Here is a 55765-nt window from a genome sequence, read left to right as displayed (position 1 = left end):
GTTGTAGGTCACCACGCCGGCGCCCTTCCCGTCCTCCCACGCCTGGATGAGGCCGCGGGCGTTCTCGACCGCCTCGGCGCTCGGGGCGAAGCCGGCGTTGGCGCCCTCGATCTGGCCGGGGTGGATGATCGTCTTGCCGTCGAAGCCGAACGCCCGGCCCTGCTCGACCTCGGCGAGGTAGCCGTCGACGTCCTTGACGTCGTTGTAGACCCCGTCGAGCACGACCTTGCCGGTCGCGCGGGCCGCGAGCACGGCCAGTTGCAGGCCGGTCACCAGGTTGGTGCGACCTGGGACGTGCTCGACGTACAGCTCCTTGACCAGGTCGTTGGTGCCGAGCACCAGCACATTGAGCCGGTCGGAGGCGGCGGCGATCTCCTCCGCGTGGAGGATGGCGTACGGCGACTCGATCATCGCCCAGAGCTTGGTGGTGTCGGGCACGCCCGCGGCGTCGAACGCGTCGACCAGGCTGAGCACGGCGTCGGCCGAGTTGACCTTCGGCACGACGATCGCGTCGGGACCGGCCTCGGCCGCTGCCTTCAGGTCGTCGTGGTGCCACTCGGTGTCCGCGCCGTTGACGCGGATCGTGAGCTCCTTGGCGCCGTACTCCCCGCTCGTGACCGCGGCCGCCGCGTTGACGCGCGCCTGCGGCTTCGCGTCGGGGGCGACGGCGTCCTCGAGGTCGAGGATCAGCGCGTCGACGGGGAGGGTCTTGGCCTTCTCCAGTGCCCGCTCGTTGGAGCTGGGCATGTAGAGGACCGAGCGGCGGGGGCGGAACGTCTGGTCGCTCATCAGGCCTGCACCTCGATCGCGTCGTACTGCTTCTTCAGCTCGGGGTCGATCTCGGCGAGCTTCTCGGCCAGCTCGACGAGCACGAGGCACTGCTTGAGCGAGGCGTCGTCCTCCATCTTGCCGTCGATCATCACCGCGCCGGTGCCGTCGCCCATGGCGGCGACCACGCGGCGAGCGTGCGCGATGTCCTCCACGGAGGGGGAGAAGACCCGATTGGCGATGGCGATCTGCTTGGGGTGCAGCGACCAGGTGCCGACGCAGCCGAGCAGGAACGCGTTGCGGAACTGGTCCTCGCACGCCACCACGTCGGCGATGTCGCCGAACGGGCCGTAATAGGGGTAGATCCCGTGCGTCGCGCACGCGTCGACCATCTTCGCGATCGTGTAGTGCCAGAGGTCCTGCTGGAAGACGCTGCGCTGCGCGTCGATCTGGCTGTTGCCGTCGGCGTCCTTCGGCGGGTCCTGGCGCACCAGGTAGCCCGGGTGGCCGCCGCCGACGCGGGTGGTCTTCATCTTGCGGTCGGCCGCGAGGTCGGCCGGGCCGAGCGAGAGGCCCTGCATCCGCGGCGACGCGCCGCAGATCTCCTCGACGTTGGCCACGCCGCGGGCGGTCTCGAGGATCGCGTGGATGAGGATCGGTCGCTGGATGCCGGCCTTCGCCTCGAGCTGCGCGAGCAGCCGGTCGACGTAGTGGATGTCCTCGGCGCCCTGCACCTTCGGGACCATGATCACGTCGAGCTTGTCGCCGATCGCCGGCACCAGGGTCGTGAGGTCGTCGAGCACCCACGGGCTGTCGAGCGCGTTGATCCGCGTCCAGAGCTGGGTCGGGCCGAAGTCGGTCGACTGCGCGATCTTCACCAGGCCCTCGCGGGCGGCGACCTTGTTGTCGGCCTTGATCGCGTCCTCCAGGTTGCCCAGGAGCACGTCGACGGTGCCGATCATCCCGGGCACCTTGGCGGCCATCTTCTCGTTCGACGGGTCGAAGAAGTGGATCGCGCGGCTCGGCCGGGCCGGGATCTCGCGCAGCGGTGCGGGGGCGCCGACGGCCAGCGGGCGGAAGAAGTCCTTGGGGCTCTTGTGACTCACGCCCGCTGACGTTACCGGCGAGTCACGTCGTCGCGGTATGACCGATGTCTCGCCGAGACGGCCTACGCTCGACCCGTGACGCCCGACGAGGTCGACGACTACGCGAGGTCGCTCCCGGGCTGCAAGCGCAAGGGCACGGCGGCCAGGCCGGCGTGGTACGTCGACGACCGCCTCGTCGCCCGCCTGGTCGAGCCAGGTGAGCTGGTCGTCCGCGCATCGTACGCCGACCGCGAGCGGCTCGTCGCCGAGCACCCGGCGACGTTCGGCATCCCGCCGCGCTACGAGAAGCACCTCAAGGTGCAGGTCATGCTCGACGGCGACGCCGCAGCCATCCGCGACGCCATCCGCGCCGCGTGGGAGCTTCAGCGGCGGCAGCCCTAGCCGCCGCGCGAGCGGAGGCCTGCCGCGCCGCCCGTCGCTCCTGCCAGGCCGCCACCGTCTCCTCGACGTCGCGCGGCATGGTGATCAGCGGCGGCCCGTCGACCGGCGTGTAGCGCGCGCGGATGACCCGGGCGTTGAAGTCCTCGACCTCCCGACGCACCTCGGACTCGGCCGAGATCGCATCCAGCCTCGCGTCGAGCTCGGCGTCGTCCTTGCGCAGCTGGAGCGCCGGCGGCAGCACGGTGATCCGCTCGCGCTCGACGAGCTGCTTGACCCACCAGTCGGGGTCGTGGGTCTCGCCGAGTCCTCGGATCGGCTTGCCGGCACCGGGCAGGTCGTCGAAATCGCCGCGGTCCATCGCCTGCCGCACCTGGAGGTCGACCCAGGTGTGCTGCTGCTCGATGCGCCGGCGAGCAGCCGCCTTCTCCGCGGCCCGCCGGTCGCGGGCGGCCGCGGCATCGGTGCTGGACTCGTCGGGTCCTGGCTCGGGCTCTGGCATCGCGCTCTCCTGCGCTTCACGATACCGAGCCCTTGAACTCAACCGAGGTTGAAGTTCTAGCGTCGCTGACATGACGACGAACACCGATGACACCACCACACCGCTTGTGCCGGTCACCGTGCTGGGGACGGGTGCCATGGGCTCGGCCCTCGCGCGCACGTTCCTCGACCGCGGCCACGCAGTGACCGTCTGGAACCGCACCGAGTCGAAGGCTGCGCCGCTCCTCGCCGCCGGCGCCGCGTGGAGGCCCACTCCCGCGGAGGCGGCGGCCGCCAGTCCGCTCGTCGTCGTGTGCCTCCTCGACCAGACCGCGGTCGACGACGTGCTCGCCGCTGTCGGGGGCGCGATCGACCGCCGGGTGCTGGTGAACCTCACGAGCGGCTCCCCCGCGCACGCACGGAGCGCAGCGAGCCGCGTGACCGGCTGGGGAGGGGAGTACGTCGACGGCGGCATCATGGCCGACCCGTCGGACATCGGGAGTGACCGCGCGCGCCTGTCCTTCAGTGGCTCGCGGACGGCGTACGACACCCACGAGCCCACGCTCCGGGAGCTCGGCACGGCGGTCTACTACGGCGACGACCCGGGACTTGCTGCGGTCGAGTTCCTCGCGCAGGTCGGCGCCGGCTACGAGCTGCTCATCGGCCTCCTGCACACGCTCCGGCTGGTCCAAACCGAGGGCGCGGACGTCGCGGCCTTCGCGGAGCGCTTCGCGCAGTCCCTCGAGGACGGCTACCCGCAGGTCGTGCGCGCCATCGGCAAGGCGGTGCGTGACGGCGACTACCCGCCCGACCTCGGCCCGCTCTCGGTCCAGGCGCCGCTGATGGACGACCTGGTGGCGCACCGGCGCTCCCTCGGCGTCGACGACACCCGGATGACCGAGGTCCGGGAGCTCATGAACGCCCGGGTCGCGGCAGGTCACGGCGACGAGGGACTGGCGGGAGTGTTCGAGCTGCTCCGTCCGGAGAAAGGATCGGCCGGGTGACCGATGATTCCGGGCACCGCAGTAGGTCACCATGAGCAGAGCCGCCCGACCGCCGACCTCAGGAGCCCCATGTCTCGCGTCCGCGTCCACAACTTCGCCATCTCCCTCGACGGGTTCGGCTCCGGTGAGCCGCAGTCGCTCGAGGCGCCGTTCGGCCACGCCGGCGAGCGGCTGCACGAGTGGCGGTTCGGCACCAGCTCGTGGAAGGAGGGCGGCTCGACCGGCGTCGACGACCTCTTCGAGCGACGGCACAACGACGGCTTCGGGGCGGAGATCATGGGCTCCAACAAGTTCGGCCCGCCGGGCTGGCAGGACGACTCGGACTGGAAGGGCTGGTGGGGACCCAACCCGCCGTTCCACACCCCGACCTACGTGCTCACCCACCGGCCGCGCTCGTCGATCGAGATGGAGGGCGGGACGACCTTCCACTTCCTCGACGCCTCCCCGGAGGAGGCGCTGGCCGTCGCGCGGGAGGCGGCGGGCGACCTCGACGTCCGGATCGGCGGCGGGGCAACGGTGGTCCGCGACTACCTCGCCGCCGGTCTCGTCGACCACGCCCACTTCGCGGTGACCCCCATTGTCCTGGGCCGCGGCTCCCGCGTGTGGGACGGCCTCGAGGGGCTGGAGTCGTCGTACGACGTCGAGCAGGTCAGCGCGCCGAGCGGCGTCACGCACGTGACCCTCACCCGGAAGGCCTGACCCGCTCGCGCCTTCAGCCCTGCTCGCTCGGGTCGACGTAGCCGCCCTTGCCGGTCTCGCCGTCGTAGACGAACGCACGGTCGTCGCTGAACGTGATCTCGACGTCGTCGCCGAGCGGCTCGCCGGCCAGGAGCAGCCGCTCGTAGTCCGCCGCGGTCTCGGCGTACTCGACCGCGGTGTCCCTGTCGACGCCGAACCCGGCGGCGATGACGAGGTCGGTCAGGAGGTAGCCGAACGCCACCACCGCCGTGCGGTTGAACGCGGTGTCGTCGAGACCCACGCTTGCGAGGTCGTCCGCCTTGATCGCGTCGGTGTACAGCGCGCGCTTCTCCGCCAGCTGCTCCTCGATCGCTCCGGCGGTCACGCTGAGCACTCCGGTGGGCGTCTCGACCTCGACCGGGCCATTCGCCGCGCGGAAGTATGCGCCGCCACCGATGAGCGCAACGACGACCATGGCGAGCACGATGAAGTAGGTGCTCGGGAAGCCCGATCTGACCGGAGCCGCCGCCTCGGCCGCCGCCGGTTGCTCGGCGGACGGGGGCAGTGAGACGAGCTCCGGTGGCGCGCCGTACGGCGTGTAGGCCGCGGCGGGCTCGGGCGCCGGCTCGGGCGCCGGCTCGGGCTGCGGGTCGGCGGGCCGCCGGTAGCGCAGGTAGCGCGGCACTCGACGCGTCATCTTCGGTGCTCCCTCGTCACAGCGGCACGTCCGCGCGTCTGTCGTCGTACGGCGCCGGTGGACCTCCGACGCGCGAGAACTGCTCGACGTACAGCCTCGCGTAGAGGCCCTCGGGGTCGGCGAGCAGCTCCTCGTGCGTGCCCTGCTCGACCACCCGGCCGTCGGCGAGCCCGAAGATCACGTCGGCCGACTGGATCGTGGAGAGCCGGTGGGCGATGGCGATCGTGGTGCGCGACCGCGTCGCCCGCTCGAGCGCCTCCTGCACCAGCCGCTCGGTCTCGTTGTCGAGCGCGGAGGTGGCCTCGTCGAGGATCAGCACGGGCGGATCCTTCAGCAGCACGCGGGCGATCGCCAGCCGCTGCTTCTCTCCGCCGGAGAGGCGGTAGCCGCGCTCGCCGGTGATGGTCTCGTAGGCCTCGGGGAACGCCATGATCCGGTCGTGGATGTTGGCGTCGCGCGCCGCCCGCTCGATCTCCTCGGCGGTCGCGCCCGGCCGCGCGTAGGCGATGTTGTCGCGGATCGTGCCGTGGAAGAGGTAGGGCTCCTGCGTCACCATGCCGACGGCGTCGGCGAGCGAGTCCATCGTGAGGTCGCGGACGTCGTGGCCGTCGATCAGCACGGCGCCCTCGGTGACGTCGTAGAACCGCGGGATGAGGTACGTCGCCGTCGTCTTGCCGGAGCCGGACGGGCCGACGATGGCGGCGAGCTGGCCGGGCTCGATCACCAGGTCGACCTCGCGGAGGGCCCACTGCGGCTCGACCGGCTCGGCCGGTCCCGCGGCCCCCCCGGGCCGATCGGACCCCTCGGCCCGATCGGCGCCGATCCGCACCCCGGAGTCGCCGAACCGGTCCTGGTTGCGGGTCCCCGAGAGCTCCCGCGGCTCGGGGTAGCGGAACGACACCCCGCGCAGCTCGACCCGCCCCTCCATCGAGGCGACGTCGAGCGCCACCGCTCCGGGGCGCTCGGTCACGGCGGGCTCGAGGTCGAGGTACTCGAAGATCCGGCGGAACAGCGCCAACGAGGTCTGCACGTCGAGGGAGACCCGCATCAGCGCCAGCAGCGGCATCTGCAGCCGGCCCTGCAGCGTGGTGAACGCGACCAGCGTCCCGGCGGTGAGCGTGTCGGCGCCGATCGGCAGCGCGCCGGTGATGATCCAGCCGGAGACCAGGTAGATCAGCGCCGGCGTGATCGCGAAGAACGTCTGCACGACCGCGAAGAAGGTGCGGCCGGTCATGGCCTGCTGGACCTGGAGACGGGTCTGCCTGCGGTTGGCCTCGCGGTAGCGCTCGACCTCAGCCGCCGACCGGTTGAACACCTTCGCGAGCAGGATCCCCGAGACCGACAGCGCCTCCTCGGTGATCGCCGTCATCTCCGACAGCGACTCCTGGGTCTTGCGCGCGAGCCGCTGGCGCCGCCGCCCGACGCGCAGCTGGAGGAACACGAACAGAGGCAGAATGATCAGCGTCAGGATCGTCAGCTGCCACGACAGGATGACCATCGACACGAAAGCCGCCGAGACGGTGACCGTGTTCTGCACGATCGTCGTCGCGGTGTCGGTCAGCACGGTCCGCACGCCGGCCACGTCGTTGGCGAGCCGCGACTGGATGGCTCCGGTCTTGGTCGCCGTGAAGAACGCCAGCTCCATCTTCTGCAGGTGCTCGAACAGGTCGCCGCGCAGGTCGGCCATCGCCGAGTTGCCGATGGTCGACGTGAGCCAGTTCTGTCCGATGCCGATCAGCGCCGTGACCACGGGGATCAGGCACATGCCGAGCACGAGCCACCCGAGGAGGCCGAGGTCGGGCTGCCCCACGCCGCCCTCGGTGAGCGGGAACAGCGCGTCGTCGAAGACCGCCCGGGTCAGGAACGGCAGCACCGACGTCAGCGCCGCGGCCGACACCACCGCGAGCAGGACCAGCCCGATCTTCCCCTTGTACGGCGTCAGCAGCCTCGCGATCCGCCGCAGCACCGGGTCGTCGCGCTCGAGGTCCTCCCGGTCCAGGTGGGTGATCACGGGCCGCGGCATCAGCCCTCGTCCCGCCCGTCCTGGCGCGCCCAGCCGGCGCCCCACCGGCCGCGGTGGGCGACCTCCGTCCAGGGCGTACGGCGCCGCCGGCCGGCCGAGCCGCGCGCGCCGGTGCCGGGGGCGGCCGGGTGCCCGATCGTGATCGCGCCGATCGGCTCCGGGCCGTCCGGGCCGTCGGGGAGCCCGAGCACGTGCCGCACCCGGTCGACCCGGTCCGGGACCAGGCCGAAGAAGCAGGCGCCGAGCCCGGCCTCGGTGACCGTCTGCAGGATCAGCAGCGAGGCCATCGCGGTGTCCAGGTGCCAGTAGGGCATCGGCCAGCGCTGCTCGTTGGCCGCGCCGCCGAGGCCGGCCCGCGCCTTGTCGGGCTCGCTGTAGCGGTCCAGGTAGGCGGCCTTGATGCTGCAGGGCACGACGACGACCGGGGCCGCCATCATGCCGGCCAGCCACCGGTCGGGCTGCTCCACCGAGTCGGACTGCGCCTCCCAGAAGCCGCGCACGGCGTCCGGGGTGTCGAGCACGACGAACGCCCAGCCCTGCGAGAAGCCCGCGCTCGGTGCCCGGGTGGCGTTGGCGAGCGCCCGCTCGACCACCGCCGGGTCCACCGGGTCGGTCAGGAAGCTGCGCACCATCCGGCGGCGCCGTACGACCTCGGTGAACTCCACCCGGTCAGCCTAGGTGCGGACTCGTCGGGCGAACGCGGCGATCAGCCCGGCAAGCCGGTCGGGCTGGTCGAGGGGGACCAGGGTGTAGGAGTCCTCGACCAGCTCGAGGCGGGCGTCGGGGAAGGTCGCGCACAGCCGGTGGGCGTGGTCGAGCGGCATCACCCGGTCCTCGGCGGCCCAGACGACCAGGGCCGATCCCCGGAAGCGCGACAGCCGCTCGGCGGCGGTGACGAGCTGCTCGCGGTCGACCTGCCGCATCATCCGGCGGACGTCGCGCCGGACCCCGCGGGACGCGGCGTAGGCGTCGAGCCACCCGTCGAAGACCTCCGGGGCGATCGGGCGCCGTGCCATCCAGCCGAACGTCATCGGCAGCCTCCGCAGCGGCGGGATCTGCAGCGAGGCCATCGCCATCGGCAGGCCGCCCGGCACCGCGCAGGCGAGCGCCATCGTCCGTCCCGGCAGTCCGGGCGGGAAGTTGTCGAACGCGTCGCACGAGACCAGCACGACGCGCGCGACGAGGTCGGGATCCTCGGCCAGCAGCAGCTGGGCGATCGCGCCACCGGTGTCGTTGCCGACGAGCGTCACCTCGCCCAGGTCCAGGGCCCGGATGAGCTCGCCGACGAGGAGGGCGACCCCGCGCGGGCTCTGGTCCGCATCGCCGGGTCGTGGGATCCGGTGCGCCCCCAGCGGCAGCACGGGCACGACGCAGCGGAAGGTGGGCGACAGCCGCTCGACGACCGGCATCCAGAGCTGCTCGTCCATCAGCGCGCCGTGCAGCAGCACGACGGTCGGGCCGTCGCCCCCGGTGTCGACGTACTCGACCTCGCCGCCGGCGATCTCCACCCGTTTCGTCTTCATGACTCCTCCCGTAATCGACTGATTACTGCTACCGTAATCCGCGGATTACATGCTGGCAAGGGGAGATCGAGTGAGGACGGGTCCGGAAGCGACGAAGCCCGAGGGGAGCACGCGCGAGCGCCTGCTCGAGGCGGGCATCCGCCTGTTCGCCGAGCGCGGATTCAAGGCGGTCTCGGTCGGCGACATCGAGCAGGCGGTGGGCCTGGTGCCGCGCCGTGGAGCGCTCTACCGCCACTTCGCCAGCAAGGAGGCGCTGCTGGCGGCCGCGGTGGAGACCTACCTGGCGTCCGTCGCGGAGGCGCGGGCCGAGTACGCCGGCGCGGCCGTGGGGGAGGGCGCATCCGCGCGGGACGTCGGCGCGTTCATCCTCGCGGAGATGGATCGCCAGCAGCAGATCACGCAGGTACTCGAGAGGGACGGTGACCGGCTGGTCCAGCTCCGCGACCGGTTCCGCGACGAGGTCTCCGACCAGGGCTACCGCGGGATGGCCGAGATCCTGCGCGCGTGGATCGGTGCCCGGTCGGAGCGCGCGGACGAGGACGCGATCGATGGCCTGGCCGTCCTCCTGCTCGGCGCCCTCGTCAACGTCCGCCGGTCGACCTGGACGCTCGGTGCAGCACCGCTCGGTCTCGACGACGACGCCCTGCTCGACAGCTGGGCGGAGCTCTGCGAGGCGACGGTCGCCACGGGCGGCCGATCGTGAGCTCCGGGCCGCCCTACCTCAGGCGGTGACGGCCCCGGCCGGCGTACCTCAGGCAGAGATAAGGCACTTGCCCGATGTAGCGGCCTACCTCAGAGGACGAATCTTGCTGACATGTTCAACGACGCATTCATCCAGTCAGAGATCGACTACCGGGCTTCCCGGGCTCGCAAGTCCATGGCCGTGGCTCGCCGCGGTCGCTCGCGCCGCTCCTGGGTGCGCAGCATCGCTGCCGCCGAGGCTCCCCGGCGCGACCTGTCCGCGTGACCGCCAGCGCCCTGGGCGCACCCACGAATACACCCACGAATATCGGGCGCGAGATGTCGGCAGGGCACGACATGATGGTGCCCGTGGCGACACACACCAGCCGGACGCTCGTCGGCCGCGACGACGAGCTGGCACAGCTGGCTGAGCTGGTCGGCCTGGGCGAGGCCGGCCGCCGCTGGGCCGGCAGGCCCGGCACCGTGCTGCTCTCCGGCGACGCCGGCGTCGGCAAGACCCGGCTGCTGATCGAGCTGCGCGACCTGGCCCGAGCCGAGGGATGGCGAGTCTTCGCCGGCCACTGCCTCGACTTCGGCGAGAGCGCGCTGCCCTACCTCCCGTTCAGCGAGGTCCTCGGCCGGATGGCGGCCGACCTGCCCGAGCTGGTCGAGGGGGTCACCCGGCGCCACCCGGCGGTCGCCGGCCTCCAGCCGGGCCAGCGGGTGCGCTCCGACTCCGACCAGGTGCCCGAACCGGCGGCCACCGAGCGGGCCGAGCTGTTCGCCGCCATGCACCACGCCCTCGAGCTCGCGGCGGCCGACGCGCCCCTGCTCCTCGTCATCGAGGACCTCCACTGGGCCGACCCGTCCACGCGCGAGCTGCTCGGCTACCTGTTCACGCGGAGCTGGACCAACCCGGTCGCGATCGTGGCGTCCTACCGCTCCGACGACCTCCACCGCCGACACCCGCTCCGCCGGCAGGTCGCGGAGTGGTCGCGCCTGCCCAGCCTCGACCGGCTGCAGCTCTCGCCCCTGCCGCCCGACGCCGTCCGCGCGCTCGTGGCCGAGCTCGCGCCCGAGGGCCTGGCCGAGCGCCGCCTCGCCGACATCATCGCCCGCGCCGACGGCAACGCCTTCTTCGTCGAGGAGCTCGTCGCCGCCGGCGGCGGCGACTGGGTGCCCGACGACCTCGCCGACCTGCTGCTGGTGCGGCTCGACCACCTCTCCGAGGCCGCCCGCCAGGTCGTGCGCGTGGCGAGCGTGGCCGGCCGCAAGGTCACCCACGACCTGCTGCTCGCCGCGTCCGGCATGCCTCCCGCCGATCTCGACGCCGGCGTCCGACAGGCCGTGGAGATGAACGTCCTCGTCGCCGGGTCGCGCCACTACGAGTTCCGGCACGCGCTGCTCGGCGAGGCCGTCTACGACGACCTGCTGCCCGGCGAGCGGGTCCGCCTCCACGGGCAGTACGTCGCCGCGCTCACCAGCGGCGCCGGGCGCGGCACGGCCGCCGAGCTCGCGCGGCACGCCCGGCGCGCCATGGACCATGACCGCGCGGTCGAGGCGAGCATCGAGGCGGGCGACGAGGCCTTCTCCGTGGGTGGCCCCGAGGAGGCGGCCCGACACTACGAGCAGGCGCTCGAGCTGCTCGAGAACGCCGAGCGCGCCGAGCGGCTCGGGGTCGACCGCTCCAAGCTGGCGGTCAAGGCAGCCGACGCCCTCAGCATCGGGGGCGACGCGATGCGCGCCGCCGAGCTGCTCCACGAGCACCTCGAGCGGCTGCCGGAGGGCGCGCCCGAGGCGCGGGCGCGGCTGCTGAGCAGCTACGCCTCCATCCTGATGAGCACCGAGACGGCCCTCGACCTGCCGGCCCTCTCGGCCGAGGCCGTCGAGCTCGCGCCGGCCGGCGAGAGCCCGCTGCGCGCCAAGGTGCTGGCGACCCACGCGCGGGTGCTGGCGGGGTTCGAGCGCATCGAGGACGCGGAGGCCGCGGCGACCGAGGCGCTCGGGCTCGCCGAGCGCATCGGCATGCCGATCCTCGCCTCCGAGGTGGTCACCACCCTGAGCGGCCTGCGGATGAAGCAGGTCCACGGCAGCGACCGCGACGCCCTCCGCGGCGCGCTCGAGGACGCCGTCGATCGCGCCGTCGCCGCCGGCGCGCTGAGCGCCGAGCTGCGCGGCCGGTTCCTGCTGGGCCGGTCCTACCAGGAGGACGCCCAGTGGGAGGGCGCCGAGCGGTGGTTCACCTCCGCCGTCGAGCGTGGCGCCGAGGCAGGCCTGCCCTGGGCGCCGTACTCCATCGAGTCGCGGTGGCAGCTCGGCTGGGTCTACTACGCCCGCGGCAAGTGGGACGCCGCCCTCGAGATCGTGAGCATCGTCGACGACGAGGTCGGCCCGCTGATCCCCCGCGCGATCCTCGAGCCGATCCGGCTGGCGATCCAGGCCACCCGCGGCGACGACGTGCTGCCGGCCCTCCAGCGCCTGCGCAAGGTCTGGGTCGACGAGGGCGGTGTCGCCGTCTTCACCGCCGGCACCGAGATCGAGGTCGCGGCGTGCGACGGTGACGCGGGCCGGGCGCTCGACGTCTACGACAGCGTCGTCGCCGTGCTCTCGCAGATCTGGGACGAGCGGTTCCCCGGCCGGGTCCGCCTCGCCGCGCAGGCGCTCGACGCGATCGCCCGGGCCCTCCCGTCGGCGCCCGCCGCCGAGCGCGCGGCGCTCGTCGCACGCGCCGACGCCCTGCGCGCCGACGGGGAGGCCGTCGTCACCCGCTTCGCGGCGAAGAAGTCGAAGTGGGGCCCGGAGGGCCAGGCCTGGGCGGCGCGGCTCGTCGCCGAGCACCTGCGGGTCCGCTGGTCGGGCGGCATAGACGCTCCCGACCGCGACGAGCTGCTGGCAGCGTGGGCCGAGGCCGTCGCCGCGTTCGAGCGCTTCGGCAGCGTTCCCGAGCTCGCCAAGCTGCGCACGGCGTACACCACCATCCTGCGCCTCGTCGGCGAGACCGGGCCGGCCCGTGAGCAGGCCGACATCGCGCGCGAGGTCGCCCGTGAGCTCGGCGCGACGGTCCTGCTCGACCAGCTCCACACCCCCGGCAGCGCGCCTGCCCGCTCGGCCAACGGCGCAGCGTCGACCCAGCTGACCGCGCGCGAGCGCGAGATCCTCGCCCTCGTCGCCGAGGGCCGCAGCAACGGCGAGATCGGCAAGCAGCTGTTCATCAGCACCAAGACCGTGAGCGTGCACGTCTCCAACATCCTCGGCAAGCTCGGCGCCACCGGCCGCACCGAGGCCGCCGCGATCGCCCGCCGCGACGGGCTGCTCTGAAGCAGCGGGCTCACCCCACCACCTCCACCGTCCCCGCCACCGCCTCGAAGAGGTCGCAGAACGTCGGGTAGTCCTCGCGGGCGACCGAGCACGTCAGCGTGACGCCCAGCCCGCCGACCAGCCACGCCCACTGCTCGCTGAGCACGTCGACCGTGCCGAACCGGTGGGCGAACAGGCGGTAGGCCACGACGTGGTCGCCCAGCAGGTACTCGTCGGCCTCCTCGAGCGCGAAGTCGGGCAGCTGCACCGACAGTGCCGCCACCGCCTCCTCGCGCCAGGTGCGGAGGTCGTCGGCCACCGGGGTGCACGCGACGACGACTTCGGGACAGTAGCCGCTCACCGGCACCGTGCGCGGCCGGGCCGCCACCACGATCCCGTGGGCCGGCCGCTCGCGGCGGTGCCAGCGGTCGGGGAGGGTGACCTGGACGGTCCGGCCCAGGGCCGCGTCGGCCGTCACGGCACCGGCTCCGGCGCGGGGCGCAGTACGTCGCCGAACGGTCGGGTGTCGTCCGGGTCGCGGTAGGACATGACATCCGTGTCGTCGCTCCCGGCCCCGTCGCCTTGGGGAGACCGCGGCTCCGGTTCAGGCGCGTGGTCGAGCTGCGGGTCGACGCCGTCGGTGACGTCGGGGCGCTCGTCCGGCGCCTCCGGCCGGTCCTCGCGTTCCGCGCCACAGTCGCCGTCGCCCTCCCTGCCGTCCCGGCGCGGGCCGTCCGGACGCGACTCGTCCGGCTGCTCCTCCCGCGGCCAGGCCGACTCCGGAGGCGGGAACAGGAACGGCCCCACCGGCTCGCCGACCGGTGGCAGCAGCACGTTGCCGTAGTCCGCCGGGAACGGCTGGCCAGGGAACGCCGCGCTCAACCGGTCGCGCGCCCGCTCCAGGTGGGCACGGGCGTCGGCGACGATCGCCGACAGCCGTTCGAAGACGTCGCGCTGGTGCGGGGTCGGGATGGTCGGCGGCACCAGCTCGGTCCCCTGCAGCAGCCCGTGCACGCCAGCGGACGTACGCACCCGCTCCATGACCCGCTGGACGGCCGCGAGGTCCTCGCCGTACGACGCCAGCGCGCCGGCCGACCGGCGGGCCGTCGCGGCGTGCGCGGACGCGTCGGCAGCGAGCGTGGCACAGGCCGCGCGGTAGGCGTCGGCGGTGCGGCCGTCGAAGTCGGCCTCCGAGGTGTGGGCGCCGCCGGTCGCGAGCCGCCCGGCGCGCTCGAGATGGCGGGCGAGCAGGGAGAGCGCGTCGGCCGCGGCGTGGCACGACTCCGGCGAGCCGGGGACGTCGGTGTTCACGAGAACCGCCCGCCGAGCAGCAATTGCTCGAACAGCTCTCCGACGCGGCCATCGGCGGCCACGAAGGCCCGCGCGGTGAAGGCGAGGTCCTCGCCGGCGTCGGTCATGCGGGCGGCGAGGGCGTCAGCGGCGCCGGCCAGGGTGTCGAGGCGGCCGCTGACGAGCACCGAGGGGAAGCCGAGGTCCGGCTCGGGGACCGCCGAGGCGGCCGTGGTCAGGAGGGCGCCGCTCTCGGCGAGACGGTGCCCCGTGGTGATGAGGGCGAAGGGATCGGCGATGTCCATGCGGGAAGGGTGCGCCCGAGGCGTCCGACTCGAAACCGCGCCGCTCGCCGCCTGTGGATGACCGCCTGGATCCCGCGGTCGCGCGTGTCGGCGGCCGCATCTAACGTCGGCGCATGGCTATCGCACACTCGCCCTACTTCGTCCTCGACTGCCCCGACCCGAAGGCCCTCGCCGACTTCTACGCCGGCCTGCTCGACTGGACGGCCGAGCAGAACGACCGTGGCTGGGCCAAGGTGTCCAACGGCGACCAGGCGTTCTTCTTCCAGCAGGTCGACGGGTTCCGCGCGCCCGACTGGCCGGGCCAGGACGTGCCCCAGCAGATGCACATCGACGTCGACGTCGCCGACCTCGACGTGGCCGAGCAGGCGGTGCTCGCCCTCGGCGCTACCAAGCACCCGCACCAGCCGGGGGAGTCGTTCCGGGTGTTCCTCGACCCGGCGGGTCACCCGTTCTGCCTCTGCAAGGAGTGACGCGGCCGCGGGGCCGCTGACTCGCCGGCCGTGGTCCAGGCGACCGCCGCTACCGCGCGAAGGCCGCCCGCACCTCGTCCTCGGTCAGCCCGTAGTCGGCCAGGTCGTAGGTGTGCGACGGGCGGCGCGGCCCGCTGCGCGACTCCTCGTCGAGGCGCCGTACGGCGTCCTGCGCCTCCTGCGTCCAGGTGAGCCCGAACGCGTCGTAGATCGCGCCGACGGTGCCGACCGGGTCCCGCACGAACCCGCGGTAGTCGACGTCGAAGAACTGCGCCTGGTCGTAGCGCGGCCGCGCGTCCCAGAACGCCTCCCACTGGCGGGACAGGTGGCCGAGCTGGTCGCGCCCGAGGGTCTCGCCGACGAACGTCGTCGAGTGGCCGGCCGTCGCCTCCGCCGACAGCGAGCAGGCCGAGGCCACCGACGTCACCGGGTCGCGCTGGGTCATCACGACGAGCGCGTCCGGGTAGACCTCCATCAGCGCGTCGAGGGCGATCATGTGCGAGGGGTTCTTGAGCACCCACCGCTTGTCCTGGTCGTTGAGGCCGATCAGCTGGAGGTTCTGCTTGTGGCGCTCGTAAGCGTCGGACCAGTCCTGCTTCGCCAGCCACGCGGAGTAGGTCGGCACGTGGGCGAGCGACTCGAAGCCGAGTGACTTGCCGGTCTGCCGCAGCACCCGCCAGCACTCCTCGGGCTCGGCGGCGTCGGAGTAGTGGATGCCCATGAACTCGGGGTTGGTGACATGGTGCTCGCGGAACGCCGCCTGCATGGCGGTGAAGATCGGGTCCGCGTCCCAGGTCTCCCGCGGCGGCCGCGGCTGGGGGAACATCGTCAGCCACATCTCCAGGCCCTGGTGCCCGGGGTCGGCGCACAGCAGCCGGCTCAGCGCGGTCGTGCCGGTGCGGGGGAGGCCGATCACGAAGATCGGCCGCTCGATCGCGACGTCCGCGTGCTCCGGGCGCTCCGCGAACCGCGCCTGCGTCAGCAGCCGCGCCACCAGCGCGCTCTTCACCTCCGACCGCATGAAGTAGTTGCCGACGCCGGTCAGCCCGGCGTCCGGAGAGCCGAGGTCGTCGACGAGGATCCGGAACGCCTCCTCGTGCCCGGTGCCGCCGAAGTCCTCGAGGCCCGTCGTCCGTACGGCGGCCGCGGCGATGTCGTCGTAGGAGCCGACGTCGGCGCGCTGCCGGGGCGCAGCCTCAGTTGTCATGGAACTCGCCGCAGTCGACGTTGAGCATCACGCCGGTGACGGCCGACGCCAGGTCGGACGCCAGGAACAGCGCCGCCTGCGCGACCTCCTCCGGCGTAGCGAGCCGCTTCAGGTCGGTGGGTGCCGCCTTCTCGGCGTACACCTCCTCGTGCGTGCGCCCCGTCTCCTGCGCGATCCAGTCGAAGTAGGCCTTGTTGACGTCCTCGTAGATGTAGGACGGCGCGACGCTGTTGACGCGGATGCCACGCGGACCGAGCTCGGTCGCCAGGGACGACGCGAGGTGGGCGAGCGCGCCCTTCGACAGCTTGTAGCCGGCGTACTCCGGCTGGCTGCTGTAGACCACGCACGAGTTGAGCATCACCACCGAGCCCTTGCTCTCGGCGAGGGCGTCGGCGAAGAGAGCCGAGAGCCGCAACGGCGCGAAGACGTTGGTCTCGTTGGCCGCGCGCAGGCTCTCGACGGTCAGCGTCGTGAGCGGGTCCATCGGCGGGATGCCGAACGCGTTGTTGATCAGGCAGTCGACCCGGCCGAACTCGGCGAGCGCCGCGTCGACCAGGGACTGCCGCGACGCCTCGTCGGTGATGTCGGTCGGTACGACGAGCGCGCGGCGCCCGTGCTCGCGGACGACCGCGGCCATCTTCTCGAGCCGCTTCTCGGTGCGGCTCGCGAGCACCAGGTCGGCGCCCATGAGCGAGGCCTGCTCGCCGAGCGCGCGGCCGAGGCCGGGCCCGACGCCGGAGAGCACGACGACTTTGTCCTGGAGGAGGGGGATCACGCTCGGCCTTTCGGTCACTGAGGAGCTCGCGAGGAACGAGCGAGCGTCTCGAAGTGTAGAACGTGTTTCAATTTTGGGGAAGCGCAGCGGCCGCGCCGACCCGGGGGCCGGCGCGGCCGCTGTGCTGCAGGTCCTCAGTCCTCCGGCAGGAAGACCCGCTGGGGGATCTCGTCGTACGCCGCCGGGTCGAGCGAGGCGATGGAGCCGTCGGCGACGGACTCGACGAGTCCGGCCAGACCGATCTCGATCTGCTTGCGCAGCATGCCGTTGCGCTTCATGCCGTCGTACTGCGTCTGGCTGGACGTCTCGAACAGCACCACCGCGCTGCCCCGGAGCGCGAACGAGCCGAGCGCCGTGCCCGGCAGGTTGGTGTCCTGCGGGTAGAGGGTGAGGTCGCCGTAGCCGGACTCGCCGTGGCCCTGGAGCGCCTCGTAGACCGCCACGTTGGCGCGCTTGGACGCGTCCATGTCGAACTTCGGCCAGTCGCCGAACTCCGACGGGTCGTCGATGAACTTCGCCGAGATCGACAGCGGCGACATGTTCTCCAGGTCCTCGGTGGCGTAGCACGACCACTGGTTGTGGAGGTCGATGAAGTAGTCGACGGTGCCGAACTCGTTCTCGAGGTCCCGGTAGACCTCGCGGACGGTCTGTGCCTCGGGGGTGATGTACCAGCCGGTGTCGGCGCTGTTGCCCGGGAAGTCGGCCGGCTGGGGCACGTAGTCGAGGTCGGGGTTGAAGTCGCGGTTGACGTCGAAGCCGCCGACGCGCGAGTTGTAGTTCCACGCCGGCTGGACGCCGGCGAGCTGCGGGAAGTCCGCCACGACGTCGGCCCAGGTCATCTCGTTCTGACGGGTGTCGCGCTCGCCGCCGTCGACGTTGAGGCGCGGGATCGCGACGATCGTGACCTGCTCGCGGATCGCCTGCGCCTCCGGGCTGTTGCCGCCCCACTGCTGGAGCAGCGCGAGCAGCGCCTCGGTGCCGTGCATCTCGTTGCCGTGGATCTGCGACTGCACGAAGACGACGGCGTCGCCCTCGCCGACCCGCGCCAGGTAGATGTCGCGGCCCTGGTTGCTCTGGCCGGCGACCTCGACGTCGACGACGCCGCCGGTCGTCCGCTCGATCCGCTCGAGCGCCGTCGTCAGCTGGGCGTGGTTGACGAAGCCGTTGTTGCCGGAGCCGGAGGCCTCCGTGCCGCAGTGGGACTCGGTCGGGATCGCGGTGGCGGGGGTGGTCGCGGTGGCGACGAGTCCGCCGGTCGCGGTGAGGAGTGCCGAGGCCGAGAGTGCGGCCTTCCAGCGTCGTAGGGCCATGGGGGGCTCCTTTTCATGGGTTCCGAGAGCGCACCGGGGTGGGGTGCGCGTCCCTTTCCTAGCCAAAGGCGCCCGAGGTGTCGAGGGTCGGCGGCGGCCGGAATCGGCCACCGGGCGGAAGGACGGCGCGCACGCGCGCGATCAGGAATAGGAGCGGGGCACGCCTGTTGCAACGGGACGTGACCATTCCACAGATCAAGCTCAACGACGGAACGTCCATCCCGCAGTTCGGCCTCGGGCTCTGGCAGGTCCCGCCAGCGGACACCGAGCGCGTCGTGTCCGAGGCGCTCGAGCTCGGCTACCGCCACCTCGACACCGCCCAGATGTACGGCAACGAGCAGGGGACCGGGGCGGCGATCGCGACCTCGGGCCTCGACCGCGCCGACGTGTACGTCACGACCAAGCTCAACAACAACCGGCACGAGCCCGCAGCGGCCAAGGAGTCGCTGAAGGTGTCGCTCGAGAAGCTGGGCCTGGACAGGGTCGACCTGTTCCTCATCCACTGGCCGCTCCCCACCCGGTACGACGGCGACTTCGTCTCGACCTGGGAGGCGCTGGTGGAGCTGCGCGAGGAGGGACTCGCCACGTCCATCGGTGTGTCCAACTTCCAGCCCGCCCACCTTGACGTGATCATCGAGCGGACGGGCGTCGTCCCGGCGGCGAACCAGGTGGAGATCCACCCCTACTTCGCCAACGAGGATGTCCGCGCGGCCTCGCGCCGGCACGACGTGGCCGTGGAGGCGTGGTCCCCGCTGGGTCAGGGCGGCGGCGAGCTCGACGACCCCGTCGTCACGCGGATCGCCAGCGACCACGGCAAGACGCCTGCCCAGGTGCTGCTGCGCTGGGCCCTCGACCGCGGTGACATCGTCTTCCCCAAGTCGCTGCGCAGGGAGCGGCTGGCCGAGAACCTCGACGTCTTCGACTTCGGTCTCACGGACGACGAGGTTGCCTCGCTGGCGGCGCTCGACAAGGGCGAGGCCGGCCGGCAGGGGCCGAACCCCGACACGTTCGACTGGATCCCTAGCTGATCATCCGCCGCGCGACCGCCCGCTGTCGGGCGGCGATCCGCGCGGCGTACTCCTCGTCGGTGAGGGGCCGGGTGTCCGGGAGCCGCGACGGCACGTCGGCGAGCTTGACGACCTCGACCTGCGGGCCGTCGGCGGCGGTGAGGTCGCGCTCGAGGCGCTGCCAGCGCAGCATCATCGGCCCGGTCGGGTGGTGGGTGGTCTCCAGCCAGTTGGCCACCGGCTTCCCGTCGTACGGCGGACGCGACGAGATGACGAACCGCATCGCACCGTCGGGGTCGACCTGAGCCTGGGCCTTGGTGAGCGAGGTCTGGTGGCCCTCGTAGTCGGTGGATGCGTACCAGTCCGACCCGACCTGGATCGCCTGGTAGGAGCAGTCGTCGCAGCGCGGCACGGTCACGACCATCGCCTCGTCGTCGGCGAGCTCGTAGTGGCCGATCGAGGAGAACTGCGAGGAGAGGCCGCCGGGCGTGGCCTTGGGGACGGTCAGGGTGTTGACCGGCTCCTTGTACTGGAAGAACTGCGGGAACGCGAACCACGTCTGGATCGAGCCGACCAGTGACCGGGCGGCGACGTCGTACTTCTTCGCCAGCAGCTCGCGGGTCAGCGGCTTCCGCGGCCGGCCGGCCGTGTCCGGTCGCTCGATCCAGAGGGTGCCGCGCTCCTCGGTCTCCCAGTCGTTGAAGACCTCGCGCACGATGAGCGTCTTGGCGCCCGGCTCCGCGACGTAGGTGAACTCGAACCCCCCGTCCGCGTCGAGCTCGAGCTCGCGGTCGTCGAACGCCATCAGCGACGTGGCCGCGGAGTCCGCGCTGTAGGCGCCGCCCATCACCTGGAACGACAGGTCGGCGCTGGTGCCGCGCCGGCCGCGGACGACGTACTCGACACCCTCGCGGAGGTAGGCGTTGAAGTAGATCGCGTCGGGGTTGTCGAGGCCCTGGCGCGAGAACTGGTGGGTCGGGTTGATGAAGAGCGGGTGATCGAGGTCGTAGTCGAACGCCGTCTGCATCGCCATCCGGATCCGGCCGGCGAGGTAGTCGTAGCCCTCGAGCCGGTCAGCCTCGGACTTGATGAACGGCGCGTTGGCGATGAGCTCCTCGGCCTCCGCGATCGCGTCCTGGAGGGCCTTCGTCAGCCCCAGCGCCTCGCTCATCGCGTGTGCCCGTTCGTCGCGGAGGCCGCCCCGCGGCGGTCACGAGACAGGCTCATGAGACCTTCGCGATCACGTTCTCGGCGTACTGCTCGAGGTGCTTGACCTTGGTCTCCAGCGGCTCGGTGTCGGGGCCCTTGATGTAGGGGACCCGGAAGCCGACGATGCAGTCGGTGACGCCCTTGTCCTCGAGGCGCTTGACGCCGTCGGGGGTGTAGGCGTCGTAGGAGATGACGTGCACCTCGAACTCCGAGGCGTCGCGGGTGTCGCCCTCCTCCTTGCGGATCTCCGCCAGCCGGGCGAGCAGCCGGTCGAGCTCCTCGCCGTCGCCGCCGGCGTGCATCCACCCGTCTCCCTTGCGTACGGCGCGCCGCAGCGCCGCGTCGGAGTGACCGCCGACGAGGAGCGGGATCTTCTCGGTCGGGGCCGGGCACTGCTGGAGCGGCTCGAACTGGAAGAACTCGCCCTGGTAGCCGAAGAACTCCCCGGAGGTCAGGCCGCGGAGGATGTCCATGCACTCGTCCATCCGCTTGCCGCGCTTCTCCCACGGCACGCCGAGGGCGGCGAAGTCCTCGGGCCACGGGGACAGGCCGACGCCGAGGCCGAGCCGGTTGCCCGAGAGGTAGGCGATCGAGGACGCCTGCTTGGCGACCAGCACCGGGGGGCGGACCGGCAGCTTGAGCACGAACGGCGTGAGCCGCAGCGTCTCGGTCACCGCGAACAGGTGCGCGCAGAGCACCATCGTCTCGATGAACTCCTTGCCCTGGAGGAACTCGCGGTCGCCGGTGTCGGTGTAGGGGTACGTCGAGTCCGACTCCTGCGGATAGATCAGGCTGTCCGCGACGGTCATGCTCGTGTAGCCCGCCGCCTCGGCGGCCTGGGCCAGGGGTGCGTAGTAGGTCGCCTGCGTCATCGCCTCGGCGTACGTGAACCGCATCGCTGCCTTCCGGTCACTGAGGTGCGCTCGCGGGGAACGAGCGAGGGCCTCGAAGTGTAGAACGTGTTCTAACTTTCTGCCAGGTCTGTCAGAGTGAGGCCATGGACCTCCAGGAGCTGAGCGACCGCGCCGAGATCAACGACGTCCTGCATCGCTACACGATCGCCGTCGACACCGGCGAGTGGGACCGTCTCGACAACGTCTTCACCCCTGACGCCCAGATCGACTACTCCGAGACCGGCGGCACGATCGGCGTCTACCCCGAGGTCAAGGCCTGGCTGGCCGAGAACCTGCCCGCCTTCTCGACGAGGTGCATGCACTCGCTGGCGCAGGTGGTCATCAACTTCGCCAACACCCGCGACGAGGCGCGTGTGACGGCGTACTTCCACAACCCCATGCTCGTCGCCGACGGCCAGGGCGGCGAGCGGCTGGTCGAGGTGGGCGGGATCTACCACCACACGATGACCCGCACCCAGTTCGGCTGGCGCTCGAAGAAGCTGCACGAGCAGCTGGTCTGGACCAGGGGTTTCTAGCCTGCGGTGAGACATCCCGCACGCTGAGCGGGTTTTGGCCGCGCTTGGGTCGTCGGTCAAGAATGAGGAGGTGACCGACGACCAGGGCTCCCAGGACCGGCCCGAGCGTGCCGTGCTCAACGGCGTGCTCGCGCTCGTCGGTGTCGCCCTCGTCGTCGGGCTGATCCTCGCGGGCGTCGCGCTGATCGCCACCCGGATGCTCGGCCTCTCGGGCGACGACGCGTCCGCCGACGCGGGCGAGACCGCCAAGGAGTCGCTCTACCTGCCGCCGCCGCAGAAGACCACGGACTCCGGCCCCGAGATCACGCTCAACACCGAGGACGCCGACGTCGACGAGCCGACCGACGAGGCCACCACCGAGCGCACGAAGCCGACCGAGTCGGAGTCGGCCAAGGAGGGCGAGATCTCCCTCCAGGCGCTCCAGAGCGAGGTCGCGGCCGGCGAGAACATCGACCTCACGGGCGTCTACCCGGGCGGCGAGGGCGCGATCCTCCAGGTGCAGCGGTTCGAGGGCGGCGCCTGGGCCGACTTCGACGCCACGATCCCGGTCAGCAACGAGACGTTCTCGACCTACATCTTCACCGGTGTGACCGGCACCCACCGGTTCCGCGTGATCGACAACGCCAGCGGCACCTCGTCCAACGAGGTCAAGGTCACCGTCCGGTAGTCCCCCGAGGCGCACACTGGGCCGGTGAGGTCCGGGTGGGTGGTCGCGGTGGCCTTCGTCGCCGCCTCGCTCGCGGCGTGCGCCGACGACGGCGCCGGCCCCAAGGGCGGCACGCCGACCAGCACGACAGCGGCGACCTCCGGCGCGACGTCGGCGTCGCCGTCGGCACCCGGCTCGTCGTCTCCGTCGGCGGGGGAGCCCGAGCCGCCGCCGGCGGTCGACCTGACCATCGTCGGCGACCTGATGCTGGTGCGCGGCGTGGCCGACGGGCGGCGGGCGCTGGCCCCGATGGCCGGGCTGCTGCGCTCGGCCGACCTGACCGTCGGCAACCTCGAGCAGACCCTGTCGACCGACGGCGAGCCCACGCAGGGCGGCGACTCCTTCGGCGGCTCACCGGCCGACCTCGACCTGCTCCGGTGGGCGGGCTTCGACGCGGTGTCGCTCGCCAACAACCACCTCGGCGACTACGGCGAGCGGGCGCTGCTGGAGACCGTCGACCTGCTCTCCGACGGGCCGGTGCGCGCCTTCGGCGCCGGCCGTACGGCGCGCGCTGCCGCGCGGCCGCTGCTGCTCGAGGCGCGCGGCACGACGTTCGCGTTCCTGGGCTTCAACGCGATCGGCGAGACGCCGATGGCCACCGCGACGACGCCCGGCGCCCTCTCGGTGCGGATGCCGCCGCGCACCGGGCCCCTTCAACAGGCCGACCTCGACCGGGTGACCGCGGCGGTCCGGCGCGCGGACCGGGTCGCCGACGCGGTCGTGGTGCTGCCGCACTGGGGCACGCAGTACACCCACGTGCCGGAGCCGGTGCAGCACCGGGTCGCGCGCGCCCTCGTCGCCGCCGGCGCCGACCTCGTCGTGGGCGGTCACCCGCACTGGGTGCAGGGGGTGGAGCAGATCAGCGGGGTGCCCGTGCTGCACTCCCTCGGCAACTTCGTCTTCGACATGGACTGGGAGCCGCAGGTCATGCAGGGCGTGATGCTGGAGACCACCTGGCGCGGGCCCGAGCTGATCTCGCTGCGGCTGGTGCCCTATGCGATGGACCCGGCGACGTTCGCGCCCCGGGTGGTGGACGGGGAGGTCGCCGCCGACATCCTGCGCGACGTCGCCAGTACCACGTCGCCCTCCGCCGGCCCGTTGGTCCGCTGCCTCACGTCATCGCCGAGTCGGCGCGTCTGCACGCCCTGAGAGGGCCGAGTCGGCCGGTGATCACGCGCCGGCTCGGCGTCGTAGGAGCGTGAAGATGAGCCCGCTCGGGGTCCTCTGAGCGTGAAGACGAGCCGACTCGGCGTCACCGGAGCCACTGGAGCACGATGCGACCCGTCCGCCCGAGCTGGTCGGCGCTGACGACGCCGGGGACGTCGGCGGAGGAGTGGTAGGCGGCGTACGACGTGCCGCCGAGGCGGACGCCGGGGAGGCCGTCGCGGACGAACGACCAGTGGTCGCTCGAGCGCTGGAACGTCTCCGGCGCCACCGGCACCCCCGCCCGACGCGCCGCGGCCTCGAGCTCGCGGCGGAGCGGGTCGGCCTCGCCGGCGCTGCCGACCGGGACGACCGAGCCGACGCCGACCCGGTCCAGCGAGACCATCCCGCGCAGGCTGCGCCGCTCGCGCGCCGACAGCGACGCGACGTAGGCCCGCGAGCCGTAGTGGTGGTCGTCGTCGGTCGGGCCGCGGGGCTCCTCGGCGCCGAACGCGACGAGCGCGACCGGCAGCCGGGTCAGCCGCCACGCCGTCGCCTCGGCGACTGCGAGCAGCACCCCGATCCCCGAGGCGTTGTCCTCGGCTCCCGGCGCCTGCGGCACGGTGTCGAGGTGGGCGCCGACGACCAGCCACGGCCGCCCGGGCCGGGCCTCACGACGGGTGGCCACCAGGTTGACCGAGGTGCCGCCCGGCACGGGCACGCCCCACGAGCTCCCCGCCGGCACGTCGAACCGCTGGCGCCGTACCGTCCAGCCCAAGGCCTCGAGCCGGCCCTCCACCCACGCCGCGGCCTCGTCGTACGCCGGCGAGGTCGCCTCCCGTGGCCCGATCCGGCCGGCGAGGACCTCGACGGCGCGCAGCGCCGTGTCGACCCGCAGGTCGCCCGCGCGGACCGGCCTGCAGGCGACGGTCGCGGCGGCGACCAGGCCGGCCGCGGCCAGCGTCCGGCGCGTGACGGGCAGCACCCGGACAGTGTGCTCCACCACTTATCCCCGCGGTCGTCCACGGCGGGAACAAACCCGATGTGACGGCCCGTTGAGGCGTGTGACAAACTTGAGTCAATCCGACTCAACTAACTTGCGCCCGGGATCCGGGCACAGCAGGAGGGACACCAGACATGGCACGAGCTGTCGGCATCGACCTCGGTACGACGAACAGCGTCGTCGCGGTCCTCGAGGGCGGCGAGCCCACGGTCATCGCCAACGCGGAGGGCGCCCGGACCACCCCGTCCGTCGTCGCCTTCGCCAAGAGCGGTGAGGTGCTCGTCGGCGAGGTCGCCAAGCGCCAGGCGGTCACCAACGTCGACCGCACGATCCGGTCCGTGAAGCGCCACATGGGCGAGTCCTGGACCAAGGAGATCGACGACAAGAAGTTCACCCCCCAGCAGATCAGCGCCTTCATCCTGCAGAAGCTCAAGCGCGACGCGGAGGCCTACCTCGGCGAGACCGTCACCAACGCGGTGATCACGGTCCCGGCCTACTTCTCCGACGCGCAGCGCCAGGCCACCAAGGAGGCCGGCGAGATCGCGGGCCTGAAGGTCGACCGGATCGTCAACGAGCCCACCGCGGCCGCGCTCGCCTACGGCCTCGACAAGGGCGACGACCAGACCATCCTGGTCTTCGACCTCGGTGGCGGCACGTTCGACGTGTCCCTGCTCGAGATCGGCGAGGGCGTCGTCGAGGTGAAGGCCACCAGCGGTGACAACCACCTCGGCGGTGACGACTGGGACAACCGGATCGTCGAGTGGATGGTCAAGAAGTTCAAGGACAACAACGGCGTCGACCTGTCGGCCGACAAGATCGCCGCCCAGCGCCTCCAGGAGGCCGCCGAGAAGGCGAAGATCGAGCTGTCGTCCTCGAGCGAGACCACGATCCACCTGCCCTACATCACCCACGGCGAGTCGGGTCCGCTGCACTTCGAGGAGCGCCTGACCCGCTCGGAGTTCCAGAAGATGACGGCCGACCTGCTCGACCGCACCAAGGTGCCGTTCCAGAACGTCCTCAAGGACGCCGGCGTCGCGATCAAGGACATCCACCACGTCGTCCTCGTCGGTGGCTCCACCCGGATGCCCGCCGTCACCGAGGCCGTCAAGGAGCTGCTCGGCGGGAAGGAGCCCAACAAGGGCGTCAACCCCGACGAGGTCGTCGCGGTTGGCGCCGCGCTCCAGGCCGGCGTGCTCGCCGGTGAGGTCAAGGACGTGCTGCTCCTCGACGTCACGCCGCTGTCCCTCGGCATCGAGACCAAGGGCGGCGTGATGACCACGCTCATCGAGCGCAACACCACGATCCCGACCAAGCGGTCCGAGATCTTCACGACTGCCGACGACAACCAGCCGTCGGTCGAGATCAAGGTCGCCCAGGGCGAGCGCCAGATGTGGTCGCAGAACCAGCCGCTCGGCAACTTCGAGCTGACCGGCCTCCCGCCGGCCCCGCGCGGCGTGCCGAAGATCGAGGTCACCTTCGACATCGACGCCAACGGCATCGTCCACGTCACCGCGAAGGACCAGGCCTCCGGCAAGGAGCAGTCGATGACGATCTCCGGCGGCAGCGCGCTGTCGAAGGACGAGATCGACCGGATGGTCCGCGAGGCCGAGCAGTACGCCGAGGAGGACGCCAAGCGTCGCGAGGCCGTGGAGGCTCGCAACCAGGGCGACCAGCTCGTCTACACGACCGAGAAGTTCCTCTCCGACAACGGCGACAAGCTGCCCGAGGACGTGAAGACCGAGGTCCAGACCGACGTCGACGCGCTGAAGGCGGTCCTCGAGAAGGAGGACGCCTCCGTCGAGGACATCAACGCCGCCGTCGGCAAGCTCGGCGAGTCCAGCCAGAAGATGGGCGCCGCGATGTACGCCGCCGCCGAGGCCGACCAGGCCGCCGCCGGTGGCACCACCGGCGCGACCGGCGAGTCCGACGACGACGTCGTCGAGGCCGAGATCGTCGACGAGGAGCCGGGCGAGGACGCCAAGTGACCGAGGCCAACCAGCCCGACGACCAGTCGCCGGTCGAGGAGACGCCCGCCGAGGCGCCGGAGGCCGAGCAGCAGCTCGACCCCGGCGCCCCGGAGGCGGACCCTGCCGGGTCGACCGACAACACCGAGGGCGCCGGGTCCGCCGTACCTCCCTCCGAGGAGGAGTCGTCGATGGACGACGAGCTCGCCACGACCCAGAAGGCCGTGACCGAGCTGACGACCGACCTCCAGCGGCTCCAGGCCGAGTACGTCAACTACAAGCGGCGCGTCGAGCGCGACCGTGAGCTGATCCGCGAGAACGCGACGTACGCCGCGCTGGCGCCGATCATCGAGGTGCTCGACACGATCGACCGGGCCCGCGAGCACGAGCCGCTCGAGGGCGGCTTCAAGGCGGTCGCCGAGCAGCTCGAGCGGATCGTCACCGGCCTCGGACTGGTGAAGTTCGGCGAGCCCGGCGACGTCTTCGACCCGACCGTCCACGAGGCGCTGTCCCACCTGGGCACCGACCCCGAGGTCACCGAGGTCACCTGCAAGGTGATCGCGAAGGCCGGTTACAAGATCGGTGAGCGGGTCGTCAGGGCCGCCCAGGTGCTGGTGGTCGATCCCGAGAGCAGTTGATCTTGCCGAGGAGGCGGCGGCGTCGGGTTTCGTAGCGGAGCGGAAGCGAGCGAAGCGAGCGGAGCTGCGAAACCCGACGCCGCCGACGAGGCAAGATCAACACCAGCACAGAGACACACAGGAGGAGGTGTGCGATGAGTAGCGACCAGGGCATCCGTCCCGACTGGGCATCGAAGGACTTCTACAAGGAGCTGGGCGTCAGCAAGACGGCGAGCGCCGACGAGATCAAGAAGGCCTACCGCAAGCTCGCGCGCGCCAACCACCCCGACTCCCACCCGGGTGACACCGCCAAGCACGACAGGTTCAAGGCGGTCGCCGAGGCCTACGACGTCATCGGCGACCCGGAGAAGCGCAAGAAGTACGACGAGGCGCGCCGCCTCTTCGCCGGCGGGGGCTTCCCCGCCGGCGGGGCCGGCGGCCCCGGCGGCATGGGCTTCGACGTCGAGGACCTGCTCCGCCAGCAGGGGGGCGGCAGCTTCGGCGACCTGTTCGGCGACCTCTTCGGCGGCGGGTTCGCCGGCAACCGGCGCCAGCAGCGCGCGGTCCGCGGCGGCGACCTCGAGACCACCGCGACCATCGGCTTCACCGACGCGCTCAACGGCGTGACGGTGTCGCTGCGGATCGCGGCGGAGTCGGCGTGTGCCACCTGCCAGGGCACCGGCGGCAAGCCGGGCACCAGCCCGCACCGCTGCCCCACCTGCGACGGCACCGGCTTCGTCGTCGCGTCCGTCGGTGGGGCGTTCTCGATGAACGAGACCTGCCCGGCGTGCGGCGGCCGCCAGCTCGTCTACGACGAGGCCTGCCCGACCTGCCACGGCAGTGGTCGCGGCAGCGCCGTGCGCACGATCCAGGCGCGCATCCCCGCCGGCGTCAAGGACGGCCAGCGGATCCGGCTGCGCGGCAAGGGTGCGCCCGGCGACAGGGGCGGCCCGGCGGGCGACCTCTACGTCACCGTCAAGGTCTCCGGCCACCGGGTGTTCGGCCGCAAGGGCGACAACCTCACGATCGAGGTGCCGATCTCCTTCGCCGAGGCGGCGCTCGGAGCCGAGGTGAAGCTGCCGACCCTCGGCGGCGCGCCGGTCACCCTGCGCATTCCGGCCGGCACCCCCACGGGCCGCACCTTCCGGGTGCGCGGCAAGGGCGCCGAGAAGGCCGACGGCACGCGCGGCGACCTGCTCGCCACCGTCGAGGTCCAGGTGCCCAGCCACCTGTCCGACGCGGCCCGCGAGGCGCTCGAGGCGTACGCCGCAGCGACCGCCGACGTGCCGCTGCGCGCCAACCTGTTCCAGGACGGTGAGTGACGTGGCCGCGATGCGCCCGGGTGCCGGCGAGACCCCGCCCCCCGACGCCGCGGTCTTCGTCATCAGCGTGGCGGCCGAGCTGAGCGGCCTCCACCCGCAGACCCTGCGCACCTACGAGCGGATGGGCCTGATCACGCCCGGTCGCACCGCGGGCGGCGGCCGCCGTTACTCCTTCCTCGACATCGAGCGGCTGCGGGCGATCGCCGAGCTGACCGCGTCCGGCATCGGCATCGAGGGCGTGCGCCGCATCCTCGAGCTGGAGAACACGGTCGCGGCCCTCCGCGCCCGCAACGCCGAGCTCGCCGCCGAGCTCGAGGCCGCGCACGAGGCGCTGCGCCACGCGGCCGGCGGGCGGCGTACGCCCGGCGGCAACCTCCCGGCCCTGCGTCCGACGACCACGTCGCAGTCGGTCGTGGTGTGGCGGCGGCCGCGCTGACCGCCCACCCGCGCGCATGTGTGTGATATCGCTTCGCGGATAGGTGTCGTGACAGGTGCCACAGGCACTACCCTCAGCCCCCTTAGGAGACATCGGGCCGATGGGGTGGACCCGGTCACCGGACAGGGGTGCGCGTGGACGCGATTCTTCAGTTCTTCAAGGACTGGGCCAGCGGTGAGCTGACCGGCGGCCACGGAGTCGACTGGTTCGCGTTCGTCTCGATCCCGTTCTTCACCGGCATCGTCGGCTGGCTGATCAACTGGTCGGGCCTCTGGATGCTGTTCAGCCCGATCCGGTTCCACGGCTTCAAGGTGCCCGGCCTCCGCGAGATCGCGACCGTCATCCCGCGCAAGCTCCAGGAGGTGCCGGGGCTGATGGAGGGCGGCGTCGGCTGGCAGGGCATCGTCCCCGCCCGCGCCGCCAAGATGGGGAGCATCGCGGTCGACAAGGTGATCGCCAAGCTCGGCACCCCCGCGGAGTTCTACGCGCAGCTCGAGCCGGAGCAGATCGCCGAGCACATCGTCACGGTGTTCGAGCCCGAGCTGCCCGGCCTCGTCGACGAGGTCATGCGCAAGGAGCACCCGCGGCTCTGGCGCGACCTGCCCACGCCGGTGAAGAACGCGGTCGTGTCCCGCGTGCAGGCCCAGCTGCCCGGCATCGTCAAGTCGATCACCGACGAGATCGGCGTGCACATCAACCAGCTGCTCGACCCGAAGATCATGGTCATCGACCACTTCCGCAAGAACCCCGACCTCGTGGTCAAGGTCTTCCGCGACGTTGGTCAGCGCGAGCTCAACCTGATGGTGGCGTTCGGGTTCATCTTCGGCTTCCTGCTCGGCATCCCGGTCGCCGTCGTCGACCAGACCTGGCATATCTGGTGGCTGCTGCCGATCCTCGGCGTGATCGTCGGGTGGATCACCAACGCCCTCGGCATGTGGCTGATCTTCGAGCCGCCGGAGCCGCGGCGGATCCTCGGCATCAAGGTGCAGGGCCTGTTCCTGCGCCGCCAGGACGAGTGCGCCGAGGTCTACGCCCGGATCATCGCCGACGACGTGATCACCCTCGAGCGGATCGGCGACTTCCTGATGGACGGCCCGCGCGGCGATCGCACCCGCCAGATGATCGCCACCGCGATGCTGCCCGCCATCGACAAGGCCGCCGGCCCGTTGCGCGGCGCCGTCAACGTCGCGGTCGGCAGCCGGCGCTTCTCCTCGATCCGCGAGTCGTTCGCGCAGGAGGCGGTCGGCCGCACGATCACCCCGTTCAAGGACCCGGTCTTCAGCAAGCGGCAGTCGGAGAAGATCCGGGTGCTGATCGCCCGTCGTACCAAGGAGCTCCCGCCCAGGGACTTCGTGGAGATGATGCGCTCGGCGATCAAGGAGGACGAGTGGATGCTCTACGCCCACGGCGCAATCATGGGCGCAGCGGGTGGGTTCCTCCACCTCGGATTCTTCAACTGGGGCTGGATCCCCGGGTTCCCGCCGTGACGATCGGAGCAGAGCACACCGTGGCCGACAAGAGGACCGACAGGCGCAAGCGCGTGACTGCCGAATTCGACGACGAGGGCCTCCCGCGCCTCCCCGCCCTCGCCAACTCGGCGACCGTGGAGTCGCTGCCGGGGCTGGCCCGGGTCGTCGGCACCGCCGCGCTCAACACGGCCGGCTGGGGCATGAAGACCACCGCCCGCAACTGGATGCGGGTCGGCCGGGCCGCGACCAACCGCGACGAGGCCGTCGCGCTCGTCCGCGAGGTCGGGTCGTACGTCGGCGCGGTCGGCGAGATCGCCCGCCAGGTCGCCGACGGCGTCCCGGTCGGCACCGCGCTGCTCAACGCGGGCGAGGCGCTCGGTGGGGTCGCGGAGCGCTCGCGCGCCGACGTCCAGGGCGAGGTGGTCGACTCCCGGCCGACGAGCCTGCGCGACCGCGGCCAGGAGCTGCTCGAGCGGTCCCGCGACGTCTGGAGCACCGACAACCGGCACCCCGCGTTCGACCGGATCCTCGACGAGCTGGCGCCCGACGAGGCGCGCATCCTGGTGATGCTGCTGAAGAACGGCCCGCAGCCGAGCGTCGACATCCGCACGGGCGGGCCGATCGGCATGGTCAGCAGCCAGCTGGTGGCGCCCGGCCTCAACATGGTCGGCGCCCGCGCCGGGCTGCGCTACCTCGACCAGGTGCCGTCGTACCTCAACAACCTGTTCCGGCTCGGCCTCGTCTGGTTCTCGCGGGAGGCGCTGCGCGACCACCTCGAGTACCAGGTCCTGGAGGCGCAGCCCGACGTGCTCGAGGCGCTGCACTCGGTGAAGTTCGCCAAGGTCGTCCGGCGCAGCATCCACCTCACGCCGTTCGGCGAGGAGTTCTGCAAGGAGGCCCTCGTCGACGAGGTCACCGCGACCCGGCCGGACCTGCCCGAGCACCTGGACCCGCCGAAGGAGGTCCAGGGCTGAGGAGGGCCCCGGGCTGACGGCTCAGATCGGTCCGTACCGATAGGGCGGGCGGGGCGGGGGCGGGTGGTTGACCTCGTCGCCCTCCTGGTGGTGGTGGTTGTTCTGCCCGTCCCACGGAGTGTGCTGCTCCTGGTCGCTGACCCTCCTGTGCAGCGCATCGAGGGCGGACTGGGAGGCGGCGTCCTGGTTGTTCAGGTCGCGCACGCCGAGCTCGAGGTTGTCGGCGGCGTTGTTGACGTCCTGCTTGAGGAGGCCGACCAGCTCGATGAGCAGCCCGAGGGCGCTGTCGTAGGCGGCCAGGGCGCCGTAGTCGCCGCCCGTGGGGAGCCCGAGGCACACGAAGCCGCCGGAGGGGTACTCGGCCTTCGCGAGCTGGGAGTTGCAGGTGCGCAGGCTCGACGCGACGTTGGGCAGGACGCTGGTCCAGATGCGGCTGACCTTGTTGAGGTCGAACGAGATGCCGGCGGCGAGCTGGGAGCCGTCGGTGATGGTGAGCCCGCCCTCGCGCTCCTTCGTCCCCGGGTCGTCGATCTGGTACTTGGCCCGCGTGTTCGGGCCGGTGTCCCCGATGTCGGCGATGGCCATGCAGTCGTCGCGGATCGCGGCGAGCTCGGTGTCGATCGCCTTCACCAGGTCCTTCTTGGCGTTCTCCACCGTGCTCATGATCGACTCGTACTCGGTCGCGGGCTCGGGGACGCTCGTCTTCGTGACGTCCGCGCCGACGGCGACGCCGACGGATGCGACCCCGAGGACGGCCGCCGCCCCGCCGCTGATGAACGCCGCGCCTCCGGCGACCGCCCAGCCGGCGATCTTGAAGAACGTCTCCCAGCTGGCGCTGCTCGACGTCCGGGCGGCCTTCAGCTTCGCGAGGCTGTCCTCGAACAGCAGCACCGCGGTGCACTTCTGCTCGGCCCAGACCGCGAGCTCCGCGCAGGCCGCCCCGCCCACCTTGATCAGCAGGGCGTCGATGTTGCCGGTGACGTCGTCGAGCTTGAAGAGGAAGTTCTTGCGGAACGCGTCGAAGAGCCCACCGGACACGTGGTGCTCGTTCACGATGGCCGCGAGGTCCTCGAACTCGATGTTGATGGTGCCGGTGCCCTCCGAGTTGCCGTCGACGACGGTCCCCTCGGCCGCGATGATCGCGTGGGCCTCGGCCAGCGCGTTGACGGCCTTCTCGGCACTCGCCTGGTCGACGTTCGACGACAGCCAGCGGTCCCAGATCGCGTCGCAGCGCTGCCGCACTGCGTCGAATGACTTGGTGTAGTCCTCCTCGCCCGTCTGCGGGAGGTCGTTGGACCAGCCGCCCTTTCCGCCGCCCTCGCCGTTGGCGCCCGGCCGCTCGGCCCAGTAGTAGGACGTGGTGGAGTGCTGGGTGTACAGCTCGTCCTCCACGGTCCAGCCGTTGGCCTTCATCATGGCGTCGATGGCGGCCAGCTTGTATTCGCCCAGACGGGCATGGAGGCCGGGAAACCGGGCGAGCACTGCCGAATCGACCACGACGAGGGTTCCTTCCGAGATGGCGCACCGCCGGCGGTTCGCCGGAGATCGGGCTGACGCATCTCCTCTACCAACTTCGAGCGCCGGTCAAACAGACATCGGTCACGGAACGAAGTTGAGTGGAACAGACTCAACTTTCGGAGCGTTGTTCCGATCGTAGGATCAGCACACCCCAGCAGGAGTCGCCCATGAGCACCTTCGGTGCCGACAAGTTCACCACGCGCAGCCGCGAGGCGATCGAGGCTGCCCAGCTCGCGGCCACCACCGCCGGCCACTCGACCGTCGAGCCCCTCCACCTGCTCGTCGCGCTCCTCCTCCAGCAGGACGGCACCGCGGCGCAGCTGGTGACGAAGGCGGGCGTCGACGCCCCCGCGCTCGTCCGTACGGCGGCCGCGGCCCGCGACGCGCTCCCGACCGCGTCCGGGGCCACCGTGCAGCAGCCGGCGGGATCCGCCGCGCTCACCCGCGTCCTCGCGCAGGCGCTCGACCTCGCGCAGTCGATGAAGGACGACTACGTCGCCAGCGAGCACCTGCTGATCGCGCTCGCGACCGTCGAGAGCAGCGCGCAGAAGGTGCTCACCGACGCCGGCCTCACCGCCGACGGCCTGCGCGAGTCGCTGACCGCCGTCCGCGGTCACCGCCGCGTCACCAGCCAGGACGCGGAGTCGACGTACGACGCGCTCGAGAAGTACTCCGTCGACCTCACCGCCGCCGCCGAGGAGGGCCGCCTGGACCCGGTCATCGGCCGCGACGCCGAGATCCGCCGGGTCGTGCAGGTGCTGAGCCGCCGTACCAAGAACAACCCGGTGCTCATCGGGGAGCCCGGCGTCGGCAAGACCGCCGTCGTCGAGGGCCTCGCCCAGCGTGTCGTCGCCGGCGACGTACCCGACTCCCTGAAGGATCGCCGCGTGCTGTCGCTCGACCTCGCCGCGATGGTGGCGGGCGCGAAGTACCGCGGCGAGTTCGAGGAGCGGCTCAAGGCCGTGCTCGAGGACATCAAGGGCGCCGGCGGCCAGGTCATCACGTTCATCGACGAGCTGCACACGGTGGTCGGCGCGGGCGCCGGCGGCGACTCGGCCATGGACGCCGGCAACATGCTCAAGCCGATGCTCGCGCGCGGCGAGCTGCACATGATCGGCGCCACCACGCTCGACGAGTACCGCGAGCGGATCGAGAAGGACCCCGCCCTGGAGCGGCGGTTCCAGCAGGTCTTCGTCGGCGAGCCGTCGGTCGAGGACACGATCCAGATCCTGCGCGGCATCCAGGAGAAGTACGAGGCCCACCATGGCGTGCGCATCACCGACGCCGCGCTGGTGGCCGCCGCGACCCTGTCCGACCGCTACATCTCCGGGCGCCAGCTGCCCGACAAGGCGATCGACCTGATCGACGAGGCCGCGTCACGGCTGCGGATGGAGATCGAGTCCTCGCCCGAGGAGATCGACCAGCTCCGGCGCCAGGTCGACCGGCTGAAGATGGAGCAGTTCGCGCTCGAGCGCGAGTCGGACGACGCCTCGGTCGAGCGGCTCGCCGCGCTGAAGGCCGACCTGGCCGACAAGGAGGAGGAGCTCCGCGGACTGGAGGCCCGGTGGGAGCGGGAGAAGTCCTCCCTCGAGGGCGAGGGCGAGCTGCGGCGCCAGCTCGACGCGCTCCGGGTCGAGGCCGACAAGCTCCAGCGAGAGCAGAACTACGAGGAGGCCTCCGAGATCCTCTACGGCCAGATCCCCGCACTGGAGCGGCAGATCGAGGCCGCCTCGGCGGCCACCGCCGACGAGGACGTCGACGACGAGAAGCTCGTCGGCGAGGAGGTCGGTGCCGAGCAGGTGGCCGAGGTGGTCGAGGCGTGGACCGGCATCCCCACGGGCCGGATGCTCCAGGGCGAGACCGCCAAGCTGCTCGAGATGGAGGCGGTCATCGGCCAGAGGCTGATCGGCCAGGCCGACGCGGTGCGCGCGGTCTCCGACGCCGTACGGCGAGCGCGGGCCGGCATCGCCGACCCCGACCGGCCGACCGGGTCGTTCCTCTTCCTCGGCCCGACGGGCGTCGGCAAGACCGAGCTGGCGAAGTCGCTCGCCGACTTCCTGTTCGACGACGAGCGGGCGATCGTGCGGATCGACATGAGCGAGTACGCCGAGAAGCACTCGGTCGCCCGCCTGGTCGGTGCGCCCCCCGGCTACGTCGGCTACGACGAGGGCGGCCAGCTCACCGAGGCGGTCCGGCGACGGCCCTACTCGGTCGTGCTCCTCGACGAGGTGGAGAAGGCCCACCCCGAGGTCTTCGACATCCTGCTGCAGGTGCTCGACGACGGGCGCCTCACCGACGGCCAGGGTCGCACGGTCGACTTCCGCAACACGATCCTGATCCTGACCTCCAACCTGGGCTCGCAGTTCCTCGTGGACCCGCTGCTCGACCCGGAGAAGCAGAAGGAGTCCGTGCTCGCGCTGGTGAGGCAGAGCTTCAAGCCGGAGTTCCTCAACCGGCTCGACGAGATCGTCACGTTCGACGCGCTGTCGAAGGACGACCTCGCGCACATCGTCGACCTCCAGCTGGGCCTGCTCGGCAAGCGGCTCGCCGTACGACGGATCTCGATCGAGGTCACCGACGCCGCGAAGCAGTGGCTCGCCGACGTCGGCTACGACCCGGCGTACGGCGCCCGCCCGCTGCGCCGCCTCGTGCAGACCGCCATCGGCGACCCGCTCGCCCGCCTGCTCATCGGCGGCGACGTCGGCGACGGCGGCTCGGTCACCGTCGACCGCGGCGACGACGGCCTCACGCTCACCGTCGGCTGATCCTTTCCGCCGAACCGGCACACTTCGGGGTCCGAACCGGCACACTTCGGGGTCTGAGCCGGCAGGCTTCGCGCGCGACTGCCCGGAACCGTGCCGGTTCGCACCCGGACCCTGCGGGTTCGCGCGCGGGAATGTGCCGGTTCGGACCCCGATGTGTGCCGGTTCGTCAGGCGGAGGGGTGGGGGAGGCGTTCGAGGCGGCGGCGGTACGCCGCGATGGCGGCACCCGTGGCGGGGGCGCCGAGCTTGGCGCGGGCGGATGCCAGGCGGCGGTCGGCGGAGCGGCGCGAGAGGTGCAGGGCGGTGGCCGCGGCGCCGAGGGTGGACCCGCCGGCGAGGAGGTCCATGACGGCCCGCTCCTCCTCGTCGAGGAGCGGCCCCGCCGCCGAGACCCGGTGGTCGAGGTGGCCGATCCGGCGCAGGTCGTCGCAGAGCCGGTCGACGACGTGGCGCTCGGCGGCGCTCGCGTCGACGAGCAGGCCGACGCCCTCGATCGCGCTGAACAGCGCGACCGCAGCGGCGTCCTCGTCGGCGACCGGGAGGGCGAGCACCAGGCCGCCGGAGCGCGGGCCGTCGTCCAGCCGCCCGACCACGTGCCAGCCCACTGCTCGCAGGTCGGCGCGGGCGTCGGCGAGCACGGCGGGTCCGGCCTCGACGACCACGAACGGGAGCGTCATCTGCCGGCGACCAGGCTGATGAGGTGGCCGCGGTTCTCGGCGCCGACCTTGCGGCGGGCGTTGGCGAGCAGGGTCTGCACGGTGCGGTGGGCGATCCCGAGCCGCGCGGCGATCGCCTTGTCGGTGAGCCCCTCCGCCGCGAGCAGCACGATCTCGTGCTCCCGCGCGGTGAGCGGCGAGTCGGACGAGCGCGCGATGGCCGCGCTGCGCCGTACGCCCATCGCCCGCAGCGACCGCTCGCACCGGTTGGTCACGCCGACCAGCCCCAGCTGGCGCGCGTCGGCCTCGGCGGCGAGCAGGGTGCGCTCGGCGTCGGGGTCGCCGGCGAGGCGGAGCGCCTCGCCGTACGCCCAGCCGGTCCGCACGACGCCGCGGCGGTGACCCTCGTAGCCCTGGACGGCCGCGGCGAACGCGTCGGCCGCGGCGGCCGGGTCGCCCGCCCGCAGTGCCGCGACGCCTGCGAGCTCCGCGCCCGCTCCGGAGACCAGCCCGGTGTCGGGGATGACCGGCGGGGGTGGCGGCTCGTCGGCGCCCGTCTCGAGCGCGGCCCACGCGAAGATCGGCCCGGCGAGGGCGATCCGCATCTGGTCGAGCTCGGCGGCGTGGAAGGCGGGCTCCTCGTCGAGCACGCGCTCGGGCAGCCCTGCCTCGAGGAAGCCCCAGGCCCGGACCAGGTGATAGCTGCTGCGCGCCCGCTCGGAAGCACGCGCGAGCATGCCCTCCGCGGTGGCGAGGCCCTCGTCGATCATGCCGAGGTCGAACTGCGCGGCGGCGAGCGTGAACGAGAGGTCGACCAGGTACTGCTCCGAGGACCCGCGCGCCGCGAGCAGCGTGGGCGCCTGGTCGAGCACCAGGTCGTAGCGGCACGCGTGGCTGGCCAGGTTGAGCTCGCGGAACTCGAAGTTGCGCTGGAGCTCCATCAGCCGCAGCGCGGCGCACCGCTCGCGCATCTCGCTGGCGAGCGCCAGCGCGCCGTCGTGCGGACCGAAGGACTCCATCGCGGAGATGTAGTTGTTGGCGATCCGCCACTCCCGCGCGAAGTCGCCGTCGGCGCGGGCACGCGCGATCGCCGCCGGCATCGCCTCGCGCCAGCGGTCGTCGCCGTTGAGGTACAGGGCGTCGGCGAGCGCCTTGAGCGCGGCGACATGGCCGGCGTCGACCTGCTCGGCCAGGGCCACCGCCTGCTCGGCGAGCCGGAGCGACTCCTCGTAGTGCCCGTCGACCACGATCCGCATGAAGCTGAGCTCGGCCAGGGTGACGACCTCCTCGACGGTGCCGGGACGCGCCGCCGCGACCTGCGCGTCGAGCGCGGCGCGCTGCGCCGGGCCGTCGCCCTCGAAGTAGGCGATGATCGCCCGCTGCCGCGCGACCCGGAAGCGCAGGTCCTCGCGGTCGGGGAGGTCGTCGAGCAGGGCCGCGGCCTTGGTCGACTCGTCCACCTCATTGGCGGCCTCGGCGGCCTGGAGCCGGAACTCCGCGCCGGTCTCGGGGTCCACGCACCGCGCGGCGGTCTCGAGGTGGGCCACCCGTTCGCCGGGGGTCCGCGCGCCCTCGACGGCGCGCATCGCGGCGTCGTACGCCGCCGCCGGCTCACCGGCCGCCAGCAGGTGGACCGCGACCTCTCCGGGGTGGGTGAGCAGCTCGGTGAGCTGGAGGTGGCAGCGGCGCTCGCGGTCGTCGGAGATCAGGTCGCCGATGACCTCGGCGACCAGGCTGTGCCGGATCGTCGCGTAGCCGTCACCCGCGACGGCGAGGCCGGCCTCGACCAGCCCGTCGGCGCCCGGGACGTCGGAGGTCGGCAGCGGCCGGCCGGCGACCGTGAGCAGCGACAGCGCGTCGAGCTGGTCCTCCGGGAGCGCCCGGCAGCGCGCGAGCACCGCCAGGTGCAGGCTCTCTGTGCCCCGGTCGCTGTCGGCCAGCTCCTCGATGAGCAGCGGGTTGCCGCCCGACCGGCGCACCAGGTCCTGGACGTCCGCGCTGCCCAGCTTGGGCCGCAGCGCGCGCACCAGCTCGGCGGCGTCGTCGGGAGCGAGCGGGTCGAGGTCGAGCCGATCGGCGACCCCGACGCCCAGCCGCTCGAGGGTCGGCGCGGCCGCCGGGTCGCCGCGCCGTACGGCGAGCACGAGGGGCAGGCTGTCGCCCAGGATCTCCACGACCCGCAGCGAGCCGGGGTCGGCCCACTGCACGTCGTCGACGAAGAGCGTCTCGCCGGCCAGCGCCTCGGTGACGGCGGTGGCGACGTACTCGGCGTCGCCGGTCCAGGTCTCGTCGGGCAGGTCACGGCCGAACGCCCTGCGGAGCGGGAGGTACGGCGACCACGCCAGCGTCGCGAGGCAGCCGCCCTCGCGGTAGCCCCGGCCGGCCAGCACGGCGCGGACGAGGGCCGTCTTGCCGACCCCCGCCTCCCCGTAGAGGACGACCCGCCCGCCTCCGCCGAGGCGCTCGAGGAGCTCGTCGGCGGGCGCGGCGCGCCCTACCAGCAGCTCACCCACGAGCGGAACGCTAACCCGCCGAAGTTCATCCCGGAGGCGGACTGTCTAGATCCGGGGGAGCGATCATGGCCACACGTGGCGCATTTGCACGATGCCTTGCGCATGCGGTCCGGGAGAGGCTCTGTGCATACCCCGAGAGAGCAACATCAGGAGAACCCCTCATGGCCACCGCCACCATCCCCGCCCAGCCGATCCAGCTGACCCGCACGCCCGAGCCCGCCACCGTCCCCGGTCGTCGCGAGGTCAAGCTCACCCCGCGTGAGGCCGACGTGCTCACCCTGCTCGCGATGGGCCGCTCCAACGCGGAGATCGCCGAGGAGCTGTTCGTCAGCATCTGCACGGTCAAGAGCCACGTCCGCCGCCTGCTCACCAAGATGAACCGCCGCGACCGCCTCCAGCTGGTCGTGACCGCCTACACCAGCGGCTTCATGGGCGAGCGCGCCGTCGCCCCGCGCCCCCAGCACGCCTGCCACTGCGCCGCCTGAGCGACCGGGCCGCTCGGGAGGCCCACCCCTCTGGTGGAATGGGGGGCATGAGCAGCTCGTCGCCCCGTCCGGGTCAGACCACCCTCGCCGGGTGGCTGATCATCGGCGGGTCGGTCGTGCTCGTGCTCACCGCCTGGCAGCGGATCTCGACGCTGCACACGCTCGAGGTCCAGGAGGAGCTCCAGCGGGTGCTCTCCGAGCCGGGGCTCGACGGGCTCGGGATGTCGGTCTCGACGCTCTCGGAGGTCATCCGGGTGCTCTGCATGGTCGCCGCGGGCGCGGCGACCGCGTCGGCGATCCTCGGCTTCCACGCGCTCCGGCGCTCGACCAGCGCCCGGCTCGCGCTCACCCTGCTCGCGCCGCTGATCGCGGTCGGCGGCTTCGCGACCGCCGGGTTCTTCGCGCCGATGGTCGTCGCCGGCGTCGTCATGCTCTGGCTGCGGCCGACCCGCGACTGGTTCGCCGGCCGGCCGTGGACGCCGCAGCGCCCCGAGCGCGGCGGCAGCACGCCGACACGGGAGGAGCGACCCGACCCGTTCGCGCCCCCGGCGCCGGAGGCACCGCGGGCCGACCCCCGGTCGCCGGCGGCCCCGCCGCCCTACGAGGGGGTGTACGGCGCGCCCGTGCCGGAGCAGCCGCTGACCGGGCGGCCCGCCCACCCGCCGCACCCACCCGCGGCCGGCGTACAGCCGATCCGGCCGGGCCGGCTGATCGCCGCCTGCGTCATCACCTGGGTCTCCAGCCTCACCGTCGCCGGAGCGATGGGCCTCGCCGCCCTCCTCCTGCTCGCCGACCCCTCGCTGATGGACCAGGCGATCGCCGACGCCGAGGGCCAGGGCGTGGACCTCCAGGGGCTCGGCAGGGACGAGCTGACCGCGGCGACCGTGGTCATCAGCGCCGTGTTCGTCGTGTGGAGCCTCGCCGCCGCCGGGCTGGCGATCCTCGCCTACCGCCGCGTCGAGTGGGCGCGGATCGTGCTGATCATCTCCGCGGCGGTGTCCGGCCTGCTGATGCTGGTCATGGCCCTGATGGCGCCGTTCCTCGTCGTGCTCGTCGCGGCCGCCGCCGTCACCTGCGCGCTGCTGCTCCGCCCCGAGGTCGCCGCGTACTTCAGGCGTTGAGGTCGGCGCCGGCGAGCCGCGTCGCGGCCTCGTCGATCACCGCCACGTCCTTGCAGAACGCCCACCGCACCAGCTGCCGCCCGCCACCCGGCTCGTCGGGCCGGTCGTAGAACACCTCCATCGGCACCGCCACCACGCCGGCCCGCTCCGGCAGCGCCAGGCAGAACTCCCGGCCGCTCGCCCAGCCGAGGTGGGAGATGTCGGTGCTGACGAAGTACGTGCCCTCCGGGACGTACGGCGCCAGCCCGGCCGCCGTGAGCCCCGAGCGCAGGTGGTCCCGCCGCTCCTGCAGGCTGCGCGCGAGCTGGAGCGGGAAGTCCGGGTGCTCGTCGAGCGCCAGCGCGACGGCCGGCTGCAGCGGTGCGCCCGAGGTGAACGTCAGCCACTGCTTGGCCCCGAGGGTGGCGGCGACCAGGTCGGCGGGCCCGGTGGCCCAGCCGACCTTCCAACCGGTGAACGAGTAGGACTTGCCGGCGCTCGACAGGGTCAGGGTCCGCTCGGCCATGCCGGGCAGGGTCGCGATCGGCACGTGCTCGCGGCCGTCGAAGGTCAGGTGCTCGTAGACCTCGTCGGTGACCACGACCAGGTCGTGCTCCACGGCGACCGCCGCGACGGCCTCCAGCTCGGCGCGGGTCAGCACGCTTCCCGTCGGGTTGTGCGGGCTGTTGAGCAGGATCAGCCGGGTGCGCGCCGTGACGGCCGCCCGCAGCTCGTCGGCGTCGAGGCGGAAGTCGGGCGCCCGCAGTGTCACCGGCCGGCGTACGCCGCCCGCGAACCCGATCATCGCGGTGTAGGAGTCGTAGTAGGGCTCCAGCACCACCACCTCGTCACCCGGGTCGACCAGGCCGAGCAGCGCGGCCGCGATCGCCTCCGTGCACCCGGTCGTGACGAGCACCTGGGTGTCGGGGTCCAGCTCGATCCCATAGTGCCTCTGCTGGTGGCGCGCGATCGCCTGGCGGAGCGCGGGCACGCCGCTGCCCGGGGCGTACTGGTTGCCGCCGCCCTCGAGGGCCGCGACCGCGCGGGCGATGACCTCGGGTGGGCCGTCGCTGTCGGGGAAGCCCTGACCGAGATTGACCGAGCCCGTGCGCACCGCCAGCGCGGACATCTCGGCGAAGATCGTCGGCGGGATGCCGTCGAGGCGGCGGGCATGACGACCGGCCCGTGGTTCGGCATGGTGGCGCACGAGGTCGACAGTAGCGGCGCAAGTAGCCTGTGCCCCGTGACGACGACCGACACCTCGCTCGCTGCCGACATCGACGCCACCTGCCGGCTCACCGGGGAGTTCACGCTCCGGTCGGGGCAGGTGAGCACGGAGTACTTCGACAAGTACCTCTTCGAGGCCGACCCGCTGCTGCTCGCCCGGGTCGCCCGGGAGATGTGCCAGCTGCTCCCTGCCGACACCGAGCTGCTCGGCGGCCTCGAGATGGGCGGCATCCCGATCGCGACGGCGGTCAGCCAGCTGCTCGGCATGCCGGCCCTCTTCGTGCGCAAGGAGGCCAAGAAGTACGGCACCTGCAAGCTCGCCGAGGGGCCCGACTTCCGCGGCAAGCGGGTCACGCTGATCGAGGACGTCATCACGACCGGCGGCGCCGTGCGGGACGCCACGCGCGCGCTGCGCGAGGGCGGGGCGATCGTCGAGCACGTGGTGTGCGCGATCGACCGCAGCCCCGAGGGTGAGAACCCGCTCGCCGACGTCGGCCTCGAGGTCCACGCCGTGCTCACCAAGGCCGACCTCGACGCTGCCCGGGCGGCGGCCGGCGCGTGACCACCACCAACCCCGACGACATCGGGGGAGTCGCCGGCTTCGCCGTCGACCTGATGGAGAAGATGGGCGCCGTCGGCGCCGGCGCGGCGATCGCGATCGAGAACCTCTTCCCGCCCGTCCCCAGCGAGCTGATCCTGCCCCTGGCCGGCTTCTCCGCGAGCCAGGGCGACATCAACCTGGCGGCAGCGCTGATCTGGACGACCGTCGGCTCGGTCGTCGGCGCGACCGTCCTCTACGCCGTGGGCGCGATCTTCGGCCGCGACCGGATGTACTGGATCTGGGACCGCCTCCCGCTCACCAAGCACGACGACCTCGAGCGCACCGAGGCGTGGTTCGGGCGGCACGGCCGCAAGGCGGTGTTCTTCGGCCGGTTCATCCCGATCTTCCGCAGCCTGATCTCGGTGCCCGCCGGCGTGGAGCGGATGCCCCTGGTGACGTTCCTCGGCCTGACCCTGGCGGGCAGCGCGATCTGGAACACCACGTTCGTGCTGCTCGGCTACTACCTCGGCGAGCAGTGGCACAAGGTGGAGCCCGTCGTCGGCGTCTTCCAGTGGGTCGTCATCGCGGTCGTCGTGCTCGCGGTCGCGTGGTGGGTCGTGCTCCGGGTGCGGTCGCGGGTGCGCGCTCCCGGCGAGGAGTAGCCGCATAAGTGGAACGTGTTCCACCCCGCGTCGTTGACCGGGTGTGAAGCCGGCCCCCATCCGCCCGCGACGCCTCGCCGTCGTCGTCGTACTCGTCGCTCTCACGACCGCGCTCGGCGCGGCCAAGGTCCCTGCCGTCGCCGCCGACGCCGCCGACCCCGACGTCCCCGCGCTGCCCGGGCTCCCGGCGCTGCCGACGGTGCCGGGCCTTCCGATCCCGTCGCTGCCGACCGACCTGCTCGTGCCGCGGTTCCAGGGGGCGCCGGTGCCCGCGCAGCCGCTCGAGCACCCGGGGATCCCGCGCAACCCGCACCTGGCGCCCAACGGCGCGAGCGGCATGCACAACGACGCCTACAGCTCCGACGCGTACGCCGTCAGCGGGCCGCTGGGCAACCGGCTGCGCGTGACGTCCGCCAGCTACGGCGTCCGCGAGTGCGCGACGATCGCGTTCGACAGCCAGGGCCGGATCGTCGGGCTGTGCGGCGGCCTCGAGGGCTTCGTGATGATGGTCATCGACCCGGTGTCGCTCGAGCCCATCGACCAGCTCCAGATCTCCTCGCGCAACCTGCTCTCGGGTGCCAACCCGCTGAGCGACATCTGCGGCGGCACCTACTTCTTCCTCGACGACGCCGACCGGGCGGTCGTCACCACGACCGACCGGAGCCTCGCCGAGGTGCAGGTGGCGGCCGACGGCTCGCTCGCCCGGGTGACCGACCACGACCTCAGCGCCGTCGTCCCCGAGGACGACTGCCTGGTCGCCACGATGCCCGACTGGGACGGCCGGGTCTGGTGGGTCAGCCAGGACGGCCGCGTCGGCACCGTGGACCGTGGGACCGGAGAGGTCGCGGTCCACCAGCTGCCGGCCGGCGAGGGCATCTTCAACTCGATCTCCGGCGACGAGACCGGCGGCATCTACGTGGTGACCACGCACGCGCTCTACCGGCTCGACGCCGACGAGGCCGGCACGCCCGAGGTCACGTGGCGCCAGGCCTACGACCGCGGCACCCGGCTCAAGCCCGGCATGCTGTCGCAGGGCTCGGGCACCACGCCGACGCTGATCGGCGACCGGTGGGTCGTCATCGCCGACAACGCCGACCCGCGCACCCGGGTGGTCGTCTACGACCGCACCCGCGAGGGCGGCGGCGCCGAGCTGTGCAGCGTCCCCGTGCTGCCCGACAACGCGGGCACCACCGAGAACAGCCTGGTGGCGGCCGGCAACTCGGTGATCATCGAGAACAACTACGGTTACGCCGGCCCGCAGAGCACCCTGCTCGGCCGCACCACGATACCCGGCATCGCGCGGGTGATGATCGGGCCCGGCGGCTGCCACCTCGCGTGGACGAACCCGTCAGTCGCCCCGACGTCGGTGCCCAAGGCCTCACTCGGCAACGGCCTCGTCTACGCCTACACGAAGCCGCCGCGGACGGGCCTGCTCGACGTGGTCGATCCCTGGTACGTCACTGCCATCGACATCCGCACCGGCCGGACCGCGTGGAGCGTGCTCACCGGGACCGGCATCCAGTGGAACAACCACTACTCGTCGATCTCCCTGGGCCCGGACGGCACGCTGTACGTCGCGACGCTGGCCGGCCTGGTGCGGATCGCCGACGGCGGCTGATCGGCGCGCTCAGACGCTCCTGGATGCCGCTTCGCGCGGACCCGCTCGTGCCTCGCTCCCCGCGCTCAGACGTCGAAGCCGGCGATGTCGCGGTCGGGGCGGCCGTCGTGGTCGCGGTCGTCGGCCTCCGGCGCGTTGGTACGACGCCGCCGGATCGCCTCGAAGAGCATCAGCAGACCGCCGAAGCCGAAGATCGCGATGATCACGTAGTCGATGTTGTGGCTGAGCCACGGCACCTTCCGGCCCAGGAAGTAGCCGAGCATCGCGATCGAGTCGACCCAGAGCACCGCCCCGATCAGGCTCCACGTGTAGAACCGAGCGCGGTCCATCCGGGTGACCCCGGCGACGATGGTGATGTAGGTGCGGACGAACGCGACGAACCGGCCGATGACCAGCGCCTTGTTGCCGTGCTTGTCGAAGAAGACCTCGGTCTCCTCGAAGTAGCGCCGCTTGAGCAGCCGCCCGTCGCGCGCGTAGAGCGGAGGGCCGAGCTTGCGGCCGATCTCGTAGCCGGCGACGTTGCCGCCGAAGGCCGCGACCACCATCAGCGTGGTGCCGACGAGCAGCTCCACCAGCGGCGAGCCGGGGAACACGTCGATGCGCTCGGTCGCGACGAAGACGCCGTAGGCGAACAGCAGCGCGTCACCCGGGAGGAACGGGAAGAACAGGCCGCACTCGACGAACAGGATCAGCAGGGAGATCCAGAGGAACTCCGGGCCGAAGCGGTCGAGGAGCCACTCGGGGTCGAGCCAGTCGATGCCCAAGAACAGCGGCACGATCTCGGGCAGTGCAGGCACCCTCCAAAGGTACCGGCGGGTCCCGACAGGCACATCGGGAATTACCCTGACTCGCGCAGGTAGGCGAGCACCGCGGACACCCGGCGGTCGGCCGCGGGCTCGATCGGCACCTTCGCGAAGATGCTGCCCACGTGCTTGCGCACCGCCGCCTCGCTGACCACGAGCTCGGCCGCGATGGAGCCGTTGGTGCGCCCCTGCGCCATCAGCGCCAGCACCTCGCGCTCGCGCTGGGTGAGGGCGGCGAGCGGGCCGTCGTCACGCCGTCGCCGCAGCAGCTGGCGGACGACCTCCGGGTCCACCACGGTCTCGCCTTCGGCGACCCGGTCGATGCTGTCGAGGAACTCGCGCACGTGACCGACCCGGTCCTTGAGGAGGTAGCCGATGCCCCCGCCGGGCGCGTTGTCGAGCAGGTCGGCGAGGTAGGCGTCGGCGATGTAGGCGGAGAGCACCATGATGGCGATCTCCGGGTGCGCCGCCCGGACGGCCACCGCGGCCCGGAGCCCCTCGTCGGAGAAGTCGGGCGGCATCCGGATGTCCGTGACCACGAGGTCGGGCTCCGCGTGCTCGACGTACGCCAACAGTGCGTCGGCGTCGCCGACGGCCGCCAGCACGTCGTGGCCGGCCCGCTCCAGGATCGCGGCCAGGCCCTCCCGCAGGAGGGCGACGTCCTCGGCGATCACGACCCTCAGCCTGCGTCGATCGGGCACTCCATCCTCACCTCCGTCGGGCCACCGGGCGGGCTGTGCACGTCGAGGGTGCCGTCCAGGGCCTCCAGCCGGAGGGCCAGCCCGGCGAGGCCGGAACCGCTCGCGGGGTCCGCCCCGCCGTCGCCGTCGTCGACGACGGTCAGCACCAGCCTGTCCCGCTCGACCCAGGCGCGCACCCGGACCGAGCGCGCGCGGGCATGGCGCGCGACGTTCGTCAGCGCCTCGCTGACGACGAAGTACGCCGCGGCCTCGACCGGTGCGGGAAGCCGCCCCGGCAGCATGATCGTGGTGTCGACCGGAACGGGCGAACGGTCGGCGATGTCGTCGACGGCCGCCGCGAGGCCGTGGTCGGTCAGCACACGCGGATGGATCCCCCGCACGGTGAACCGCAGCTCCTCGAGCGCCGCCTCCGCCTGCTCGTGCGCCTCGCGCAGGAGGTCGAGGCCGGGCCCCTCCGGGACGTCGAGCTCGGCGCGGCCCAGCGTCATCGTGAGGGCGAGCAGCCGCTGCTGGACGCCGTCGTGCAGGTCGCGCTCGATCCGGCGCCGCTCGGTCTCGAACGCGCCGACGAGGTCGACCCGCGACCGGCGGAGGTCGGCGACCGCCTGCACGAGACGGTGCTCCGGCGGGTCCAGCAGCAGCCGCGCCAGCGCCGCCTGCCCGCAGGCGACGCCGGTGACGACGTACGCCGCCGCGACGGTCGTCGGGATGCCGAGACCGAACGCGACCCAGGCCTCGCGGGTGCTGTCGATGTCCCACCCGAGCATCCCGAGGGTGTCGAACCGGACCAGGTAGGGCGCCAGCAGGAGGACGACGGCCGTGGTGATCGTGAACAGCAGGACCAGCGCGTCGACCACCCAGAGCACGCCGGCGAGCAGGACGGCGTACCCGATCTCCGACCACGAGACCCGGAGGCCGCGGCCGGCCAGCAGCCGCTCGCGGAGCGTCGGCGCGGCGCCGCCGTCGTCCCGGGGCAGCACCAGGCGCACCCGCGCCCGCTCGAGGATCCCGATCCCGCCGGTGACGCGCGGGATCGCTGCCAGCACCACGACTCCCACCACCACGACGAGGGTCACGACCCCGACGCCGAGCAGCAGGACCAGGCTCACGAGGACCGTCATCCCCACGGGGACCGTGGTCAGCAGGTAGCCGATCGAGCGCCACGGCCACCAGGACGCCAGGAACTCCCACGGTCGTCCACGGACGGCCGCCCAGGCGTCCGGGGAGGTGCGCATGCCACGACCCTAGATCGGGGGAGCGGCGGGCGGGGTAGCGCAGGCGCTACCCCTGGTGTCGCGCACAGCCCCCTGTGCGACCCGGGTTTCCCGGGTGGACTCGTCCCATGAGCCACCACGCCACCGCGACCACGTCGCACGACACGATCGCCGTCGCCGTCGACGGGGTCACCCGCACCTACCGCTCCCGGTCCGGGGACGTCCACGCGCTGCGCGGCGTCACCCACGTCTTCGCCCGCGGCAGCTTCACCGCCGTGATGGGCCCGTCCGGCTCGGGCAAGTCGACCCTGCTCCAGATCGCGGCCGGTCTCGACCGGCCGACGCGCGGGCGGGTGTCGATCGGCGGCACGGCGCTGGACGGCCTGGACGAGACCGCGCTGACGAAGTTCCGCCGTACGGCGATGGCGTTCGTCTTTCAGTCCTACAACCTCCTCGACGCGCTGACCGTCGCCGACAACGTCGCCGCGCCGGCACGTCTCGCCGGCCTGCCGGTGCGTCGCGCTGCGGTGCTGGACGCGCTGGCGCAGGTCGGCCTGCGGGACCTCGCAGGACGCCGGCCACCGGAGCTGTCCGGCGGACAGCAGCAGCGGGTGGCGATCGCTCGCGCCCTGCACAGCCGCCCCGACGTGCTGTTCGCCGACGAGCCCACCGGGGCGCTGGACCGGCGGACCGGCCGGGAGGTCCTCGAGCTGCTCCGGGCGCTCGCCGACGACGGCCAGACGGTGGTGATGGTGACGCACGACCCCCTCGCGGCGTCGTACGCGCACCACACGCTGTTCCTCGCCGACGGCCAGATCGTCGGGCGCATGGACCGCGCCGACGCAGCCCACATCGCTGCGGCCATGAGCGAGCTCGAGTCATGATCCTCCGGCTCAGCCGCCAGAACGTGCGGCAGACGTGGCCCGCCTACCTCGGGGCGTTCGTGGCCCTCGTCTTCGGCGTCGTGCTGCTCGGCGTCACGGTCGCGCTGATCGGGGCGGTGGCCCGGAGCGCCGAGGCGGACGACGTGACGCTCGCCGAGCGCACCGAGCTCAACGACCTCTCCTCGATGTTCGGGACCATGTCGGGGATCTCCCTGTTCATGGCGGTGTTCGTCGTCGGCAGCACGTTCGGCTTCGTGGTCGCGACCCGTCGTCGCGAGCTCGGGCTCGCGCGTCTCATCGGGGCGACGCCGCGGCAGGTACGGCGGATGATCCTGCTCGAGTCGGGGGTCGTCGCCGTCGCCGCGAGCGTCGTCGGAGCGCTGGCCAGCACGGCCCTGACGCCCGTCGCGCTCTGGGCGATCCGGGCCTACGGCCTCACCGACCTGCACCTCGACGCGCCGCCGGCGTGGCTCGCCTGGTCGATCGCCGTGCCCGTCGGCGTCGCGGTGGCGCTGATGGGCGCCTGGCGCTCCTCGAAGCGCGCGTCCCGCGTGCCTCCGGCGGCCGCGTTGCGGGAGGCGAACGTCGAGCGCCGTCGCCCCGGTGTCGTCCAGCTCCTCGTCGCTCTCGTCTGCGCCGCGGCAGTCGTCGCCGTCGCCGTGGTCGCCAGGGACATGCCGCCTCTGTTCGCGATGGTCGTGGCGATCTTCCTGCCCGAGCTGCTGGTGATCGGCGTGATGTGCGTCGGCACCCTGCTGCTCCCGGCGTCGGCCCGTCTCCTGGCACGACCCTTCGTCGGCGCCCACGTGACCGCGCGTCTGGCTCGCGACCAGCTCACGGCCGCGAGCCGGACCACCGCCGCGCTCGCCGCGCCGGTGGTGGCGATCTCCGGCATCGCCTGCTCGCTGATCGTGACCCTCAGCTTCGTCGCCGACTGGACCACCGCCCAGGACCGGGCGCAGCTCGAGGCGCCGCTCGTCGTCGCGACCGGCGGGAATGCGGAGGTCGCGGACTCAGTCGCGGCGGACCCGGCCGTCGCGGTTGCCGACGAGCGGCGGCGGGTCGGCCTCACGGTCCGCGGGGAGCGGGAGGACGTCGACGTCGTCGACCTCGAGGACGCCGGTGCGGCGCGCGGCCTGCGGGCCGTGCGGGGTTCGCTGGACGACCTGCACGGAGCGACGATCGCCGTCTCCGAGACCTGGACGACCGACGCGGGCGGGGACGTGGGCGACACCCTCCCGGCGCGGGTCGCCGGCAAGGAGGTGAGGCTGCGGATCGCCGCCGTGGTGCCGGACGCCCCGGGCCTGTACGGCGAGATGCTCGTCCCCGAGGACCTGGTCGCGCCGCTCGTGGCGGAGACACCCCCGGAGCTTGTCTTCGTGGTCCCGGAAGACGACGAGAATCCCGAGGAGGTGCGCGCGGCGCTGGTCGCCGGGATGCCGGACGGAGGCCGGGTGCTGACCGCGGAGGAGTACCTCGCCGAGAACGACGCTGCGAGCCGCAGGGCCAACAGCTTCGGGCTGTGGATCCTCCTCGGCCCGGCGGGCCTGTACGCCGCGATCGCGATGGTGAACGCCACGCTGGTCGGCGCGTCGCAACGACGTCGCCAGGACGCCGTCATCCGTCTCCTCGGAGCGACGCCGCGCCAGGTGCGCCACGCGGCGATGTGGGAGGCCGCGTTCATCGGCGGTGCGGGGCTGGTGATCGGCGGGCTGATCGCGGCCTTCTGCGCGGGAGTGGTGCGGCTGGCGGTCGACCGCGACGTCCCGGGCGCGGCGACGACCATCCCGTGGCCGGCCGTCCTCGGCATCGGCGGCACGTGCCTCCTGCTCGTGGTCACCGCCGCGCTCGCGGGCGCACGCGTCCACGTGGTCGCCGGCCGCAACGTGCCGGAGCCGGACCCGGCGTGAGCGCTGATCTAGGCTGCGGCGCGTGGACGAGCCCGACGACGAGCAGCGGGCGCCGTACGACCCGATGCCGCACGGGCGGCCCGAGGTCGGGGTCGGCCCGTGGGAGGGCCCGTGGCCGGAGGGCGAGCAGTACGACGCCGCGCTGCTCGCCGAGGGTGACCGCCGCAACGTCGTCGACCGCTACCGCTACTGGGCGCTCGACGCGATCGTCGCGGACCTCGACACCCGGCGGCACGACTTCCACGTGGCGATCGAGAACTGGCAGCACGACTTCAACATCGGGACGATCGTCCGGTCGGCCAACGCGTTCCTCGCCGCCGAGGTGCACATCGTCGGCAACCGGCGGTGGAACCGTCGCGGCGCGATGGTGACCGACCGCTACCAGCACGTGCGCCACCACCCGACGGTCGACGACCTCGCCGACTATCTCGACGCGCTGCCCGGCGGCGCCGTACCGCTGCTCGGCGTCGACAACCTGCCCGGCTCGGCGCACCTGGAGACGATGGAGATCCCTCGCCGGGTGTGCTTCCTCTTCGGCCAGGAGGGCCCGGGCCTGTCGGAGGCCGCCCGCGCCGCGTGCGCCGGCACGTTCTCGATCGCCCAGTTCGGGTCGACCCGGTCGATCAACGCCTCCGCGGCGGCCGCGATCGCGATGCACTCCTGGGTCGTGCAGCACGCCGACCTGACGTCGGACGAGGCCTGGCGCGGCTGACGTCAGCCGTTCAGCTCAGCCCCGGACCTCGGGCAGGCAGACCGCGTGTCGGTAGCCGGCCTGCCACGCCCGCTTGCTCCAGACGTCCTCCGCGAAGTAGGCCGTCGTCACGCGCTTGGCGCAGGCTCGCTTCGCGAACCTCTCGGCGGCGCGACGGCCCGGATAGGTCTTGTGCGGGTAGCGGACGGAGATCGTCGCCTTGAACGAGTGCTGACGAGAGCAGACCGTGTAGGCGTAGTCCGCGCGCTTCCCGCCACGGCACTTGGCGACCCGGGCCGGCAGCGGGAGGCTGCCGAGGGAGATGTCCTCGCCTGCCGGGAGCGGAGCCAGGCGGTTCTTCCCGCCCCACAGGCTGGCGTCGCAACTCGCCCAGGTGGCACCGGCATCGCGCTGCGCCTTGGTGGGCATGAACCAGAAGAACGTGTAGGCCGAGCGGGTGATCACCTTCGGGTTGTCGCCCAGGACCTCGTGCCAGGCGTCGGAGCAGCGGTTGGTGACGATGCGAGGGAGCGCATCGTCGTCCCAGTCGGGCGAAGTGCCGAGGTCGACGACCTTGAAGGTCAGGCCGGTGTGCGCATCAGAGCACGGGACCGCGGGATCGGGGTCCGACTTGGCCATCGCCTCGCCGTACGTCGTCGCGTGGCAGCTGCCCACCGCGGGCGGCGTGATGTCTACGCCCCGCGCGGCGGCGCTGTCGTCGGCGACGGACGTCGCGGGCATCAGCGAGAAGGCGACGGCTGCGGCGGCAGCGGCGATCAGAGGGCGGCGCATGGGTGCTCCTTCACCGGGAGGAAATCCCGAGTAGTCCTGTCGGCGAGCGCAGCGTAGGTGATTTGTTGCTCCGCCGAGCGCGCTTCGCAAGAAATCGGAGCCGGAGGCAACCGAAGCGGCCGCCGTGCGTCTGAGGGGGTGACCGCCGGCGCTGGGCCGGCCAGGGAAGGGGCAGGGCGTGCAGCGGCGACGATCGGCTGATTCCGGGGACGCCGGACCATGAGCCGGGTTAGCGTCGCGCTGCAGACGACCACCGCAGCCAGGACCCGCCATGAGCCAGAAGACCGAGCCGTTCCCGCCGTACTCCACGCGCGAGGAGCTCGCCCGAGGCCGCCGGAAGATGTTCGTCTACCTGGCGATCACCGTGGGCGCGGCGGTGCTGGCGATGATCGCGGCTCGCGAGGTCGGCGACGGCCGGTTGGTGACGGCGTACGTCGTCGCCGCCGTCATGCACCTGGCCTCGGCCCTCGGCCCGGCGATCCGCTGGTCGCGGACCCCCGAGCTCGAGGGCGTCGGCTAGGACACCTCCTCAGGCGGTTGCCGGGCAGCCGCCCGTCACGTGCCGGCGGGGTCGAGCACCGACCGCAGGGCCGCGAGGCCGCGCGAGGTGTGGCTCTTGACCGTGCCCTCACTGATCCTCATCTCCTTGGCGGCCTCGGCGACGGACAGCCCGAGCCAGTGCCGCAGCACGACGGCCACGCGTTGCTGTGGGGGCAGCGCGTGGAGCGCGTCGAGGAGCGCCGAGCGCTCCTCGGCGGCAAGGGGAGCGGCCGCCGGGGCGTCAGGGACCGCCTCGGTCGGTCGCTCTCGTCGCCACGGCCGCCGCGACTCGTCGATGCTCGCGCGGACCAGGATGGTCCGGGCGTAGGCCTCCTCCGACCCGGTGCGCCGTACCCGCGGCCACGCGACGTAGAGCTTCACCAGCGCGGTCTGCACCAGGTCGTCGGCGCGGTGCCAGTCGCCGCACAGCGCGTAGGCCACCCGGCGGAGGTGGTCGCGCCGGGTCGTCACGAACTCGACGTACGACGCCTCGCGGTCGCGGATCACCGCACGCCCTCGCCCGAGGCGTACTGCGCCCGGAAGTAGTCGATGGCCGAGTCGAGCGTGGTGCCGGCCTTCGGGGTGTTGATGGGCGGACCCGACTCGAAGCCGCCGTCGGTCCTCCGGACGGCCCAGACGAACCAGCGCTCGCCGTCGTAGCCGAGCTCGGCGACGGTGGTCCTGGCTCCCGGGCCGACGTCGGGCCCGAGGTCGACGCCCGACCGCTGGTCGACGACGACGACCGCCGGGTCGGAGGAGACCAGGGTGCCGTCGGGCCGCAGGGTGAGCTGCTCCGTCAGCGGGTCGGTCGGCGAGCTCTGGTTGGCCGCGGCCTGGTCCGCGGCCCACTCCTCGAGGGTGGCGAAACCCTTCTGGGCCGGGTCGGGCGATGCGCCCCAGCCGTCCTCGTCGCCGTGCAGGAAGTACCAATAGCGGTCCGTGCCGTCGGTGATTTCCAGTGCCACCGAGCGCTCGGGGGGCTCGACCCCCATGGGGTTGTCGATCCGCTGGGTGATGGTCCAGCCGTCCTCGATCACCAACTTGCCGTCGGGGCCGAAGGCGACCAGGAGGTTGCCCTCGAGCGGGCCCTCGTCGCCCGCCCCGCTGCCCGGGCCGGCGTCCGCCGGCGCGGACGGCTGGTTGGCGATCGGGGTGCTGTCGGGCGCCGTCGCGCTGTCGCCGCCGGGCGCGAGCGCCCACGTCGTGCCGCCGAGGACGATCGCCGCGGCCGCCGTACCTGCTCCGATCGCCAGGCGGCGTCGGGTCCGCGCCCGGCGGCCGGCGACGAGCAGGCGGTCGAGGGAGGCGTCGTCGGGTGGCGGCGCGCCGATCGCGGCGTCGAGGTGCTCGGCGAATCGGTCGGTGGTGTCCTGCATGGCTGTCCTCCGGTGTGTGCAGAGTCTCTCACCGCTGGATACGGACCCGGACCACGATCGGTTGCCACGCCGTCGGGGGCTAGTGTGAACGGCGTACCGGAACACTCGTGAGCAGGAGCAGCGCAGCCATGCCCATCGCCACCCCCGAGAAGTACGCCGAGATGCTGGACGCCGCGAAGGCCAACTCCTTCGCGTTCCCGGCGATCAACGTGTCGTCCTCGCAGACCCTCAACGCGGCCCTGAAGGGGTTCGCCGACGCCGGCGCCGACGGCATCATCCAGATCTCGACCGGCGGTGCGGAGTACCTCTCCGGCCCCACGGTCAAGGACATGGTCACCGGGTCGGTGGCGTTCGCGGCGTACGCCGCCGAGGTCGCGAAGAACTACCCGGTCAACATCGCGCTCCACACCGACCACTGCCCGAAGGACAAGCTCGACGGCTTCGTCCGGCCGCTGCTCGACATCTCCGCCGAGCGGGTCCAGCGCGGCGAGGCGCCCCTGTTCCAGTCGCACATGTGGGACGGCTCCGCCGTACCGCTCGACGAGAACCTCCAGATCGCCGAGGAGCTGCTGGCCAAGGCCAAGGCGGCCAACATCATCCTCGAGATCGAGGTCGGCGTCGTCGGTGGCGAGGAGGACGGCGTCGAGGGCGGCATGGGCGAGCACCTCTACACGACCCCCGAGGACGCGCTCGCGACCGTGCGCGCGCTCGGCGTCGGCGAGAACGGCCGCTACCTGACCGCGCTCACGTTCGGCAACGTCCACGGCGTCTACAAGCCGGGCAACGTCAAGCTGCGCCCCGAGATCCTCAAGGCCGCGCAGGAGGCGGTCGTGAAGGAGCTCGGGCTCGCCGCCGACGCCAAGCCCTTCGACCTGGTCTTCCACGGCGGCTCCGGCTCGACCGCGGAGGAGATCGCGGCGTCCGTCGACTACGGCGTGGTGAAGATGAACGTCGACACCGACACGCAGTACGCGTTCACCCGCCCGGTCGCGGCGCACATGTTCCAGAACTACGACGGCGTCCTCAAGGTCGACGGCGAGGTCGGCAACAAGAAGACCTACGACCCGCGCGCGTGGGGCAAGGCCGCAGAGGCCGGCATGGCCGCCCGCGTGGTGGAGGCCTGCGAGCACCTGCGGTCGGCCGGCAAGACGGTCGGGTGACCGGTCGTGCCGGAGGTTTCGAGGCTCGGCGCCGGGGCGCCTCGCACCTCAACCACCGGCACGCCTCGCAGGTCAGCCACCGGAGCGGCGGGGTTGCCGTCCGCGGCTGACGTCGACCGGGCCGCGGCGACGCTCGGCGGTGTCATCGACCCGACGCCGCTGCACCGCTCGCCGCGGCTGTCGGAGCTCACCGGGCTCGACGTCTGGCTCAAGCGGGAGGACCTGACGCCGGTGCGCTCCTACAAGGTGCGCGGGGCGTACGCCGTCGTGTCCGGCCTGTCGGACGAGCAGCGCGCCGCAGGCGTCACGTGCGCGTCCGCGGGCAACCACGCGCAGGGCGTCGCGTTCGCGTGCGCCCGGGCCGGCGTGCGGGCCACGATCTTCCTGCCGCGCACCACGCCGCGCCAGAAGCGCGACCGGGTGGCCGCGCTCGGCGGTGAGCACGTCGACGTCGTCATCGCCGGCGACACCTACGACGACTCGGTGCTGGCGGCGGCGGAGTACGCCGACGCGTCGGGCGCGACCGTCGTACCCGCCTTCGACCACCCGGAGGTCGTCGCGGGGCAGGGCACGGTCGCGGCGGAGGTGCTGGCGCAGGCGTCGGCCGCCGGCTTCATCCCGGACGCGCTGGTCATCCCCGTCGGCGGCGCCGGACTGCTCGCCGGCTGCCTCACCCTGCTCGCCGAGCGGGCGCCGACCACGCGGGTCGTGGCGGCGGAGCCGGCCGGCGCGGCCTCGCTCGCGGCGGCCCTGCGCTCGGGGAGGCCGGTCGACCTCGGCACCATCGACCCGTTCGTCGACGGCGCCGCCGTACGCCGGATCGGCGACGTCACGCACGCCGTCGTCGACCGGGCCGTGGCCCAGGTCGACGTCCTGACCACGTCGGTCGCCGAGGGCGCGGTCTGCGTCGAGATGCTCGACCTCTACCAGGTCGACGGCATCATCGCCGAGCCCGCCGGCGCGCTCGCCTCCGCGGCGCTGCGGCAGGTGTCCCGCGAGCTGCCGAGCGGGGCGTCCGTGGTGTGCGTGGTCTCCGGCGGCAACAACGACGTCTCGCGCTACGCCGAGGTGGTCGAGCGGGCGCTCGTGCACGAGGGCCTGAAGCACTACTTCCTCGTGGAGTTCCCGCAGGAGCCGGGCGCGCTGCGGCGGTTCCTCGACGAGGTGCTCGGCCCCGACGACGACATCACGCTGTTCGAGTACACCAAGCGCAACAACCGCGAGACCGGACCGGCGCTCGTCGGCATCGAGATGCAGAACCGCGACGACCTGCCTGGCCTGCTGGAGCGGATGACCGCCTCCCAGATGCGCGTCGAGAAGGTCTCGCCCGACAGCCCGC

55 protein-coding genes (2 of these 55 running past the window's edge) are annotated in these 55765 nt (G+C 72.4%); 29 read left to right on the top strand and 26 right to left on the bottom strand.

The window, feature by feature from the left end; genetic code table 11:
- Both HNR19_RS18970 and HNR19_RS18965 read right to left on the bottom strand, forming a co-directional pair.
- On the bottom strand, window positions 1-789 hold the 5' portion of the coding sequence (locus HNR19_RS18970; RefSeq protein ID WP_179669362.1) for an HpcH/HpaI aldolase/citrate lyase family protein. Its footprint begins 84 nt before the window's first position; only the first 789 of its 873 coding nucleotides appear in the window; the start codon lies at window positions 787-789; its stop codon lies off the left edge, out of view.
- Window positions 789-1874 (bottom strand): aldolase/citrate lyase family protein, encoded by a 1086-nt coding sequence (locus HNR19_RS18965; RefSeq protein ID WP_179669361.1) that lies wholly within the window; start codon window positions 1872-1874, stop codon window positions 789-791. Before HNR19_RS18965 ends, HNR19_RS18970 begins: the two co-directional genes overlap by 1 nt.
- 75 nt (window positions 1875-1949) lie before the next feature.
- Here HNR19_RS18965 and HNR19_RS18960 point away from each other — a divergent pair, with 75 nt between their 5' ends.
- Window positions 1950-2255 (top strand): hypothetical protein, encoded by a 306-nt coding sequence (locus HNR19_RS18960; RefSeq protein WP_179669360.1) that lies wholly within the window; start codon window positions 1950-1952, stop codon window positions 2253-2255.
- On the opposite strand, the gene HNR19_RS18955 is transcribed toward HNR19_RS18960, so the two are convergent.
- Window positions 2179-2754 carry a DnaJ family domain-containing protein gene (locus HNR19_RS18955; protein ID WP_179669359.1) on the bottom strand — a complete coding sequence of 192 codons (576 nt, stop codon included), beginning with the start codon at window positions 2752-2754 and terminating at the stop codon, window positions 2179-2181. The two genes, HNR19_RS18960 and HNR19_RS18955, sit on opposite strands and share 77 nt — an antisense overlap.
- Window positions 2755-2824: 70 nt before the next feature.
- On the opposite strand from HNR19_RS18955, the gene HNR19_RS18950 reads away from it, so the two are divergent.
- Together HNR19_RS18950 and HNR19_RS18945 are read left to right on the top strand one after the other, a co-directional pair.
- Window positions 2825-3736, top strand: coding sequence for an NAD(P)-dependent oxidoreductase (locus HNR19_RS18950; protein ID WP_179669358.1), 912 nt, complete (start codon window positions 2825-2827; stop codon window positions 3734-3736).
- A gap of 69 nt (window positions 3737-3805) precedes the next feature.
- Window positions 3806-4435: a dihydrofolate reductase family protein gene (locus HNR19_RS18945; protein ID WP_179669357.1), complete on the top strand. Its 630-nt coding sequence runs from the start codon at window positions 3806-3808 to the stop codon at window positions 4433-4435.
- A gap of 13 nt (window positions 4436-4448) precedes the next feature.
- On the opposite strand, the gene HNR19_RS18940 is transcribed toward HNR19_RS18945, so the two are convergent.
- The 4 genes from HNR19_RS18940 to HNR19_RS18925 are packed head-to-tail and all read right to left on the bottom strand — an operon-like array spanning window position 4449 to window position 8657.
- A complete protein-coding gene (locus HNR19_RS18940; protein WP_179669356.1) occupies window positions 4449-5111 on the bottom strand; it encodes a hypothetical protein in 663 nt (220 codons plus the stop codon).
- Between the two features lie 16 nt (window positions 5112-5127).
- Entirely contained in the window at window positions 5128-7134 is a 2007-nt protein-coding gene (locus HNR19_RS23275; protein ID WP_179669355.1) for an ABC transporter ATP-binding protein, read from the bottom strand.
- A complete protein-coding gene (locus HNR19_RS18930; protein WP_179669354.1) occupies window positions 7134-7799 on the bottom strand; it encodes a nitroreductase family protein in 666 nt (221 codons plus the stop codon). Before HNR19_RS18930 ends, HNR19_RS23275 begins: the two co-directional genes overlap by 1 nt.
- 9 nt (window positions 7800-7808) lie before the next feature.
- Window positions 7809-8657, bottom strand: coding sequence for an alpha/beta fold hydrolase (locus HNR19_RS18925; RefSeq protein WP_179669353.1), 849 nt, complete (start codon window positions 8655-8657; stop codon window positions 7809-7811).
- A gap of 70 nt (window positions 8658-8727) precedes the next feature.
- On the opposite strand from HNR19_RS18925, the gene HNR19_RS18920 reads away from it, so the two are divergent.
- From HNR19_RS18920 to HNR19_RS23270, 3 genes are all read left to right on the top strand, one after another.
- Window positions 8728-9360, top strand: coding sequence for a TetR family transcriptional regulator (locus tag HNR19_RS18920; protein WP_179669352.1), 633 nt, complete (start codon window positions 8728-8730; stop codon window positions 9358-9360).
- Window positions 9361-9471: 111 nt separating this feature from the next.
- Window positions 9472-9624 (top strand): hypothetical protein, encoded by a 153-nt coding sequence (locus HNR19_RS18915; RefSeq protein ID WP_179669351.1) that lies wholly within the window; start codon window positions 9472-9474, stop codon window positions 9622-9624.
- Between the two features lie 83 nt (window positions 9625-9707).
- On the top strand, window positions 9708-12656 hold the full coding sequence (locus HNR19_RS23270; RefSeq protein WP_179669350.1) for an AAA family ATPase: 2949 nt from the start codon (window positions 9708-9710) through the stop codon (window positions 12654-12656).
- Window positions 12657-12666: 10 nt separating this feature from the next.
- On the opposite strand, the gene HNR19_RS18905 is transcribed toward HNR19_RS23270, so the two are convergent.
- From HNR19_RS18905 to HNR19_RS18895, 3 genes are read right to left on the bottom strand one after another with little or no spacing between them, the layout of a single operon-like run.
- Window positions 12667-13113: a hypothetical protein gene (locus tag HNR19_RS18905; RefSeq protein ID WP_179669349.1), complete on the bottom strand. Its 447-nt coding sequence runs from the start codon at window positions 13111-13113 to the stop codon at window positions 12667-12669.
- On the bottom strand, window positions 13110-13946 hold the full coding sequence (locus HNR19_RS18900) for a hypothetical protein (protein ID WP_179669348.1): 837 nt from the start codon (window positions 13944-13946) through the stop codon (window positions 13110-13112). The genes HNR19_RS18905 and HNR19_RS18900 overlap by 4 nt, the downstream gene beginning before the upstream one ends.
- The gene (locus HNR19_RS18895) at window positions 13943-14230 is read right to left on the bottom strand and encodes a hypothetical protein (RefSeq protein ID WP_179669347.1); all 288 of its coding nucleotides are present in this window, start codon (window positions 14228-14230) and stop codon (window positions 13943-13945) included. Before HNR19_RS18895 ends, HNR19_RS18900 begins: the two co-directional genes overlap by 4 nt.
- Before the next feature lie 113 nt (window positions 14231-14343).
- Here HNR19_RS18895 and HNR19_RS18890 point away from each other — a divergent pair, with 113 nt between their 5' ends.
- On the top strand, window positions 14344-14700 hold the full coding sequence (locus HNR19_RS18890; protein WP_179669346.1) for a VOC family protein: 357 nt from the start codon (window positions 14344-14346) through the stop codon (window positions 14698-14700).
- 49 nt (window positions 14701-14749) lie between these two features.
- Here HNR19_RS18890 and HNR19_RS18885 read toward each other — a convergent pair whose 3' ends face one another.
- From HNR19_RS18885 to HNR19_RS18875, 3 genes are all read right to left on the bottom strand, one after another.
- Entirely contained in the window at window positions 14750-15907 is a 1158-nt protein-coding gene (locus tag HNR19_RS18885; protein WP_179669345.1) for a sulfotransferase family protein, read from the bottom strand.
- Window positions 15897-16682: an SDR family oxidoreductase gene (locus tag HNR19_RS18880; RefSeq protein ID WP_179669344.1), complete on the bottom strand. Its 786-nt coding sequence runs from the start codon at window positions 16680-16682 to the stop codon at window positions 15897-15899. The genes HNR19_RS18885 and HNR19_RS18880 overlap by 11 nt, the downstream gene beginning before the upstream one ends.
- Window positions 16683-16816: 134 nt before the next feature.
- Window positions 16817-17992, bottom strand: a complete 1176-nt coding sequence (locus HNR19_RS18875) for a M14 family zinc carboxypeptidase (protein ID WP_179669343.1) — start codon at window positions 17990-17992, stop codon at window positions 16817-16819.
- A gap of 179 nt (window positions 17993-18171) precedes the next feature.
- Here HNR19_RS18875 and HNR19_RS18870 point away from each other — a divergent pair, with 179 nt between their 5' ends.
- Window positions 18172-19020 carry an aldo/keto reductase gene (locus tag HNR19_RS18870; protein ID WP_179669342.1) on the top strand — a complete coding sequence of 283 codons (849 nt, stop codon included), beginning with the start codon at window positions 18172-18174 and terminating at the stop codon, window positions 19018-19020.
- Here HNR19_RS18870 and HNR19_RS18865 read toward each other — a convergent pair.
- Window positions 19013-20170: a hypothetical protein gene (locus HNR19_RS18865; protein ID WP_179669341.1), complete on the bottom strand. Its 1158-nt coding sequence runs from the start codon at window positions 20168-20170 to the stop codon at window positions 19013-19015. The two genes, HNR19_RS18870 and HNR19_RS18865, sit on opposite strands and share 8 nt — an antisense overlap.
- 52 nt (window positions 20171-20222) lie before the next feature.
- On the bottom strand, window positions 20223-21104 hold the full coding sequence (locus HNR19_RS18860) for a TIGR03619 family F420-dependent LLM class oxidoreductase (RefSeq protein WP_179669340.1): 882 nt from the start codon (window positions 21102-21104) through the stop codon (window positions 20223-20225).
- 101 nt (window positions 21105-21205) lie between these two features.
- Here HNR19_RS18860 and HNR19_RS18855 point away from each other — a divergent pair, with 101 nt between their 5' ends.
- The 3 genes from HNR19_RS18855 to HNR19_RS18845 all read left to right on the top strand — a co-directional run bounded on the left by HNR19_RS18855 (window position 21206) and on the right by HNR19_RS18845 (window position 23492).
- Window positions 21206-21637, top strand: coding sequence for a nuclear transport factor 2 family protein (locus tag HNR19_RS18855; RefSeq protein WP_179669339.1), 432 nt, complete (start codon window positions 21206-21208; stop codon window positions 21635-21637).
- A gap of 70 nt (window positions 21638-21707) precedes the next feature.
- The gene (locus HNR19_RS18850; protein ID WP_179669338.1) at window positions 21708-22304 is read left to right on the top strand and encodes a hypothetical protein; all 597 of its coding nucleotides are present in this window, start codon (window positions 21708-21710) and stop codon (window positions 22302-22304) included.
- 24 nt (window positions 22305-22328) lie between these two features.
- Complete coding sequence (locus HNR19_RS18845) at window positions 22329-23492, top strand: CapA family protein (protein ID WP_179669337.1); 1164 nt, start codon at window positions 22329-22331, stop codon at window positions 23490-23492.
- Between the two features lie 103 nt (window positions 23493-23595).
- Here HNR19_RS18845 and HNR19_RS18840 read toward each other — a convergent pair whose 3' ends face one another.
- Window positions 23596-24489, bottom strand: a complete 894-nt coding sequence (locus HNR19_RS18840; RefSeq protein WP_218910316.1) for a M28 family peptidase — start codon at window positions 24487-24489, stop codon at window positions 23596-23598.
- 134 nt (window positions 24490-24623) lie between these two features.
- On the opposite strand from HNR19_RS18840, the gene dnaK reads away from it, so the two are divergent.
- The 6 genes from dnaK to HNR19_RS22400 all read left to right on the top strand — a co-directional run bounded on the left by dnaK (window position 24624) and on the right by HNR19_RS22400 (window position 31271).
- Entirely contained in the window at window positions 24624-26474 is a 1851-nt protein-coding gene (gene dnaK, locus HNR19_RS18835) for a molecular chaperone DnaK (RefSeq protein WP_179669335.1), read from the top strand.
- Window positions 26471-27091: a nucleotide exchange factor GrpE gene (gene grpE / locus HNR19_RS18830; RefSeq protein ID WP_343047278.1), complete on the top strand. Its 621-nt coding sequence runs from the start codon at window positions 26471-26473 to the stop codon at window positions 27089-27091. Before dnaK ends, grpE begins: the two co-directional genes overlap by 4 nt.
- A 134-nt stretch (window positions 27092-27225) precedes the next feature.
- Window positions 27226-28392, top strand: a complete 1167-nt coding sequence (gene dnaJ / locus HNR19_RS18825) for a molecular chaperone DnaJ (protein ID WP_179669334.1) — start codon at window positions 27226-27228, stop codon at window positions 28390-28392.
- A gap of 10 nt (window positions 28393-28402) precedes the next feature.
- Window positions 28403-28828 carry a heat shock protein transcriptional repressor HspR gene (locus HNR19_RS18820; RefSeq protein WP_179670380.1) on the top strand — a complete coding sequence of 142 codons (426 nt, stop codon included), beginning with the start codon at window positions 28403-28405 and terminating at the stop codon, window positions 28826-28828.
- A 134-nt stretch (window positions 28829-28962) separates the two neighbouring features.
- Entirely contained in the window at window positions 28963-30315 is a 1353-nt protein-coding gene (locus HNR19_RS18815) for a DUF445 domain-containing protein (RefSeq protein ID WP_343047277.1), read from the top strand.
- 53 nt (window positions 30316-30368) lie between these two features.
- Complete coding sequence (locus HNR19_RS22400) at window positions 30369-31271, top strand: Abi-alpha family protein (RefSeq protein ID WP_218910315.1); 903 nt, start codon at window positions 30369-30371, stop codon at window positions 31269-31271.
- A gap of 21 nt (window positions 31272-31292) precedes the next feature.
- Here HNR19_RS22400 and HNR19_RS18805 read toward each other — a convergent pair whose 3' ends face one another.
- The gene (locus HNR19_RS18805) at window positions 31293-32768 is read right to left on the bottom strand and encodes a hypothetical protein (protein ID WP_179669332.1); all 1476 of its coding nucleotides are present in this window, start codon (window positions 32766-32768) and stop codon (window positions 31293-31295) included.
- Window positions 32769-32956: 188 nt separating this feature from the next.
- Here HNR19_RS18805 and clpB point away from each other — a divergent pair, with 188 nt between their 5' ends.
- Window positions 32957-35554 (top strand): ATP-dependent chaperone ClpB, encoded by a 2598-nt coding sequence (gene clpB / locus HNR19_RS18800; protein ID WP_179669331.1) that lies wholly within the window; start codon window positions 32957-32959, stop codon window positions 35552-35554.
- A 166-nt stretch (window positions 35555-35720) separates the two neighbouring features.
- Here clpB and HNR19_RS18795 read toward each other — a convergent pair whose 3' ends face one another.
- Both HNR19_RS18795 and HNR19_RS18790 read right to left on the bottom strand, forming a co-directional pair.
- Window positions 35721-36230, bottom strand: coding sequence for a hypothetical protein (locus tag HNR19_RS18795; protein WP_179669330.1), 510 nt, complete (start codon window positions 36228-36230; stop codon window positions 35721-35723).
- Window positions 36227-38722: a LuxR C-terminal-related transcriptional regulator gene (locus tag HNR19_RS18790; protein ID WP_179669329.1), complete on the bottom strand. Its 2496-nt coding sequence runs from the start codon at window positions 38720-38722 to the stop codon at window positions 36227-36229. The genes HNR19_RS18795 and HNR19_RS18790 overlap by 4 nt, the downstream gene beginning before the upstream one ends.
- A 161-nt stretch (window positions 38723-38883) precedes the next feature.
- Here HNR19_RS18790 and HNR19_RS18785 point away from each other — a divergent pair, with 161 nt between their 5' ends.
- Together HNR19_RS18785 and HNR19_RS18780 are read left to right on the top strand one after the other, a co-directional pair.
- Window positions 38884-39207 (top strand): response regulator transcription factor, encoded by a 324-nt coding sequence (locus tag HNR19_RS18785; RefSeq protein WP_246303546.1) that lies wholly within the window; start codon window positions 38884-38886, stop codon window positions 39205-39207.
- Between the two features lie 47 nt (window positions 39208-39254).
- Window positions 39255-40328: a hypothetical protein gene (locus HNR19_RS18780; protein WP_179669327.1), complete on the top strand. Its 1074-nt coding sequence runs from the start codon at window positions 39255-39257 to the stop codon at window positions 40326-40328.
- Here the strand turns inward: HNR19_RS18780 and HNR19_RS18775 are convergent.
- A complete protein-coding gene (locus HNR19_RS18775) occupies window positions 40318-41514 on the bottom strand; it encodes a pyridoxal phosphate-dependent aminotransferase (RefSeq protein WP_343047276.1) in 1197 nt (398 codons plus the stop codon). The two genes, HNR19_RS18780 and HNR19_RS18775, sit on opposite strands and share 11 nt — an antisense overlap.
- A gap of 36 nt (window positions 41515-41550) precedes the next feature.
- On the opposite strand from HNR19_RS18775, the gene pyrE reads away from it, so the two are divergent.
- From pyrE to HNR19_RS18760, 3 genes are read left to right on the top strand one after another with little or no spacing between them, the layout of a single operon-like run.
- Window positions 41551-42096 carry an orotate phosphoribosyltransferase gene (pyrE, locus tag HNR19_RS18770; protein WP_343047275.1) on the top strand — a complete coding sequence of 182 codons (546 nt, stop codon included), beginning with the start codon at window positions 41551-41553 and terminating at the stop codon, window positions 42094-42096.
- On the top strand, window positions 42093-42737 hold the full coding sequence (locus HNR19_RS18765; protein WP_343047274.1) for a DedA family protein: 645 nt from the start codon (window positions 42093-42095) through the stop codon (window positions 42735-42737). The genes pyrE and HNR19_RS18765 overlap by 4 nt, the downstream gene beginning before the upstream one ends.
- A 43-nt stretch (window positions 42738-42780) precedes the next feature.
- A complete protein-coding gene (locus HNR19_RS18760) occupies window positions 42781-44355 on the top strand; it encodes an NHL repeat-containing protein (protein ID WP_179669326.1) in 1575 nt (524 codons plus the stop codon).
- Window positions 44356-44420: 65 nt separating this feature from the next.
- On the opposite strand, the gene HNR19_RS18755 is transcribed toward HNR19_RS18760, so the two are convergent.
- The 3 genes from HNR19_RS18755 to HNR19_RS18745 are packed head-to-tail and all read right to left on the bottom strand — an operon-like array spanning window position 44421 to window position 47094.
- Window positions 44421-45152, bottom strand: a complete 732-nt coding sequence (locus HNR19_RS18755; protein WP_343047273.1) for a DedA family protein — start codon at window positions 45150-45152, stop codon at window positions 44421-44423.
- Window positions 45153-45193: 41 nt separating this feature from the next.
- Entirely contained in the window at window positions 45194-45841 is a 648-nt protein-coding gene (locus HNR19_RS18750) for a response regulator transcription factor (protein WP_218910828.1), read from the bottom strand.
- Window positions 45838-47094, bottom strand: coding sequence for a sensor histidine kinase (locus HNR19_RS18745; RefSeq protein WP_179669324.1), 1257 nt, complete (start codon window positions 47092-47094; stop codon window positions 45838-45840). Before HNR19_RS18745 ends, HNR19_RS18750 begins: the two co-directional genes overlap by 4 nt.
- 107 nt (window positions 47095-47201) lie before the next feature.
- On the opposite strand from HNR19_RS18745, the gene HNR19_RS18740 reads away from it, so the two are divergent.
- The 3 genes from HNR19_RS18740 to HNR19_RS18730 all read left to right on the top strand — a co-directional run bounded on the left by HNR19_RS18740 (window position 47202) and on the right by HNR19_RS18730 (window position 50579).
- The gene (locus HNR19_RS18740; RefSeq protein ID WP_179669323.1) at window positions 47202-47957 is read left to right on the top strand and encodes an ABC transporter ATP-binding protein; all 756 of its coding nucleotides are present in this window, start codon (window positions 47202-47204) and stop codon (window positions 47955-47957) included.
- Window positions 47954-49867, top strand: a complete 1914-nt coding sequence (locus HNR19_RS18735) for an FtsX-like permease family protein (protein ID WP_179669322.1) — start codon at window positions 47954-47956, stop codon at window positions 49865-49867. Before HNR19_RS18740 ends, HNR19_RS18735 begins: the two co-directional genes overlap by 4 nt.
- Window positions 49868-49931: 64 nt before the next feature.
- Entirely contained in the window at window positions 49932-50579 is a 648-nt protein-coding gene (locus HNR19_RS18730; RefSeq protein WP_179670374.1) for a TrmH family RNA methyltransferase, read from the top strand.
- A gap of 15 nt (window positions 50580-50594) precedes the next feature.
- Here the strand turns inward: HNR19_RS18730 and HNR19_RS18725 are convergent, their stop codons facing one another.
- Window positions 50595-51350 (bottom strand): septum formation family protein, encoded by a 756-nt coding sequence (locus HNR19_RS18725; protein ID WP_179669321.1) that lies wholly within the window; start codon window positions 51348-51350, stop codon window positions 50595-50597.
- Between the two features lie 271 nt (window positions 51351-51621).
- Here HNR19_RS18725 and HNR19_RS18720 point away from each other — a divergent pair, with 271 nt between their 5' ends.
- Window positions 51622-51870: a hypothetical protein gene (locus HNR19_RS18720; protein ID WP_179669320.1), complete on the top strand. Its 249-nt coding sequence runs from the start codon at window positions 51622-51624 to the stop codon at window positions 51868-51870.
- A 35-nt stretch (window positions 51871-51905) separates the two neighbouring features.
- On the opposite strand, the gene HNR19_RS18715 is transcribed toward HNR19_RS18720, so the two are convergent.
- Both HNR19_RS18715 and HNR19_RS22965 read right to left on the bottom strand, forming a co-directional pair.
- Window positions 51906-52397 carry a SigE family RNA polymerase sigma factor gene (locus HNR19_RS18715; protein WP_179669319.1) on the bottom strand — a complete coding sequence of 164 codons (492 nt, stop codon included), beginning with the start codon at window positions 52395-52397 and terminating at the stop codon, window positions 51906-51908.
- A complete protein-coding gene (locus HNR19_RS22965) occupies window positions 52394-53266 on the bottom strand; it encodes a hypothetical protein (RefSeq protein ID WP_179669318.1) in 873 nt (290 codons plus the stop codon). Before HNR19_RS22965 ends, HNR19_RS18715 begins: the two co-directional genes overlap by 4 nt.
- A 128-nt stretch (window positions 53267-53394) precedes the next feature.
- On the opposite strand from HNR19_RS22965, the gene fbaA reads away from it, so the two are divergent.
- Window positions 53395-54426: a class II fructose-bisphosphate aldolase gene (fbaA, locus tag HNR19_RS18705; protein WP_179669317.1), complete on the top strand. Its 1032-nt coding sequence runs from the start codon at window positions 53395-53397 to the stop codon at window positions 54424-54426.
- Between the two features lie 93 nt (window positions 54427-54519).
- Window positions 54520-55765: the 5' portion of a threonine ammonia-lyase IlvA gene (gene ilvA, locus HNR19_RS18700; protein WP_179669316.1), read on the top strand. It continues 20 nt past the right edge of the window; the window shows 1246 of its 1266 coding nt (coding positions 1-1246); the start codon lies at window positions 54520-54522; its stop codon lies off the right edge, out of view.

It is taken from the genome of Nocardioides thalensis (genome assembly GCF_013410655.1).
Classification (GTDB): domain Bacteria; phylum Actinomycetota; class Actinomycetes; order Propionibacteriales; family Nocardioidaceae; genus Nocardioides; species Nocardioides thalensis.
Note: the sequence above shows the minus strand (reverse complement) of the source record. Positions and strands in the feature narration are given on the sequence as shown.

Excerpts from the sequence above, each read along its gene's own strand:
- HNR19_RS18955 (WP_179669359.1), bottom strand. The coding sequence starts at position 2,754 with ATGCCAGAGCCCGAGCCAGGACCCGACGAGTCCAGCACCGATGCCGCG.
- HNR19_RS18950 (WP_179669358.1), top strand. The coding sequence starts at position 2,825 with ATGACGACGAACACCGATGACACCACCACACCGCTTGTGCCGGTCACC.
- HNR19_RS18945 (WP_179669357.1), top strand. The coding sequence starts at position 3,806 with ATGTCTCGCGTCCGCGTCCACAACTTCGCCATCTCCCTCGACGGGTTC.
- HNR19_RS18940 (WP_179669356.1), bottom strand. The coding sequence starts at position 5,111 with ATGACGCGTCGAGTGCCGCGCTACCTGCGCTACCGGCGGCCCGCCGAC.
- HNR19_RS23275 (WP_179669355.1), bottom strand. The coding sequence starts at position 7,134 with ATGCCGCGGCCCGTGATCACCCACCTGGACCGGGAGGACCTCGAGCGC.
- HNR19_RS18925 (WP_179669353.1), bottom strand. The coding sequence starts at position 8,657 with ATGAAGACGAAACGGGTGGAGATCGCCGGCGGCGAGGTCGAGTACGTC.
- HNR19_RS18915 (WP_179669351.1), top strand. The coding sequence starts at position 9,472 with ATGTTCAACGACGCATTCATCCAGTCAGAGATCGACTACCGGGCTTCC.
- HNR19_RS18895 (WP_179669347.1), bottom strand. The coding sequence starts at position 14,230 with ATGGACATCGCCGATCCCTTCGCCCTCATCACCACGGGGCACCGTCTC.
- HNR19_RS18890 (WP_179669346.1), top strand. The coding sequence starts at position 14,344 with ATGGCTATCGCACACTCGCCCTACTTCGTCCTCGACTGCCCCGACCCG.
- HNR19_RS18885 (WP_179669345.1), bottom strand. The coding sequence starts at position 15,907 with ATGACAACTGAGGCTGCGCCCCGGCAGCGCGCCGACGTCGGCTCCTAC.
- HNR19_RS18875 (WP_179669343.1), bottom strand. The coding sequence starts at position 17,992 with ATGGCCCTACGACGCTGGAAGGCCGCACTCTCGGCCTCGGCACTCCTC.
- HNR19_RS18865 (WP_179669341.1), bottom strand. The coding sequence starts at position 20,170 with ATGAGCGAGGCGCTGGGGCTGACGAAGGCCCTCCAGGACGCGATCGCG.
- HNR19_RS18860 (WP_179669340.1), bottom strand. The coding sequence starts at position 21,104 with ATGCGGTTCACGTACGCCGAGGCGATGACGCAGGCGACCTACTACGCA.
- HNR19_RS18855 (WP_179669339.1), top strand. The coding sequence starts at position 21,206 with ATGGACCTCCAGGAGCTGAGCGACCGCGCCGAGATCAACGACGTCCTG.
- dnaK (WP_179669335.1), top strand. The coding sequence starts at position 24,624 with ATGGCACGAGCTGTCGGCATCGACCTCGGTACGACGAACAGCGTCGTC.
- dnaJ (WP_179669334.1), top strand. The coding sequence starts at position 27,226 with ATGAGTAGCGACCAGGGCATCCGTCCCGACTGGGCATCGAAGGACTTC.
- HNR19_RS18820 (WP_179670380.1), top strand. The coding sequence starts at position 28,403 with ATGCGCCCGGGTGCCGGCGAGACCCCGCCCCCCGACGCCGCGGTCTTC.
- clpB (WP_179669331.1), top strand. The coding sequence starts at position 32,957 with ATGAGCACCTTCGGTGCCGACAAGTTCACCACGCGCAGCCGCGAGGCG.
- HNR19_RS18795 (WP_179669330.1), bottom strand. The coding sequence starts at position 36,230 with ATGACGCTCCCGTTCGTGGTCGTCGAGGCCGGACCCGCCGTGCTCGCC.
- HNR19_RS18785 (WP_246303546.1), top strand. The coding sequence starts at position 38,884 with ATGGCCACCGCCACCATCCCCGCCCAGCCGATCCAGCTGACCCGCACG.
- HNR19_RS18780 (WP_179669327.1), top strand. The coding sequence starts at position 39,255 with ATGAGCAGCTCGTCGCCCCGTCCGGGTCAGACCACCCTCGCCGGGTGG.
- HNR19_RS18745 (WP_179669324.1), bottom strand. The coding sequence starts at position 47,094 with ATGCGCACCTCCCCGGACGCCTGGGCGGCCGTCCGTGGACGACCGTGG.
- HNR19_RS18740 (WP_179669323.1), top strand. The coding sequence starts at position 47,202 with ATGAGCCACCACGCCACCGCGACCACGTCGCACGACACGATCGCCGTC.
- HNR19_RS18735 (WP_179669322.1), top strand. The coding sequence starts at position 47,954 with ATGATCCTCCGGCTCAGCCGCCAGAACGTGCGGCAGACGTGGCCCGCC.
- HNR19_RS18730 (WP_179670374.1), top strand. The coding sequence starts at position 49,932 with ATGCCGCACGGGCGGCCCGAGGTCGGGGTCGGCCCGTGGGAGGGCCCG.
- HNR19_RS18725 (WP_179669321.1), bottom strand. The coding sequence starts at position 51,350 with ATGCGCCGCCCTCTGATCGCCGCTGCCGCCGCAGCCGTCGCCTTCTCG.
- HNR19_RS18720 (WP_179669320.1), top strand. The coding sequence starts at position 51,622 with ATGAGCCAGAAGACCGAGCCGTTCCCGCCGTACTCCACGCGCGAGGAG.
- HNR19_RS22965 (WP_179669318.1), bottom strand. The coding sequence starts at position 53,266 with ATGCAGGACACCACCGACCGATTCGCCGAGCACCTCGACGCCGCGATC.
- fbaA (WP_179669317.1), top strand. The coding sequence starts at position 53,395 with ATGCCCATCGCCACCCCCGAGAAGTACGCCGAGATGCTGGACGCCGCG.